This is a genomic window from Ruegeria sp. O6 (genome assembly GCF_056535045.1).
Genome location: NZ_JBQERM010000012.1, coordinates 1 through 54,577, shown reverse-complemented (window position 1 = coordinate 54,577; position 54,577 = coordinate 1). Strand labels below are relative to the sequence as shown.

The following is a 54,577-nucleotide window of genomic DNA, read 5'->3' as shown; positions in this document are numbered from 1 at the left end:
TGGTGATCCGTGATCATGAAGGCGCAGTCGTCGACACGGTTTCTGTTCCCACAACAGCGACGGAGTTTGCTTGGGCAGGTGTGAGTTCCTCAGGCGATCCGATGGCCGCTGGCAACTACACCGCGACGCTGGAAAGCTACAAAAATGACCGGCTGATTTCCGAGAAACCGGTCGCTGCCTATAACCGCGTTGTCGAAGCGCAGGTGGGAGAGGATGCTGTTCTGCTGACCCTGCAAGGTGGTCAAGTGATTTCCGCAGATCTGGTCACTGCGGTCCGAACGGGCGCTTGATCTGTCAGGCAGTACGGGCCAAAGGTTGGCAACTCGACTCGCCAGAAGAAGTGAAAAGACCTCTGCCCGACCTGCCTGCCCCCCCTCATGATCTGGTTGAACACCTCAGCACTATGGGGTTGGTCAACATGTACGCGCAGTTCGAAATCCTGTATGGTGGTCGGACCAACAGGGTGTGGAAAGTGCTGGGGGACAACGGCGACAAAGTACTGAAGCTCTACAGCCCGACCTTACGCAACCCCCTGTTTCGAAATGATGCAAAGCTGGAAGCCCTCTGCCTCAAGGCGCTTGGTCCGACCGGATTTGTACCAAGGCTTCGCGCCGCAGGACAGCACAGGAACGCGCATTGGGTGTTTTACGACCACGCACCCGGAACACCTTGGCGGAATGGGTCGGACAAGGTTGGTGAACTGCTGCGCAGGTTGCACTCGCTGCCCAACACCATTCCAGCGCCCGCCGGGTGTAACGGCAGCGCGGACCTGATGGCCCATGGGCACAGAATTCTGCAAGGGTGCAGGTCAGAAACCCGAAACGAACTGGCAAAACTGCAACCTTCGATATCCGTCCCCCCCACGACCAAGACTTGCCTGATCCATGGCGATCCGGTCGCTGGAAATATTCTGGTCGCGTCCCGCGGCCTGACCTTGATCGACTGGCAATGCCCGGCCTTTGGCGACCCGTGCGAAGACCTTGCGCTGTTTCTGTCCCCGGCAATGCAAAGGTTGTACCGGGGCTCACCATTGTCGGACGCGGAAGAAGTTCAGTTTCTGTCCGCCTATCGCAGACCCGAGATTGTTGCCCGTTATCAACGGCTCAAGCCATGGTATGCTTGGCGCATGGCCGCTTATTGCCTGTGGCGCGCAGAAAACGGTGCACCCGACTATTCCGAAGGGTTGAAACTGGAAATCGAAATCCTGAAACCGATTGAGTTTACCTGAGGTCGGAAAGCGCAAAGAGGGCGTATGCCGGTGGCATCAATGCGCGACGCCAGCGGCCCATCGGAAACCGTTCAGGAGTTTGCCTCATCGGGGCTGGCAAGTGGGCCTCTTTGCCCAATGCCAGCCGCGCCAATGCGCGCCCGCTGTAAGTCCCCATAGCGACGCCGTTGCCATGATACGCAAATCCGGCAAACATGCCTGGCTGCTTGGGCACGGCACCGACATAAGGCATCAGGCTTCGCGAAAGGCACACCATCCCCGACCAGATATGAGTCGCCTCAACCGCTGCCCAGGCCGGGAACATGCGTTTGAAATCCTGTTGAACCTTTGCCCGGATCGCGGCCTCGGACCGGGGCGACGACAACAAGCCGCCTCTCATTCCGAACAAAAAGCGCCCATCCGGCATCAGGCGAAAATAGTGCAGAAGATTGCGCGTGTCGTAACATATCTGGTCCGAGTTCCAGCCCTGCGCCAATAGTTCTGCCTGGCTAAGTGGGCGTGTTACCATAACCGTCGATTGCGCAGGCAAATAGCGTCCGGACATCCAATCGGGGATGTCTTCGCTGGAATACCCGTTGGTACAAATCAGCACGACCTGTGCGTTAACCTGCCCCGCGCTTGTTTGCAGCCTGAAGCCGGACGTCGTTTTTTCAATGTTCAGAACGGGGCTGTTCTGGAAGAAATTCGCTCCCGAAGCTGCCGCAGCGCTTGCCAGCCCGAACAGGTATTTCCGGGGATTGAGCCCGAAGCCAACCGGCAGAGTATACCCACCGAAAAATGCACCACCCATACCGAGCGCTGGTAATTCAGCGGCTTGGTGCAGAATGCCGGTCTCGTCCGCGTATCGGCGCAGGACATCCATCGCATGCCGCGAATGGGCCAGTTGAGTCTCACCGTTGGAATGCGTATCGGCGTCAATCCGATGCCGCGCCAGCAGATCGGCAACAAGCTGGACCGCATCCTGTTCAGCCGTCTCATAGGCTTGCGCCGCTTCGCGGCCATAGCGGCGCACCATAGACTTTTGCCCAAGCTTCGATCCGCCAAGACAGCAGAAACCGCCATTGCGACCTGATGCGCCCCACCCCGGCGGGCCTGCCTCGAACACAGCTACCGAGGTCGCGTTTTCGGCCAGATGCAAAGCCGCTGAGACCCCTGTAAAGCCGCCACCGACGATGGCAACATCAACGTTCAGATCGCCCTGAAGCTCTGGCCAGTTCGGGTTTGCAATGGTTTCGTCCCACCAGCAACCACCACGAGGACCTGCGCCATAGGTGTATTCGGGAAATATCCGTTTCATTCGGTGCGCGCAGCGGCCTGCTCGTCCTGCCGTTGGCGCATCATCGCGCGTTTGGTCACAAGTGAGGCCGTGATCACCCCAACCGTCACGACCGCGATCATAATCGTCGACAGCGCGTTTATCTCGGGGCTGACGCCCAGCCGCACGGCCGAAAAGATCTTGATCGGCAGGGTCGTCGCCGACGGGCCCGATGTGAACGACGCGATAACCAGATCATCCAGCGACAATGTGAAAGCCAGCAGCCAGCCCGAGATTACCGCAGGCGCGATGATCGGCAGGGTGACCAGACCAAAGGCCTGCGCGGGTGAACAACCCAGATCCAAAGCGGCTTCTTCCAGCGATTTGTCGAATGTCACAAGCCGTGACGAGACGACAACCGAGACAAAACACATCGAAAATGTTGTGTGAGCCAGAACGATTGTCAGGATACCCCGGTCCAGCCCGATCCCGATAAACAGCAACAACAGCGACAGGCCGGTGATCACCTCGGGCATCACAAGTGGCGCGTAGATCATGCCGGAAAACAGTGTCCGGCCAAAGAACCGCTTGCCCCGAACCAGCACATAAGCGGCCGCAGTCCCCAGAATCGTTGCCAGTGTCGAAGAAAACACCGCAACCCGGACCGTGACCCACGCGGCATCCAGAAATGCCTCGTTCTGAACCAGTTCGCCATACCATTTGGTCGAAAACCCGGCCCAGACCGTGACCAGCTTGCTTTCGTTAAAGCTGAAGATGATCAGGATGATCATCGGAATATAGAGGAACGCAAAACCCAGCGTCAGCGAAACTGTATTGAACCAGCTTAATCTGTTCATCCGTCAGCCTCCGCCTGTTTCTGCTGGTTGCGCTGGAACAGCACAATGGGAACGACCAGAATAAGCAACAGCACGATCGCGACAGCACTTGCCACGGGCCAGTCTCGGTTCGAGAAAAACTCTTCCCACAGAACCTTGCCGATCATCAACGTGCCGGACCCACCCAGTAGTGACGGGATCACAAACTCACCGATCACGGGGATCATCACCAGAAAACAACCTGCGATGATGCCCGGTCTGGACAGTGGAATGGTGACCAGCCAGAAGGCTTGTGCCCTCGAGCAACCCAAATCCTCGGCCGCCTCGATCAACGAACCATCCATGCGTTCCAATGACGAATAGATCGGCAGGATCATGAACGGAAGATAAGTGTAGACAATACCGATATAGACGGCAGTCGAGGTGTTCAGGATCGTCAAAGGCGTCGAAATGATGCCCGTCCACAGAAGCAGTTGGTTAAGGTACCCTTCATTCGACAGAATGCCCATCCACGCATAGACCCGGATCAGGAATGACGTCCAGAAAGGCAGGATCACCAGCATCATCAGTGTTGGCCGCCATTCCTCGGGCGCACGGGCCATGCCATAGGCGATGGGGTAGCCAACCAGCAAAGTCAGGAAGGTTGAGATCAAAGCGATCTTGACGCTGGACAGATACGCTTTCCAGTACAGGTCGTCCTCGGTCAGCCAGATGAAGTTTTCAAGATCAAGCTGGCTGAAGAACTCTTTGATCCCCGACCAACCAGCTGAAAAATCCAGTGTCGGTGTATAGGGCGGGATCGCAAGCGCGGTGTCCGACAGCGAAATCTTCAGAACGATGAAGAATGGCACCATGAACAGCGCCAACAGCCAGACATAAGGTATGGCGATCAGAACAGCGCGGCGCATCAGTCGGCCAGCAGAACCGCAGCCGTGGCCGTCCAGGACAGCCAGACCGGGTCTTCCCAGGTGAATGAACGGCGCGAGATGCGGCGGGTGTTGGCCGTCTGTGCCTTGATGATTGTGCCGTTTGCCAACTCAACGTGGTAAGTGGACAGATTGCCCAGATACGCGATGTCATGAACCTTGCCTTGCACCGCATTCACTGCATCTGCCGGACGCTCGGCCGAGATCGTCACTTTTTCCGGGCGGATCGCCAGATGACACAACTGAGCGTTTTCAAAGTTTTTCGCTGACGCGGCGGTCAGCGGCGCTTGCCCTTCGGCCCAGTCTACCTGATAGGTATCCTCTCCGACAGATGTCGCGCGCCCTTCTATGATGTTCACGTCCCCGATGAAATCAGCGACATAAACCGAGGCAGGATTTTCGTAAATCCGGTCCGGAGTGGCAACCTGCATAAGCTGACCCTGATCCATCACCGCCACACGGCTGGCGACTGTCATGGCCTCTTCCTGATCGTGCGTAACGATCACGAATGTGGTGCCGGTTTTTTCCTGAATATCCATCAGTTCGAATTGGGTATCCTGGCGCAATTTCTTGTCCAGTGCGCCCAGCGGTTCATCCAGCAGCAAAAGCTTGGGTGCCTTGGCAAGCGAGCGCGCCAGCGCCACACGCTGCCTCTGCCCACCCGAAATCTGATGCGGTTTACGGCGGGCGAACTGTTCAAGCCGGGTCAGGCGCAGCATTTCTTCGACCCGGTCTTCCAGATCATGTTTGGGCATTCTGTCCCGGCGCAGGCCAAAGGCGATGTTTTCCCAGACGCTAAGATGCGGAAAAAGGGCATAGGACTGGAACATCATGTTCACGGCCCGCTTATTGGGCGGGATTGGGTCGATATCCTTCCCTCCAAGCAGGATTTGGCCTTCGGTCGGTGTTTCGAACCCGGCCAGCATCCGCATCATCGTCGTTTTGCCACATCCAGACGGACCAAGCAGGGCAAAGAACTCTCGCTCGAAGATATCCAGAGACAGGTTGTCGATGGCAGTAAATTCACCAAAACGCTTGGTCACGTTTCGGAACTGGATCAAGGGTTTCGCCTGCGGGTCATCCCATGGCGCAAAGACGTCAGAATTCACTACGGCCCTCGTTCGAATAGCTGAAAAGAGAGGCAAGGCGGCGGCGCCGCCCTGCCGGTGCAATTCGGATCAGGTGCCCGATTTGACCTTGGTCCACAGACGCGTCACGACCCGCTGTGTTTTCGCCGGATAAGGTGTCGTGATGTACAGGTTCTGCATCGTGGCATCATCCGGGTAGATGGCCGGATCGCCGATCACGTCCTCTTCCAGAAATTCCTGAGACGCTTTGTTGCCATTGGCGTAATACACATAGTTCGATGCCGCCGCCATGTTGTTGGCGTCCAGAATGAAGTTGAGGAACGTGTGTGCGCCTTCGGGATTTGGAGCATCGACAGGAATTGCCATCTGGTCGAACCACATCAGCGACCCTTCGGCGAAGGGGTGGTATTCAATCTCTACACCGTTATCTGCTTCTGCAGCACGGTCGCGTGCCTGAAGGATGTCACCCGACCAGCCCACAGCAACGCAGATATCGCCGTTTGCCAGTGCATTGATGTATTCCGAGCTGTGGAATTTCTGGATATGCGGGCGGACCGCCGTCAGAACCGCTTCGGTCTTGCCAATCACGTCCGCGTCGTGGCTGTCGGGGTTTTCACCAAGGTATTGCAGCACCATGGGAATGATCTCGGCCGGGGCATCCAGGAAATGCACGCCGCAAGTGGCCAGCTTTTCCATGTTCTCGGGCTTCAAGACCAGATCCATGCTGTTCAGAGCAACGTCGTCGCCCAGAACCTCTTTGACCTTACCGACATTCACGCCGATCCCGGTTGTTCCCCACATGTAGTTGATCGAATACGCGTTGTCCGGGTCATAACCGGCGGTTCGCTCTTCGATTACATCCCAAAGGTTTCCGGCGTTCGAAAGCTTGCTTTGGTCCAGCTGCTGAAACGCGCCGGCCTGGATCTGGCGCTGAAGGAATGTACCTGACGGCACCACCACATCATAGCCCGAACCACCAGCCAGCATCTTGGTTTCCAGAACCTCGTTGCTGTCAAACACGTCATAGATCAGGGTCAGACCTGTTTCTGCTTCGAATTTGCTCAGCAGTTCTTCGTCGATGTAGTCGGACCAGTTGTAAACACGCACCTCTTCAGCAAATGCCGCCGAAGTCCCCAATGCGATGACCGCCGTCATAGTCAGCGTTTTGATTGTCATATTCTTCTCCCTGCAAGTGTACGGGTATTTTCCCGTTTTTTTGGATTTGATCAAGTTTTGCGTTTTCCCTCGATCCAGCGTATGGTTTCACGTGGCCAGTCACCTGACAAGTCAGGCTTAGTCGAAATGGGAAGAACCAATTGGATTTGATCAAAAATAAGGCATATGCGCCGTCGACCGAAGGGGGCAAACAACCCGCGCATGAGCAGGTTTACCAAACACTCAGATCACAGATTCTGTTCGGTGAACTGGTCCCAGGTCAGCCCGTCACAATCCAGGGCCTGACTGATTCGCTGGGTGTTGGGATGACTCCGGTCCGCGAAGCGATTCGCCGGTTGATCTCGGATGGAGGGTTGGTTTTCCAGGGCAATCGGCGCGTCAGTGTACCGCTGCTGAACTCGAACGATATTGAAGAGATGATCTTCGCCAGAATTTCAATAGAATCAGAGCTTTCCAGACGTGCAACCGCCAACCTGAAAACGCAGGACATTGATCACCTGGAACGCCTGGACAGGCATTTGGATCGCATGATCGCCGATGGTGATGTCGGTGGCTATCTGCGTTTGAACCAAGCTTTTCACGAAACGCTGTATTCTTACGCAAACGCGCCGATCCTCAGTGATCTGGCTGAAAGACTTTGGTTGCGGTTTGGCCCCTCTTTGCGTGTTGTCTGCGGGCGCTTCGGCACACAGAGCCTTCCGGATCGGCACAAGGACATTATTGCCGCTTTGCGCGCCGGTGACGCAGAAATGACTGCAAAGGCAACCGCTCAGGACATCGAACAGGGTATGGACCTGATGGCGGAGGCATTGACGTCTGTCTGATCTAACTTGATTCGATTGACAGGAAAAAATTTGATCATATTGTGTTCGCCAACTGCGTTCTTGTAGGAGATTCTCCGATGTCTACCATCACCAACCACATGCCGACCGCCGAATTGCAGGCGCTGGATGCCGCGCATCACATTCACCCTTTCTCGGCCAATGGTGCGCTGGGGAAGGAAGGGGCGCGCGTGATCACACGTGCCAATGGTGTTTATCTGACCGACAGCGAAGGCGAGGAAATTCTGGATGCAATGGCGGGCCTGTGGTGCGTCAATGTCGGATATGGGCGTGATGAGCTGGCCGATGTTGCCGCGCGCCAGATGCGCGAGCTGCCCTATTACAACACCTTCTTCAAAACGACCCACGTCCCCGCGATTGCTTTGGCCGCCAAGATTGCCGAACTGGCCCCGGGCGATCTGAACCATGTCTTTTTCGCAGCAGGCGGGTCCGAGGCAAACGATACCAATATCCGCCTCGTGCGCACCTACTGGGCCCAGAAGGGCCAGCCAGACAAGAACATCATCATCAGCCGCAAAAACGCCTATCACGGCTCATCCGTGGGCTCGGCCTCGCTGGGTGGTATGGCCGGGATGCACGCGCAGGGCGGCATTCCGATCCCGAATATCCACCACATCAACCAACCCAACTGGTGGGCCGAAGGCGGTGACATGTCGCCCGAAGAATTCGGTCTGGCCCGCGCGCGCGAGCTGGAAGAGGCGATTGAAGAGTTGGGCGAAGACCGGGTCGCCGCCTTTATCGCCGAGCCGGTTCAAGGTGCAGGCGGCGTGATCGTCGCGCCCGATACATACTGGCCGGAAATTCAGCGTATCTGCGACAAGTACGAAATCCTGCTGATAGCCGACGAGGTCATCTGCGGATTTGGCCGGACAGGCAACTGGTTCGGGTCGCAAACCGTTGGCATCAAGCCGCATATTATGACCATCGCAAAGGGCCTTAGCTCGGGCTATGCGCCCATCGGCGGGTCCATCGTGAACGACGAAATCGCCGAAGTAATCGGCGGTACCGAATTCAACCACGGCTATACCTATTCCGGCCACCCGGTCGCGGCCGCCGTGGCATTGGAGAACCTGCGCATCCTCGAAGAAGAGAAGATCGTTGAGCATGTGCGCGATGTTGCCGCCCCCTATCTGAAAGAGAAATGGGAGGCACTGGCAGATCATCCGCTGGTGGGTGAGGCCAAGATTGTTGGCATGATGGCATCCATCGCGCTGACCCCGGACAAAGCCAGCCGCGCCAAATTCGCATCCGAACCCGGCACGGTCGGCTATATCTGCCGTGATCGGTGCTTTGCCAATAACCTGATCATGCGCCATGTCGGCGACCGGATGATCATCTCACCCCCGCTGATCCTGACACCTGCGGATATCGACGAAATGTTCGTGCGGATCTACAAGTCGCTGGACGAAGCGCAGGCCGAGATCATTGCACAAGGGCTGATGAAAGCCGCATCTTGATTTAGCGACTTATGCGTCTTCAAAGGCGGCCCATTCGGGCCGCCTTTTCTTTACCGTAACCTCTCCAGCAGGTTTGGCGTGGGGTATCCGTCCGGGACCAGCCCCTGCGCCATTTGATACGCCCGAACCGCGTTGATCGTATTTGGCCCGGTACGCCCGTCGACACCCTTTGTGTCAAAGCCCGCATCCGTCAGACGGGTCTGAAGTTCCTTTTTCTCGGCAAAGCTCAGCACCCGGTCGCCGCGCGGCCAGTCGGATTGAAACGGTGCGCCCCCTGCAAGCCGGTCGGACAGATGCCCGATGCCAATCACATAGGCGTCGGCCCCGTTATACGTCTCGATCACGTTGAAATTGTCAAAGATCATCAGCGCAACGCCCTGACTTCCCGCCGGAAGCAGGATAGCGGCCTTCCCATGATCCGGCACGACGGTACCATCCCGCGCCACGACACCCTGAGCGGCCCATTCAGACGGCATCAGCGTAAAATCGCGACGGGCTGAGGCGTAATCGAAATCGGTCGGCAGACGAACCTCCACGCCCCACGGCTGACCTGTCGTCCAACCATGCCGCGCCAGATAAGACGCCGCCGAAGCCAGCGCATCCGTCGGGTCATCCGACCAGATGTCCCGCCGGCCATCACCGTCAAAATCCACCGCGTGATCCAGATATGACGTGGGCATGAATTGTGTATGCCCCATTGCGCCCGCCCAACTGCCAAGCATGTTGCCGGCGCTGATATCGCCAGCCTGCACGATCCGCAGGGCAGCGACCAACTGCGTTTCAAAGAACTGTGCCCGCCGCGCATCAAAGGCAAGCGTTGCCAATGAACGAAGCGTTGGACTGCTGCCGCGATAGGACCCGAACGAGGTTTCAAGCCCCCAGATGGCAGTGACCACCTCTTTTTCGACGCCGTATTCCTCCTCGATCCGGTTCAACACCTGCCGATGCCGCTGCATGGCCGCACGCCCGTTCGACAGGCGCGTTTCCGACACTGCGGTCTCAAGATACTCCCAGATGGGTTTCGAAAACTCGGCCTGATTGCGATCCCGTTCCAGGACATCTTCGTCATAGCTCATCCCCGAAAACACCTGATTCAGTGTTCCCTGCGAAATACCCTGCCGCCGCGCGCGTCCCTGAAAGGCGCCAAGCCAGGACTGAAACCGTGCCGTTGTCGCAGAAGCCACGGGCAAGGCCTCAATCAACGGGCGCGGGACCGGACGGATCGAAACGGTCACATCCGCCGAAGCCAGTAGCAGCGCTTCGCGTGAAATCCCGCTGTCTGCCCATCTGGTGTTTTCTGTTGTTTCCGCCTGCACTATGGATGCCCACAATGCGACGGTCATGACGCCGCCTACGCATTTTCGCATTCCGTTTTTTCCTGATTACTGCTCGACCACAGGGTAGCGCAGAATCAGAAATTCACAAAGTGCTCAGACGTTCGCCTCTCGCTCCTGCGCAGCACGCTCTGCCCGAATGCGTTCCAATGCCTCGCGCAGCAGGGGCACGCGGTTCGGCCTGAAACTTTGTTCCGTCACTGACATGTCCTGCAAGCGATCCAACCGGAAAACGCGAAAATCCTGTCGCAGGTGGCACCAGCCCAACAACACGTTCGAGTGATCCAGATAGACGATGCTCAAAGGGTTGACGCGCCTGTGCGTAGCGTCGCCTTTCGCGTCCGTATAGAAAAACTCGACCGCGCGCTCATCCCACGTCGCCTGCCGCAGAGTGGCCACGTCAATCGTGGGCTCAGGCGGGCGGTTGAACCGTGTAGCTGCCAGAACCGCGTGGCTGAGCCGATGGGACTGGCGTTGCGGCAAGCGTCCCTGAAGTTTCCGCAGGGCCGTACCCGCCGCACTCGACAAAGCCGGATCGCCAATCACCTGAACTTCGCGCAGGCCCAGAACCAACGCTTCAAGCTCATCATCAGTGAACCCCAATGGGGGCAGGGTCGCGTCCTCGATCAGGGTAAAGCCAAACCCCGCTTCGCCATCGATCACGGCACCCAGTCCGCGCAATGCATCAATATCCCGATGAATTGTTCGGGCCGAAACACCCAAATCCTGCGCTAATTGTTCGGACGTTCTGGGCGAAGGGCCAGAACGCAGGGCTTGCATCAGTTGGAACAATCGAGCGGTGCGGGACATGATGAATAATAACTTATCCCTAATGACAGAAACTGTCATTAGATCCCGATACTCAGTCAGCACACAATGACACGGAGCCTCATAATGCTGACCCTTCTCACCTTCCCCTCTGCCTTCGGCCTGTTCAGTGCCAGCCCCTTCTGCGTCAAGACAGCATTGATGCTTCAGCAGTCCGGCCAGACCTGGCAACGCTCGGACATGCTTGACCCCCGCAAGATGCCTCACCAGAAGCTGCCCGTTTTGCGAACACCGGAACGCCTGGTCCCGGACAGCGACCTGATCCGCGATTGGTTGGAACAGCAGGGCGCGGATTTCGACAAAGGGTTGACGGATGTCGAAAAGGCGCAGTCCCGCGCACTGGTGCGCATGGCCGAAGAGCATCTGTATTTTCACATCGTTCTGGATCGTTGGGGCAATGGCGAAGTCTGGCCGATCTTGCGTGATACGTTCTTTACCGGAATTCCGGCGTTGATCCGGAAACCGGCATCCAATGCGATCCGGAAATCCGTTCTGAAGGGGATTACGTCACAGGGAATCGGGCGGTTTTCGCTGTCCGAACGGCTGGACCGTATCGAACGTGACCTCGAGGCGATCTCGGCCTATCTGTGGCAATCCTCTTTCCTGCTTGGGGACCGGCCGACATCTGCGGACATGAGCGTTGGTCCAATGCTTGCCGCAATGCGCGCCACACCTGCGGACACCCCCCTGACCCGCCGGATCAAACAGGATAACCTGCTGAACAGCTACGTGGACCGGTTGGAACAGGCGATACCAATTGCATGAAACCCTTTGAGAATCCTTTGGTCGCTTCGGCCTTTGAAGCCCTGCCCCCGCATTCCCGTGCGGGGGCTCTGGCCTTGCGGGCGCTTGTGTTTGACACGGCAGCCTCTCTGCCTGCTGTCCCCTCGGTGCAAGAGGAACTGCGCTGGGGTCAGCCCGCCTATCTTGCGCCCAAAGGGTCAACGATCCGGCTGGGCGCCCACAAATCGGCACGTTTCGCCTTGTTTGTGCACTGTCAGAGCCGGTTGATAAGCGATTTCACTTCCGCCTTTCCGGCCGAGGACCGGATCGATGGGACCCGTGCCGTTCTGTTTGATGACACTGCACAAATCGATCCAACACGCCACGGATGGCTGATTGCCCGCGCGTTGACCTATCACCTCTGACGGCGCTTGCGTTCGACCTTGCGCTTGATCTTGTCTTTCTTGCGCTTGGTGCTGATCGCTTTGCGCCGGGATGATCGCCCTTTTGGCCCATGTCCACGCGGCAGGGCCTGGTCGTCAATGGACAGCAGCTCCAGCTCCAACCCACCGGTCACAGGTGTCGCTTCGGTCAGTCGAACGGTGACACGTTGGCCGATGGCGATAATCAGCCCCGTGTCCGCCCCCATAAGTGTCCCGGCCTCGCGGTCGAAATGGAAGAACTCGCGCCCCAATGATCGCACCGGAACCAAGCCATCCGCGCCGGTTTCGTCCATTTTGACAAATGCACCAAACCGGGCAATGCCGCTGATCCGGCCCGTGAATTCATTGCCGACACGCTCGCTCAGATACGCGGCCAGATAGCGATCAGTCGTGTCCCGTTCAGCCATCATGGATCGGCGTTCGGTATCTGAAATATGAGTCGCCGTTTCTTCGAGCCGGGTAATCTCGTCTTCGGTCAAACCGTCCGTGCCCCAACCGTGGGCTGAGATCAGCGACCGATGCACGACCAAGTCGGCATAGCGCCGGATCGGCGAGGTGAAATGCGCGTAGTTCCGCAGCGCCAGCCCGAAATGGCCGAAGTTTTCAGGGTTGTAATAGGCCTGTGCCATCGACCGCAGGGTGGTCAAGTTGATCAGTTCCGCATCCTCGGTCCCGGCGGCGGCGTTCAGCAGCGCATTCAGGTGTCGGGTTTGCAGCACCTGCCCCTTAGCGAGGTTTAATCCGGCGGCCTGCGCCGTTTCCCGCAGGCTTTCCAGTTTCTCGGGCGCGGGTTCCTCGTGCACGCGAAACAGCAGCGGACGGCGCTTGGCGATAAGTGTCTCGGCAGCCGAGACGTTGGCGAGGATCATGAACTCTTCGATCAACCGATGCGCATCCAACCGGTCGCGGAACGCCACGCTTTCAACATGACCCGTCTCGCTGAGCACGATCTTACGCTCGGGCAGGTCCAGTTCCAGTGGCTGTCGCACAGCCCGCGCTTTCTTTAGCGCGGCATAGGCGGCGTAAAGCGGTTTCAAGACCGTCTCCAGCAATGGCCCAGTGCGGTCGTTCGGGTTGCCGTCGATGGCCTCCTGCACTTCGGCATAGTTCAGTGACGCAACCGAACGCATCAACCCCCGCACAAAACGATGACCAATCTTGTTACCGTCCGCGTCAATCTGCATCCCCACAGCGACACAGGCGCGCGGGACGCCTTCATGCAGGGAACACAGATCACCCGACAGCCGATCAGGCAGCATCGGCACCACACGGTCAGGGAAATAACTTGAATTGCCCCGCTTGCGCGCCTCGCGGTCCAGGGCCGAGCCGGGCAGCACATAAGCAGCAACATCGGCGATAGCGACCCAGATCACATGTCCACCAGGGTTCTTGGGGTCTTCATCCGCGTGCGCGTAACAGGCATCATCACGATCGCGCGCATCCGAAGGGTCGATGGTCAGCAGCGGCATGTCCCGCAGGTCCTCGCGGCCCTTCAGGCCAACGGGTTTGGCATTGTCCGCTTCTGCAATGACCTTGTCGGGAAAGTCATCCGGGATACCGTGCTGGTGGATCGCGATCAGCGAAACAGCCTTGGGCGCGGTCGGATCACCCAACCGTTCTACAATGCGCGCGCGCGGCAGGCCCATGCGATTTTTCGGCCCGGCCTGTTCGGCCTCGACCAATTCGCCGTCTTTGGCACCATGCACCGCGCCATCGGCAACCAGCCATTCAGTCTGGCCTGCCTTGTCGATAGGAACGATTCTGCCCCCTTCGGCCCCTTTACGGAATATGCCCACGATCTTGCGCGGGTTGGTCCCGATTCGGCGGATCAGGCGGGCTTCGTAATTGTGATCTTCTTCGTGCACGACGGTCAGGCGGGCCAGAATGCGGTCACCCTCACCCAGGGCCGGGTCGCTGGCCCGCGCGATGATCAGAACGATGGGCTCGACGCCTTCGCCATGCCATTCCAGTGGACGGGCAAACAGATCACCATCGGCATTCGGGGCCTTCACCTGCAAGACACTGACAGGTGGAAGACGGTCTGGATCGCGATAGCTGCGCTTGCGTTTTTCAAGGTGTCCTTCGGCCTCAAGCTCTTTGAGGATGCGCTTGAGGTCAATGCGATCCGCGCCCTTGATACCAAAGGCTTTGGCGATGTCGCGTTTCGAGGTCAGGGTGGGGTTCGCCGAGATCCAGTCAAGGACCTCCTGCTTGGTGGGGATGCGAGTCATGCTTCCGGCGTAGCACGCGTTTGCGACCGCGTCATGACCAAAAAACCTCAGGGTTTCAGATCAGCAACCGTATCCACATCGCGCAGCTGGTCCAGCAGGGTCACACGGCAGTTTGGGATTGAGGCAAGTGTGTCGCCCAAAGCATGTTCTGTCGACCAACGCACATCGTGGAACAGACCTGCGGGCAGCGCGCCATAACGCTGCGCACCGACCAGCCAATAGCCGCCATCCGGCGCGGGGCCGAACACCATCTGGGATCGCCCAAGCGCACCAAAAGCACGGGCAATATGTGCACGCGAAATACCCGGAATATCCGCACCAATCAGGCAAACCGGCCCCTTGGGCATTCCGCGCAACATCCGCTTCATCCGGCCACCCAGGTCGCCGGACCCCTGCGGCGCGCGTGGCAGGTCAACGGGCCAGACACGGCTTACAAGGCCCTCCGCATCGGGCGACACGGCCAGCACAATCTGCCAACGGGGATCACGTAGCCTGCGGATCAAGGCGCGGGTCTGATGCCGAAACCACCACGCGGCACCAACCATGCCGATATCACGCCCCAGCCGCGTCTTGACACGACCCGGTCTGGGTTCCTTGACCATGATCACCAATGTGCGTTGCATGGATCAGGCGAAATAATCCGTCAGGATACGGGTATAGATCGATTTGAGCTGCTCGATCTGCGCAACCTCAACACACTCGTCCACCTGATGCATCGTGCGCCCGACCAAGCCGAACTCCACCACCGGGCAATGGTCTTTGACAAAGCGCGCGTCCGAGGTGCCGCCGGTTGTCGACAGCTCCGGCGTAACGCCGGTTTCGGCTTCGACCGCTTTGGCCACCAGATCCGACAAAGGCCCCGGCGGGGTCAGAAAACTTTCACCCGAAATACTGATCGTGACACCGATTTCGACACCGTACTGAGCTGCCACCTGATCCGCTTCTGATTGCAACCAATCACTCAGGCTTGCCCCGGAATGCAGATCGTTAAAGCGGATATTGACCGCGCCGCTGCATTGCGCCGGGATCACGTTGGTCGCGGCGTTTCCAGTGTCGATGGTGACAACAGCCAGTGTGGAGGCGTCGAAATGGTCCGTGCCCTGATCCAGTTCATGACTGGCAAGCCGATCCATCAGCCGCGCCATTGCGGGCAGCGGGTTTTTGGCCCGATGGGGATAAGCCGAATGCCCCTGCACACCTGTAATCTTAAACCACGCAGTCATTGAGCCCCGACGGCCGATCTTGATCATCTCACCCATTTTGTTCGGGCATGTTGGCTCACCTACCAGACAGACCGACATACGCTCACCCGCGCCTTTCATGTAATCGAGAAGCGCAGTGGTGCCGTCCAACGCATCGCCTTCCTCATCACCGGTAATCGTCAGGACAATTGCCCCATCCGGAGGAGTGTCACGCACGAAATCCATTGCGGCAGCCGCAAAAGCCGCAACTCCGGATTTCATATCGGTAGTGCCGCGCCCAAACATCACCCCATCCCGCACTTCGGCCCCGAAGGGCGGCGCAGTCCAGGCAGCTTCGTCGCCGACAGGGACGACGTCCGTGTGACCATTGAATCCGAAACTGCGCGCATGACCTTTCTGCCCCCAACGCGCGAAAAGGTTGCTGATGCCGCCGCGATCAACGCGCGTGCATTCGAAACCTGCCTCCGACAGCACCGCCTCAAGCAAAACAAGTGCTCCGCCTTCTGAGGGTGTGACCGAAGGGCAACGGATCAGTTCGGCTGTCAATTGGACGGGATCAGTCATGCGGGGGCCTCTGGAACTGTGTCTGACGCGGGTTCGCGCACAGATTCAACGATTTGGCCGGTTTTCCAACCCCAATCCGTAAAAAAACGGTCATCCGAATATTTAGATGTCAAAGCGACACCCCAATAAAACATGACACTTTACCCTGCGACCACCTTGCCGCCCGCCACAAATTCGCGTTACAGGGCCGCGAAACAGGTGAATTGAATATGAAGCGCGCCTTCTTCGCACTGATCTGCCTGACTTTCGCCGTCATCGCACAGCAAAGCCTGGCACAGTCCCTTTCGGTCACAACCGTGACCCGCCCGCCATTTTCCTATGTCGAGGATGGCGACGAAACCGGCTTCTCTATGGATTTGCTGGCGGCTTTGGCCGAGGCTCTGAACTGGGACTACACGGTCAACCGCGTCGAGGCGTTTTCTGACATGTTGGGTGCCGTGCAGAGCGGATCTGCAGACCTTGCCATCGCCAATATCTCGATCACCGCCCTGCGTGAAACGCAAATGGATTTCTCTCAGCCGATCTTTGAGGCCGGTCTTCAGATCATGGTACCCTCGGACGCGGTACGAAAACCATCGCTGTTGCAGGCCCTGCTCTCGAAAGAACTGTTCATCGCCATAGGGCTGGCCTTTGCCATTCTCCTCGGTGGCGGCATGTTGATGTGGAGCTTTGAACGCCGCGCGCAACCCTATTTCGACCGCGACCTGAACGAAGCATGGTTCCCATCGTTCTGGTGGGCGCTGAACTTGGTTGTGAATGGCGGCTTCGAAGAGCGGATGCCGCGCACTCCGTTCGGTCGAATGTTGGGTGTCGTGCTGGTGGTGTCATCCTTGTTCATCGTGTCGGTGTTCACCGCCCGTATCACCTCGGTCATGACTGTGGACGCCATTACCGGCAGCGTGAATTCGGTGAACGACCTGTACGGCAAGACTGTCGGGACAATATCAGGGTCGACTGCGGCCAGTTTTCTGAACCGGCGCGAGATCGAGTTTACCAGCTATCCGGGGTTGAATGAGATGCTGGACGCTTTCAAGGCCGAAGATCTGGATGCCGTCGTATTCGACGCGCCGATCCTGTCCTATTTTGCGGCCCATGAAGGGCGGCGCATTGCGTCGATGACAGGTGGTGTTTTCCTGCGCGAAAACTACGGCATCGCTTTCCCGACCGGATCACCACTGGTCGAGGATGTAAACCAGGCATTGCTTGGCTTGCGCGAAGACGGAACCTATGACGAAATCTATCGCAAGTGGTTCGGATCGCGGAACTAGGCCTGCGCCTCGTCTCCGAAAAACGGTGTCATCTGCGCGACGATCACTGCGTTTTCATCCAATGCTCTTTGCATCAGCGCACGTTCGTCCGCCTCGATATCGTGACCTTGCGCTTCACGTTCGGCCAATGTGCCGTATCCGGTGACATCCAGCGGTGCGGTGTCGGCCTGCTTCAGGATCGCGACCGTCTCACGCACGGCCTCGGCCTCATCCACGCCGCTGGCATAGCACATCAGCGCCGCGCCGGTCGCCCCATCGGGCAGCCCGTCGCCCTCCTTGCGGCCAATCTGGACCAGAAGGGTATAGACTTGCTGACGCGAGGGTTTCTTTTGCTTCTCCATGCACCGGGCCATAGCCCCACGCCGGTTCGCGGTCAAGCAGCCAACAATTGCAGGAATCCCGCCTTGCGCCCATAGTACCCAGAATAAACCGATCCCGGATACAAAGGACGCCTTCATGCCCTACCCAGATTTCATAGCAAGTTTTCCCAGCCTCGACGTACCATTCCCTGACGACGTGGTGCAAACGGCCGTGATCCGGTCGGATGCGGGCTTGGTAGCGTTCTTTACGTTTCTTCAGGATTTCGAATTGCCCTTACATTCTCACAAAGCCCAGTGGGGCACAGTGGTCGAGGGTGAGATTGAATTGACCATCGACGGGCAGACCCGGACCTACCGCTCGGGCGACAGTTATTCGATCCCATCAGGCGTGGAACATGGCGGCAAAATCAGGGCTGGCACACGGGTCATAGATGTTTTCGAGGAACCGGACCGATATCCGATCAAGGGATAAGCTGGGTGAGAGACTCAGTGAACGCGAGTCTCGGCCTCCCTCATTGATTGAAGGTCTCCGGCCTGAAAAGCTGTTGAGTTGAATCCGGCACTTTTGCGCCAGTCTTCCTCATCATTTTAGGCCAATTCCCGCTAGCCGGGACACGACGCCAGCAATTCACAACTAAGCGTCGATGCCGGCCCTACGCTGTGGGTACTGCATAAGTCATTTTCAAAGGAGAGTTGAGATGAGTGTTCTGTCCAGATTGATGACAACAACAGCAAGCGTGATTGTACTTTCAGGTATACCGGCTGTTGCAATTCTGTCCTTTGTAACAAGTGATGCTGCTTATGCCCAAGAAGCGGGCGGTGAAGGCGGCGAAACCACCGGTGGCGGCGAGGCTGAAGGCGGCGCGCAGACCGAAGGCGGAGGTGAATCCGGCAGCGATGGTGAGGCCGAAGGTGGCAGTGAAACCGAGGGCGGTAGCGATTCCGATGGCGGTAGTGAGGCCGAAAGCGGAGGCGAATCCGGCGGCGATGGTGAATCCGAAGGTGGCAGTGAAGCCGATGGCGGTGGTGAGGCCGATGGCGGTGGTGAGGCCGATGGTGCGGAAACCAATGCAGGAAGCACAGAAGTGGAAGCCATGCAGGGTGAGAGCCGCTAAGCAGCACTTCAAGGCAGGCTAGGGCCACAAGCTTGGTATCTGCCTTAGCCGACCTGACCCAAAGAACAAATAAGGCCGGAGCGTAACTGCTCCGGCCTTATGACATTCCCAGAACGATCAGTCCCGCAGCAATTCGTTGATGCCCGTTTTCGAGCGGGTCTTTTCGTCAACCCGCTTCACGATCACCGCGCAATAGAGACTGACATTGTTCTTTGACGGCATGGAACCCGCGACCACAACCGAATAGGGCGGAACCTCGCCATACATGACTTCTCCGGTTTCTCGGTCCACGATCTTGGTAGACTTACCAATGAACACGCCCATCCCCAGAACCGAGCCTTCGCGGACGATACATCCCTCGACCACTTCCGAGCGCGCGCCGATAAAGCAATTGTCTTCAATGATTGTTGGGCCAGCCTGCATCGGCTCAAGCACTCCACCGATGCCAACGCCGCCCGACAGGTGCACATTCTTGCCAATCTGCGCGCAGGATCCGACGGTGGCCCAGGTATCAACCATCGTGCCTTCGTCAACATAGGCCCCAAGATTCACGAAAGACGGCATCAGCACCACGCCCGGTGCAATATATGCCGACTTGCGGACAACGCAGTTTGGAACCGCGCGGAACCCGGCAGACCGCCACTGGTTTTCACCCCAACCGGCGAACTTGCTGTCTACCTTGTCCCACCAGCCGCCGTCCTGCGGACCGCCCGGCTGGATTTCCATGTCCTTGATACGGAAGCCCAGCAGAACCGCCTTTTTGGCCCATTGATTTACGTGCCAGTCACCGGTTTCCAGCTTTTCCGCCACGCGTAACGAGCCACTGTCCAGCGCATTCAGCGTATCCTCGATCGCCTCGCGCTGCTCGCCTGCGGTGGCGGGCGTGATTGTCTCGCGTGCCTCCCAGGCGGCTTCGATGGCGGCTTCCAGTTGCGCGTTGGACATGGGGTGTCTCCCTACAGAATCTGTTCACGTTGATTTGGCCTATACGCAAGCCGGACCCATGGCGCAATGCGACGTAGACGGGCCCAATTGCGTCTGAGGCAGAGGGTCATCAGCTCGCGCGCCGAATATGGCGGGTCAGGATCGCCGTTGCTGTGGCCATTTCCTTGCGCTTCAAAGCCCGCACAATGGCCGCATGATCCGTGTCAGCCCGTTGCACCCATTTCAACCGCCATTGCGCGAACAGATGGCGTGCGCTTGCAATATGCAGATCGTCAATTGCGTGCAAAAGCCGAGGCAGCCCGCAAGGTGTCAGGATGGCTCGATGGAACGTTCTGTTGAGGGCCTCCCATTGCGGCATCGACTGCGCCTCGTCACAGGCGATGCGTGCGTTCTCGATCTTTTCCAACGCGACCGGAGACATGTTTTGTATCGATTGCTGCAACGCCAGCGTTTCTAAGGCCACACGCATTTCGATCACCTCCCGAACCTCTGCCGGGTCTAACGCTGTAACACGCATTCCCTTGCGCGGTTCATGCCGGGCCAACCCATGCGCCTCAAGCCGCAACAAGGCTTCGCGCACCGGAACATGGCTGGTATCGAAGGTTCGGGCAATATGGTCCTGCCGCAGCTTTTCACCGGCCGCCAGCTCTCCGGTGATGATCCGCTGGCTGAGGCTTTGGTAAATCGTGTCGGAGATCATTGCAGTCATGGATTATAGATAAAATCCACCATCCACATCCACAACCCGATAATTCACTCAGCGAACGGGTCCGGCGCGATATTTGCACCACAAACCAGAACGGCCACGCGCTCACCCGGTTCAGGTCGATACGCACCCGAGGTCAAGGCGGCCAATGCGGTCGCGCCCGCAGGCTCTACCAGAATGCGATGCGCGCGCCAAAGCGCTTGCTGTGCCGCCGCGATGGCATCGTCTGACACCAGAACCGAACTCATACCCTGTGCCAATTCAAAACAAATTTCGCCGATCCGCCGCGCGCCCAGCGCGTTTGCGGCGATGCCCGACACGGAAACATCAACCGGCTCACCAGCGCGCAACGCTGCATTCAACGCGCTGGACGTTTCCGGCTCGACCGCCACAACCTTGCGCGCGCCACCGAACCAGGCCAGCGCCCCGGCGATCAGCCCGCCGCCACCAACAGCGACCAGTACCGTATCCGCCTGCAAGCCCTGGGCGTCCCATTCCGCAAAACAGGTTCCTTGCCCAGCCACCGTGGCCGGGGCGTCGTAAGCATGGATCTGCATTGCCCCCCTTGTTGCCTCATGCTCCTGCGCTGCGGTCAGCGCGTTCGCGTATTCACCGGAAACAACGCTCAGGTCGGCGCCGGTTTGCCGGATCAGTGCGATCTTGGACGGGCCTGCCAGTTCCGGCACAAATATCTTTGCAGGATAACCCAGCGTCTGCGCTGCATAAGCCGCCGCCGCACCATGATTGCCACCGGATGCGGCGACCAAGCCTGCGGGCGGCACATCCGAGCTGAGCAGCGTATTGAACGCACCCCGCGCCTTGAAACTGCCAGTATGCTGCATGTGCTCGAGTTTCAGCTCAACCGGATAGCCGGGAATGTTGCTTTCCATAACCGGGGTCACTTGCGCATATCCCGCGATGCGGTCCCGTGCCGCCGATATTTCACTTTTCCAATTCATTCTCGTCTTTCCGTGACTGGCACTCTGCCCGCGAACCCTATAGCTGTTTGTCAAACACGCAAGCAGGGATCAATCACCGATGAGAGAAGACCGTCACAGTCCGTTTCGCGATGCGCAGACCGACCGCTCGACCGCGAAAGAGGTTCCGGACACACCGCAAACACGCTCTCCGGCCTACCGTCTGGCTTTCGCGGATGACGAGTTTCTGTGCCGGGACGAGCTGCGCCCTGTACGCTTGCAGCTTGAGTTGCTGAAACCCGAAATGATCATGACCGAGCGTGAGATCGCGTCGACCATCGTAATGTTCGGCGGCGCCCGCATTCCCGAACCCTCGCAAAAGCACACCGCGCGGACAGAGACTCTGGCCAGCCTGTCGAAATATTATGATGAGGCGCGCGAGTTTGCCCGGCTGATGACCGTAAAATCAAAAGAAACCGGCTGCCGCGAGAATGTGATCGTCACTGGCGGCGGCCCCGGTGTGATGGAAGCTGGCAATCGCGGTGCACACGAAGCGGGCGGGTGCTCGATCGGGCTGAACATCGTGCTTCCGCACGAACAGGCGCCAAACAGTTTCGTGACGCCAGAGCTCAGCTTTAATTTCCACTATTTTGCGATCCGCAAAATGCACTTCCTGATGCGCGCCCGCGCCATCACCATCTTTCCCGGTGGGTTTGGGACGCTGGATGAACTGTTCGAATCCCTGACCCTGATCCAGACCGGCAGAATGGATCGCGTGCCATTCCTGCTGTTTGGCCGCGCGTTCTGGGAGAAGGTTATCAACTGGGACGCACTGGCGGATGCCGGTACGATCTCGGAGGAGGATTTGGACCTGTTCCGCTTTGTCGATACCGCGCAGGAGGCGGCCGAGATCATCGAGAACTGGGAACCCGCCCCGCCCCGCGACGAAATTCCGGGGCGCTGAGCGATGAAACCCCCAAAGACAGGCGAAATGCTCCACCTACGTGGCAACGCGTTGTCAAAAGGCGAACCCGTCGCCCTTCCACTGACGCAAAGCAGCATGTTCCATCTGCCGGGCATGCCGGACGGTCACCCGACCTATGGCCGTGTCGATAACCCCACCTGGGTACATCTTGAGCATGTTTTGTCCCATCTGGAAGACGCGCCTTGCCTCAGTTTTCCTTCAGGGATGGCCGCAATTTCTGCGGCTCTTTTTGCAACGGTGCAAGCCGGGTCGCGCCTTCTGATTCCTTCGGACGGGTACTATGTCACCCGTCTGCTGGCCGACCGGTTCCTTTCGCGTCTTGGCGTGACAGTTGAAGAGCGCCCGACCACTGCGTTTGCCGCAGGTGGTTTTGACGGGTTTGACGTTGTGTTCGTCGAAAGCCCTTCGAACCCCGGTCTGGACATGATTGACCTGAAAGCCACAGCCGAACAGGTGCGGTCTGCTGGCGGGGTGACGATTGCCGACAATACGACGATGACGCCGTTGGGTCAGCGTCCGTTGGATTTGGACATCGACGTGGTCGTGTCGTCCGACACCAAAGCGATGGGCGGGCATTCCGACATGCTGATGGGCCATGTGGCCAGCCGCAACAGTGACATCATGGAACGGGTCGAGGAATGGCGGAAGGTCTCCGGCTCGATCCCCGGACCGCATGAGGCATGGTTGCTGCATCGCGGGTTGGAAACGCTGGATGTCCGGTTCGACCGGATGTGCAATTCGGCTCAGGTAATAGCAGAACGGTTGGCAGTTCACCCAGCGGTCAAACAGGTCCGCTATCCCGGGCTGGCCAATGATCCATCGCACGCACTGGCGCAGGCACAAACGGCACGGTTCGGATTTCTGCTATCCTTGACTTTGGAGAGCGAAGACAAGGCCGAAGCCTTCATCAACACCTGCCCGCTTTTGCGCCCCGCCACATCCTTCGGAGGTGTTCACAGCTCGGCCGAACGCCGCGCGCGATGGGGTGATATGGTCGACCCGGCCTTCATCCGCCTGTCCGTTGGATGCGAACCGGTGGACGAACTGTGGCAGGCGATCGAGGCCAGCCTGAACGCGCTGTGATTACTTCTTCGCGGCACGCAGGTCCTTGAAAACGTAGATCGGCAGCACCACGCTGGCGATCAGCGCCCCCAGCCAGACAAGCAGCGTCGCCGCCAGCAGGTTCGAGATACCACCAACGGTCAGCCCCGACGCGATGAGGTCGGTCACCAGCAGGCCCACAAATGTCACGACCAGGGCAATCCCGCCTTTCAATGCGGGCGCTTTCTTTTCGCCAAGCTTCAGTATCAAGGGCTCGGCGATCACCTGAACGACGGTGAAAACGATCACAACCACGATAAATGAGATCGGTTTGATCGCGAAACCGGACAGTATCAGCGAAGCCAGCAACAGCCCGATGGCATTGCCGGCCAGCAGGGCCAAAGCGGATTTGATTCTGCGCGACATGGGATGGCCTCCGTCAATCTACAATCAGAAATATGAAGATATTAGCAGGCTTCTGAGTTTTTTCGAGACAATTCAATCGCCTCTTCCTTTTGACCCGTTGAAAACACGTGGTAGAACACATTCATCAAGATCAGACCTGTCCCTGACCCGTGAGTGTGAGATGAGCGACGATCCCTATTCCGTCCTTGGCGTATCGAAAGACGCCAGTGCCGACGAAATCAAGAAAGCCTACAGGCGTATTGCCAAGGAGTGCCACCCGGACCTGAAACCCGGCGATGCCAAGGCCGAGGCCAAATTCAAGGCCGCAGCTGCAGCGTATGACTTGCTGAAAGATCCTGAAACCCGCGCCCGTTACGACAATGGCGAAATCGACGCATCGGGTCAGGAACGCCCGCAACAACACTATTACCGGGACTATGCCGAGGCCGCTGGAAACCCCTATCGCGGGCGTCAGGCGGACCCGGACGACATGTCGGACATCTTTGCTGAATTCATGCGCGGCCGCGGTGGATTTGGCGGCCAGCAAAGGCATGAGTTTCATGCGCCGGGGCATAACCTGAACTATTCCCTTCAGATCAGCTTTCTGGATGCCGTGTTTGGCGCCAGCCAGAAACTGACGCTACCAGACGGCAACCGGATCGAGGTCAAGATCCCCGCCGGCATAACAGAAGGTCAGACCATCCGTCTGCGCGGCAAGGGTGCTCCGGGTTATGGCGAAGGCCCTCCGGGGGATGCGTTGGTGACCGTCACGGTCGCCAAACATCCGGTGTTTGACCGTCAGGGCGACGACATCCATATCACGCTGCCGATCAGCATCGATGAGGCCATTCTGGGCGGGAAAGTCGCCGCCCCCACCATCGATGGCGGTGTGAACGTCAATGTTCCGGCGGGCACAAGCAGCGGCAAAACCCTTCGCCTGCGCGGCAAGGGGGTGAAGAAACGCGGCTCGTCCCTGCGCGGAGACCAACTGATCGAATTGACTGTCTCGATGCCCGACAAGATCGATGATGATCTCAGGCAGTTCATGGAGACATGGCGCGAAACGCACCGCTACGATCCGCGGAAAGGAATGCCGTCATGACCCTGACCGAAAAGGAACTGATCGAAACCGTCTCGCGCCTGACCTCGGACCGCCTAACCGAGTATCTTGCGGCCGAAATCGTGATCCCTGAACAATCGGAGCAGGGGCTGGTCTATCACAGTATCGACGTTGCCCGGCTGGAACTGGCTTGCGAGTTGCACGAGCAATACGACATGGAGGCCGATGCGCTGTCGATGATGATCTCATTGATTGATCAGATGCATGGGCTGCGCGCTGAACTGCGTGAGGTTCTGAACGCAGTCGAGGCGCAACCCGAGCCGGTGCGCCAACAACTGATCGAGGTCATTGGCACAGCGCGGTTCCGTCGCAGATAACAGGGTTTTGGGCGCAATGATTTTGGCGTAGAAGGCCGCCTTGATCCTTTGTCAGGTAGCTTCCATGACCCAGCCCAGATCCGAATTGCTGATGCCTGCGGGCAATCTGCGCAAACTTAAGCTCGCCATCCTCTATGGGGCAGACGCCGTGTATCTGGGTACGCCGGATATGTCGCTGCGCACCAAGTCCGAGTTTTCGCTGGACGAGGTGATTGAAGGGGTCGAGTTCTGTCACAGCCATGGTCGGCGCGCCTACCTGACACTGAACTTGTTCTCGCATAACAAAGACATCCCGAAGCTGGACGAATACATCGACACGGTGCGCAAGGTGCAGCCCGACGGGTTGATCATCGCCGATCCAGGCGTGTTCCAATACGTCCGCGAGCGCGCGCCCGAACTGCCGCTGCATATCTCGACCCAGGCCAATATCTGTTCGTGGCTGTCGGTGAAGTTCTGGCAGGATCAGGGGGCCGAGCTGGTGGTTCTGGCGCGTGAGGTTTCCTATCCCGAACTGGTCGAGATCCGTGAGAAGTGCCCTGATATCAAGCTAGAATCCTTCGTGCACGGTGCTATGTGCATGACCTATTCGGGCCGTTGTCTGCTGTCGAATTTCATGGCCGAACGCGGGGCCAACCAGGGCAACTGCGCCAATTCCTGTCGCTGGAACTATGGTCTGAAACTGCGCCTCAAGGATGGCACACATCAGGAGCTGCGTATCACCGAGGAAAACGCCGACCTGTTCGAATTCCTGCTGGAAGAAGGCTGCCGCCCCGGTGACCTGATGCCCATCGAAGAGGATGATCGCGGCTCGTACATCCTCAACTCACGCGACCTCTGCATCATGCCGAAGCTGGATGAGTACCTGAAAATCGGTGTCGACAGCCTCAAGGTCGAAGGGCGCGGCAAATCGGAATACTACGCCGCGATCGTCGCACGGGCCTATCGTATGGCGATAGATGACTATTTCGCGGACCCCGAAAACTGGGACCCCAAGCCTTACATGCGTGAGCTCGAAACCGTCGGGAATCGCGGCTATACGCTGGCCTTCCACGAAGGGCGGCTGACCAATTACGCCCATGATTACGAACACACCGCATCCATCGCGCAATGGGAATATGCCGGGATCGTCACCGAAGTGACCGAGGATGCCTTTCTGGTCGAGGTGAAGAACAAGCTGGAACCGGGTGATGTGCTGGATTTCGTCTCGCCAGTTGCGCGCGACACGGTTCTGCTGCGGGTTTATGATTTCGAACGCGCCCATGATGGCGCACGGCTGGACGTCGTGCATGGCAGCACAAAAACCATCATTCGGATGCCTTTCACCCTGTTTGATCACGAGGATATCGACGATCTGCGCGCCCGTTTTCCGGTCTATTCAGTGCTGCGCAAGGAACGCGCCCTGACCGACGAACACTGGAGCCGCATTCGCTTTGACAAGCTCGTGCAGGGATTGGAAACCACCGGTCGCGACAACACAACTGCCTATGCAGGCCGTCGCGATGATCTGATTGAAAAGATTGGCCTAGACGGTAACGAACGCCGGTTCAAGACAAACCGCATCGGCACGGAAGGATGCTGCGGCAAGGGCTGCAACGGATGCCTGATCTTCTGGCAAGATGACAAATACGCGTTGGCCCGCGAGGTACTGTCCAAACGGAAGCAAGGCGAGCAACTCAGTCGCCGCGAGGCGACAGAACTCAAGCTGCCGGGTGAACCGGCTTAGTTTCCCGCCCGATATTCTTCGGGAACAAAGAACGTATAGTCACGATCCGCCACTTGTTCGTGACAGACATGGCAATATGCAACTTCGCTGGCACGGGCGCCCATTGTATCGCCATACAAGGACCCGTCTGGCAGCACCATGATATAACGCCAGTCAGCGGTGTTCGGGCTGGTACCCTCTGGCAGTTTTTCCATTATGAACATGGCGCCGGGATGTATGTGACCTTCATCGGTCACCGTCATGCTGTCCTTGGCAAGCACCGATCCCATGGGAAGTTCTTCGCCTTGCTGCAATGTCCCGTAGTTATGGGCCATTCGGTTGGCATACGTGTTTACGTAACGCTGACCGTGTGTCGCGGAAATATATGGCGCGTCGTTGAAAAGCGGCCAGCTTTGATAGTTTAGAACCAGATCCAGTTGCGCCGCAGCATACCCCCGTGCCATGCGGCGGCGCAGTGAATGGTAGTGAGCCGCGGCTTCATCCTTGCTCAGCTCTGCCGGGTTTTCGATCGCGATATGAGCGTTGTGGCCATCCGCCGTTGCCAATCCTGAAGAAATCAGAAGTATCGCGCACGCAATGGCCTTGTGCTGGAGAAAAATTCGAAGATACGAGTCCATTATTACGACCCACCTGAAAATCAGTTCGCCTGAGCGCCACTTGACGGCAGTATTCGCATTTTAGCGGCTCCGGGATCTCTTACCAGCTCAGGTCCCGGAAACTCACCGCCTTGTGCATCGATTTGAACCTGCATCCTGCGGCATTGAATCATTAAAATATAGCAAACTTTGCATATTGAATCAGTACCTGAAACATTAAGTTTACAGGCACACTTCATGCGTGCGGGCGGTCATCTTTGACAATCAAAGCGCGACCATCCAAACCATGATGAATCCAACAGAAAAACTACCGGGTTAAACCGGCTTCGGACTCAATCTGTTTGCGCGATTTGCGGGCGCGTTCGGTTGCCGATTTCAACTGACCGCACGCCGCCATGATATCCTCGCCCCGTGTCTTGCGAATGGGAGAGGCGTAGCCTGCCTGATAGATGATGTTGGCAAAAGCGCGGATGCGGTTGTTCGAGCTGCGCTTGTACGGTGCACCGGGCCATTCGTTGAACGGGATCAGGTTGATCTTGGCCGGAATCTTGTGACGCTTGATGTGGTCGATCAAACGATGGGCATCCGCGTCGCTGTCATTCACACCATCCAGCATCACGTATTCGAACGTGATCCGCTCGGAGTTCGAGGCATTCGGATAGCTGGCCAGCGCCTGCAACAACTCCTCGATATTCCAGCGTTTATTGATCGGAACCAGAACGTCGCGGGTTTCATCCGTGGTTGCATGGAACGAGATCGCCAGCAGACAGCCGATCTCCTCGGCGGTGCGCGCAATTTCGGGCACCACTCCGCTGGTTGACAGCGTAATGCGGCGGCGCGACAGGGAAATCCCCTCGGGATCCATCGCGATCTTCATCGCATCGCGGACGTTTTCGAAATTGTAAAGCGGCTCGCCCATTCCCATCAGAACGATGTTTGACAGAAGGCGCGTTTCATCCTTTGGCGCACCGGGGGTCGGCCATTCGTCAAGATCGTCGCGCGCCATCATGATCTGCCCGACAATTTCGGCAGATGTTAAATTACGTACAAGCTTCTGGGTGCCGGTATGACAAAACGAACATGTCAACGTACATCCGACCTGAGACGATATGCACAGCGTTCCGCGATCTTCCTCGGGGATGTAGACCACCTCGACCTCGTGCCCACCCGCGATCCGGCACAGATATTTGCGGGTGCCGTCCTCGGACACCTGTCGGGTCACCACCTCGGGTATCTCGACCACAAAGTTGTCGGCCAGTTGCGCACGGTAGGCTTTGGCCAGATTCGTCATCTGGGAAAAATCACGCACACCCCATTGATAAATCCACTGCCAGATCTGACCGGTGCGCATCTTTGCCTGCTTTTCCGGCGTGCCATGTTCGATCAGGACCTCGCGCAAACGGTCGCGAGTGAGACCGACAAGGTTCACCTTCCCCTCGGGCAATTTGCGAGGGAGGGTCATGACGTCTTGAGTGATCGGCGCTTTGGGCGACATTGTGGTACCTGCTGAGGCGTATCTTCAAGGATTCTGGCTTGGGATGCGCCTCTATATAGGAACCTGTGCAAAGATCAAAAGGAATCGTTTCAGTCAGTCTGCAAAACTCAACAGTTCTTCAACGCGTGCCCGCCCCAAATTCACCCGGCATGATGTGATTGCGATACCTGTACCCGATCCGCCACCAAACGACGCGCCGACGGCGGTGCAATGCGTATCGCGATAGGTTTCCCAGGCCTGTTGCGCCGCCATAAGGGCAGGTTCAGCCACTATCCGCCCGGTGACCTCGTCCAGTTCCTTGGCAGATTGTACCGCCAAATCAAAACTCACCTGCAGCGCGCGCGAGACCCGTGCTTCCATCTCTCCGACGCAGGATCCGATTTCGACTTGTGATCCGGCGTCGGAACATTCCAACGCCGGGTCGGCGGTTGCGGTGGCTGGCAAAAGCAGCGCGATCAAGATCAGACGCATGGCCGCCTCATTCATCCATTCAGCTGGGGTCAGGCCAGAGTGACATTTTTTGCCAGAAAGGTTTAGATGCCGGTTGGCCCCCTAAACCAACGGAAATGCAGTTCCGCGTCAGACACCCGCGGGTGGGATATAGCAATCTTCGGCATCCAGGGTCTTGACCGGATCGTTCGGTCCGCATTGTTCGCCGGTTACGGGATATGTCTCGCCCTTGTTTTCGCAGGCACTCAGCAGCATGGCTGATATCATCATCAACGCGACAAGAGATTTGTTCAGCATGGTGGCAACTCCTTGGTTTCTCTTGAACTGATTAGTTCGGAAATCGTCAGAGCTCACATTGATACGGATCAAGTAAACGGGTTGATCCTGCGTAAAGTTGCATCTTGCGCTCTGGGGTGAGTAACAGTGCTGTTCCACGTTGTGATTGAGTTCTGCGGTGTTGAAGGTTCCCCATCTCAGAGGGTTTAAACATAATTACGACGGAAGCGCTTGTGTGGCATACTGGTTGAATGTGGAGCGTACCGAAAGCGGCGCTTGGTGATACTGCATCCTGACAGGCACGAATAAGAAAAGGCTTACGCAGACCGGTCAACATCGCAGTCTTGGCCTTCAACTCGCCGCGCACAACGCGAGCGGATTGGGTTGATATGCGAACGATCAGTGACCGCAACGCGGACAATCCTGCCGTTAGCTCATCTTCAGTTGTAGAGTCGATCAGGTCGCACCGATCATCACCCTAGCCGGTGTGCTTTCTCCCGCCCTGTACGTCATCTGAATAGAACCAGTCGTCGGGATATGGATACCACCAGTCCGCCTCCTTCGCCTTCGGATCAATCACGACCATCTTGGGTCGTCTGAAAGCCTCGAGGCCTTGAAGGCCTAGCGTACGCCCAAGCCCAGAATTCTTGACGCCGCCAAAAGGCAAGGCATCGTTGTCCACGAGCGGGTTGTTGACCCAGACCATCCCCACCTGTAGCTTGTTCACCCCTTGAAATGCCTCGTCCAAGTCGCCGGTAAACAGGCATCCGCCAAGACCGAATTGTGACGCGTTTGCCAGTTCAAGCGCTTGGTCAAAGTCGCTCACCCGAATGACCGAGGCGACTGGCCCAAAAACCTCTTCCTGAGTTAGCGCCATGTCCGTCGTCACGCCGGTCAGGATCGTTGGTTCGAAAAACCAACCCGGCCCGACGTGATCCGGGGTACCGCCTCCTACCTCAACCACCGCGCCTTTCTCAGTTGCATCGCGCACCAGACGCTCGACCTTGTCGCGTGCCTCCTTGGAGGCCAAAGGTCCGATTTCCGCCACCCCCATTCCGTCGCCGATGCGCAGTTTCCGGGTTCGGGTCACGAATTCATCGACAAAATCGTCGTACACGTCATCCACTACAAAAATCCGTTCAGACGATGTGCAAACCTGGCCCGACTGCAAAAATGCAGCGGTAACCGCCCCGGCAGCAGCGACCGCGATGTCGGCGTGTTTACTGACGATCAGTGGATCGCTTCCCCCAGCCTCGATCACTGCGGGTTTCAGGTTCTCCGCTGCGGCCACTGCGACTGCACGACCTGTCGGCACGGACCCTGTAAAAGCGACCACATGGGTTTTGGGGCTGGCAATCAGCTGTTTGCCCACGTCTGCACCACCCGGCAGGCAAGCAATCAGGTCTTGGGGCAACGCCCGAAAAAACTCCATGAACGCCATCGTGCACAAAGTTCCTGCAGGTGAGGCTTTCAACACTACACCGTTACCTGCCGCAAGTGATGCGGCCATCGACCAGCAGCCAAGAATGAGGGGGAAATTGTACGGAACCACATGCACGGACACGCCGTAGGGCTCGTATGTCTGATACTGAAAAGATCCAGTTTGCATCGTGCCGGCAATCTTGCCCGCGTCATTGCGCGCCATCTCGGCATAGTAGCGGAAAACCGGCGGGATGTTCGCAATCTCGCCGATCGATTCAGGGTAAGGTTTGCCCGTTTCCAATGTCATCAAGCGGGCGATCTCAGTCATGTCGCCGCTTTCGATGTCGTTGGCGATCTGGTGCAATACCCGCGCGCGAGATTTGCAGTCCATCGCGGACCACCTCCTTTGCGCCGCATTTACCCGGTCCAGGACCTGGTTCACGATCTGCGGCGACGGCTCACCAAAAACCCCGACGGGCTGCAAGGTAGACGGGTTGACCAGAGTGGTCCCACCACCCTCCAATGGCACATGCTTGGGGTTGAGGTAGTAGGTAGATTTGAACGGGTCACGCATTGGGCAGCCCCCTTGTTTGACAGGCATTGCGCCGTTAGCGGATCATGTACACTTTCTTGACCGTCTCGTGGACAGTGCAAACGCCTTTCCAGTCCTGCGGAAAAAAGGCCGCCGTATCGGGCGTAATCTCAATTACCTCGCCGCTTTCATGGATATAGGTACAGCGGCCTTCCAGAAAGTGGCAGAACTCGTCCTTGGTGACGTGACATTCCCACTTACCGGGAGTGCAGACCCAAAGGCCGCATTCGGACTGGCCGTCAGGCCCCTTGTGGATCAGCTTTCCCGAGGTGCGGGATTGCCCTTCAATCATCGTCGGGATTACCCCCCAATCGACAAGATCAGTCTGCTGGAGCGGGTTTTGCATACGTGGCGTGGTCATGTTTCAGGTTCGCGATCCGTTAGGTAGTAGGTGTTGCGCAATGTTTCCTCGACCGTGCATTCCCCTACCCAACCGGCGAGGAATAGTACGGCCGTTCCGGGCGTAACTTCGATGCTTTCGCCTGCATCCGACCGATAGACCGCGCGGCCCTGCACAAAATAGCAGAACTCGTCACGCGGTATCGTTAGGCGCCAGCGGCCTGGAGTGCAGACCCATGCGCCGATCTCCGGCCGGTTGTCAGGACCCTTGTGAACCAGCATACCCGATGAATGCGACTGGCCTTCAATCATGTCCGGCTGTAGCCCCCAGTCCGTGAGGTCGGTGCGGGTCGAGATTTCCGAAAGATGCGGGGCGCTGCTCATTCCGCGGCTTTCAGGATTTCGTCGAGAATGCCAGCTGCCTTGGTCGGGCCATGCCGTGACTGCATGTGAGCAGAGGTTGCCGCCATCTTCGCCTGCATTCCTGGATCGTTGATACATTTGTCGAGGGCAATAGCCAATTCATCATCGGTCCAGTCGTATCGGTGAAACCCGAACCCGTGGCCGGTTTCCTGAACACGGGTGGCGTTATCGTGGCCGTCCCAGACATAGGGCATAATGATTGCTGTTTTGCCGAAATATAGGCACTCTGTGAACGAGTTGTTACCGCCATGATGTATCACCGCGTCAACCTGCGGAATTACCGAAGGCTGGGGATACCAGCTCTGTATGTGCACGTTGTCGGGAATGTCTGTGTATTCGTCAATGTAATCCCCGACATTTACGAGCGCCCGGTAGGGCAACCTGGAAATGGTCGAAATGATCCTCTTTAGCAGGTCGGTGTCGCCTGCGCCAAGCGACCCGAAAGATACATAGAGAAGTGGTTTGTCATTGTTGGACTTAAACGTTGGCACCTCAAAGGGTTCTTCTTCGCGCACGCAACCTTCAAGATACTGAAACCGGTTTGGGTCCAGTGGGTTCTGCCGTTCGTACTTTGCCGGCTCGGGATAAAGCAGAAGGTTCATTGTGGGCGACGCTTCGAAAAACTCTCCAATCGGATAGGCGTCTTCGTTGCATCTGGCTAGGAACGCATTGTAGTCGTCGTGGATCGGCTTGATCACATCGTGGAACTTTGCCTCATAGGCCTCCATGCCCTCGCGGTCATCCACCCGACAGCCCGATAAGTGCGGCGGCACAATCGGGTCCGGGATTTCGTTTTCGGAACATGAGATGATCCGCACCCACGGTACGCCGAACTGCTTGATGGCTGGGAACATAATGACATTATCCACGCAGATCATATCTGGTTTGATTTTTGCCAATACCTCGGGCAGATCTTTTTGCGCCCATTTTGCGCTGTCGACGATCGCCTCCCAGCAATCCTTGACGTAGTTATCGATTTGGTCAATCGGGGCTTTGCGAAAATTTGGGATGTGACCGTTGATGAAATCCTCCCAGAACTTTGCCATCGCCTCGGGTTCCATCGGCTCGGACAGGGCAACAGGATGCGCCTCAAACCCATAACCTTCATATACCTCGACAAAGCCGGGATCGCTTAGAAATACAGCCTTATGGCCCAGTTTCTCGCAGGCCTGCGCGATGCCAACCGAATTCAGCGCAGGGCCAAAGGCAGCTTCGGGGAAGAAGGCGATGGTTTTCTGTGACATTGTAGGTCTCCGGTTAGATTTGGCTTAGCAGTTGGGAAGGATGCGGGAATGTTTCGCGTCCCATACGCAGTGGACATCCTGACCCGGCTGGATATTTTCACGGTCGGCTTGGCTGGCGGGAACGCGGGCGGAAAGGGTGCTCCTCCCACCGCGAACGCGCACATGCACACCCAGGTCTGATCCGTGATAGGCGACTTCTTCGACAGTGCCTGGAAGGCAGTTGCGCCCATCTCGAGGGGCGGTCTGCATCAGGCTGACCCGTTCCGGGCGCACAGCAATCGTGGCAGCACCGCGCAGCTCGGAAACGCCCCTCAGCATTCCCGCCCCGTGGACATCGACACCGCCGTCGACGGCGTTACCATCCAGAAAGTTCATCACGCCTATAAAATCTGCAACAAAGCGCGATCCGGGGTGTTCGTAGAGCTCGTGAGGAGTACCGACCTGCGCCAGCTTACCATCATGCAAGACCGCGATCCGGTCGGCCATGACCAAGGCCTCTTCCTGGTCATGGGTCACAATTAGAAATGTAATCCCCACCTCGTGTTGCAACCGTTTGAGCTCCAGCTGCATCTCTTCTCGTAGTTTCTTGTCCAGAGCTGAAAGGGGCTCATCCAGCAACAGGACTTTTGGCCTTTTGACCAGCGCGCGCGCCAAAGCAACCCGCTGTCGCTGCCCACCAGAAAGCTGATCCGGCTTGCGCCCGGCAAATCCCGAAAGTTTCGCACTTTCCAGAACCTCGGCCACTCTCGTGGCAATTTCGTCCTTAGGCAATTTCTCCATTTCTAACCCATAGGCGATGTTTTTTTCGACGCTCATGTGCGGAAACAAGGCATAGGATTGGAACATCAGGTTCAGGGGCCGCCTGCTGGGACGTATGTTTGTCACGTTCTGCCCGGCAACGATTACCTGTCCTTCCTGTGGCGTTTCGAATCCCGCCAGCGTCCGCAATAGTGTGGTCTTGCCGCAGCCCGATGGGCCCAAAAGTGCAAAGAACTCGTTATCGCGAATATCCAGTGAAACATTGTCGATCGCGGTCACCAAACCGTATCGCTTGGTTATATTCCTGAGTTGAACCCCTTGGTTCATCGGCTGAAAACCTCTTTGTCGGTACGCTGTGCGAAGAAGACCAGCGTGAATGAAACGAACATGACGATGGTAGCCATCGCATTGATTTCCGGCGTGACGCCAAATCGGATCATTGCGTAAATCTGCATCGGCAACGTGGTCGAGGATTGCCCAGCACCGGCGGTAAAGAAGGCAATAATGAATTCGTCCACAGACAGGGTAAAAGACAACAGCGCCCCGGCGATAACCCCCGGCGCGATGGCGGGCAGCAGGATGCGGCGAAAGGTGGTGAATTCGCTGGCCCCAAGATCGGCACTGGCCTCAAGTATCGAATGGTCGAAATTGCGCATCCGCGTACGCACCACGGCGACAACAAAGGCTATGTTAAATACGACATGGCTGAGGATGATCGAATGAAGCCCCAACGTCATGTTGAGTAGGGTGAAAAAGGACAAGAGCGCGATGGCCAGAACTATGTCGGGGATGATCATCGGTGCGAACAGAACCGCGTCTAGAACTGAAGAATTACGCCGTGTCTCGACACCGACCGCCAAAAGCGTGCCGATTATTGTCGCCAGAACGGTCGAGATTAAGGCCACGATTAGCGTGTTGCGCGCCGCCGACAGTATTGGATCCGCGGTAAACAACTTGCCGTACCATTCCAACGAAAACCCGGTCCATACAGTTGGAAGTCCGGCCCGGTTAAAGCTTAACGCCATGAGCACAAGGATCGGCACATAGAGAAAGGTGTAAAACAAAACCAGGTGCAGCTTCAGGCCCATGTTGGATCGGTCCCGCATCAGTCCTGCCCTCTCTGTCCCGCTGCGCGATTGGCCAATACCGCCTGTGCGAACAAAAGCCCCATCATAATCGCAATCAGGAACATCGACAGCGTTGCTCCGAACGGCCAGTCGCGGGCGCTCAGGAACTGGTCATAGATCAGGTTTCCAACCATCTGAAGTCGCCCGCCGCCAAGCAAATCGGGCGTAATGAAATTGCCGATCGACAATACAAAAACAAAGACACCACCTGCCGCAATCCCGGGAACGGTCTGTGGCAGTATCACCCGGTAGAAAGTGGTCCAAGCGGGCGCTCCAAGATCTTCCGAGGCTTCTATGGTTTCGACATTTATGCGGTTCAGCGACGAATAGATCGCCAGAACCACAAAGGGGGTGTAGTTGTAGACAAGCCCAACGATCACCGCGAAATTGTTATAAAGCAGAGACAGCGGCTCATCGATCAAGCCTGCCCCCTGGAGAGTATTATTGATCAAGCCCTCGCGGTTAAGCATCACGATCCAGGCGTAAGTGCGGATTAGGTAGTTGGACCAGAACGGCAAGATCACCAAGATCAGCAAACCGGTCTGCCAACGGCGCGGCGCCAGCGTGATGGCATAGGCCGCCGGATAGGCGATCAGGATCGCGATTATCGTGGCCAGAAACGCGATCTTGGCCGAGCGTAAGAAGATCCCGAGGTAAAGAGGATCGGCGGCCCGCACAAAATTTTCAAACGTAAAGACGTGGTCGATGCCGCCATAGATACCGCGTTCAAAGAACGCATAGGTAAAAATAAGGCCACACGGCACCACCATAAGAAGCGCAAGCCAGCCCAGGCCCGGCCCCAGCAAGATCACCGATTTCAGTCGATTGGTCATATACTTGGCAATCTGTGGAGTGATGTCGTACAGGCCCGACCCTTTGTTCGGGTCGGGTTTTGCTCAGGGTTTGATCACTTACTGTGCGGCCATGATTTCGGTCACGGTCCGTGCAAAGGGTTTCTGGCCATTGCCGAGATCGCGCAACTGCTCGTACTTGGTAAGGTCTGCAGGCGACATTCCCATGTTCGGGAAGGTTTCGATCAAGGACGGGTCCAGCGCCTCCATCGCAGCCTTGTTCGGCGTTTTGTAAAGGATATTGCTGGCAACCCAGACACCGACGTCCGCGCCCAAGACATAGTTCACAAAGGCATGCGCCGCATCTTTGTTTTCAGATGCATCCGCGATGACTAGCGCATCCACCCACAGATCCGATCCTTCTGATGGTATCGTGTACTTGATGTCCGCGTTTTCACCGATGCCGTAGTTGCACCAGCCATCCCAGGCGTGAACCATCGTTGCCTCGCCCGATACCAACTTCAGATAAAAAGTTGCGTCATCGTAGGCCAGCAGATCCTGCTTCGCCGCAACCAGCAGGTCCTTTGCAGCCGCCAACGTCTCATCCGACGTATCGTTAAGCGACTTTCCGAGGGCTAGCGCAGCAGCCCCCATCAGCCAGCGATCCGTCGAGAGCATTGTCACTTTGCCTTTAAGGTCTTCAGAGGGTTTGAGCAGATCGTTCCACGAAGTTGGCTCTGCCATCAGGTCAGACCGGTAGCATAAGCCCGTCGTGCCCCAAGCGTATGGCATTGAATAGTTGTTGCCCGGATCATGGGCTAGTTCTTTAGCTTCGTCATACAGGTTAGAGGCATTCGGAACCTTGTCGTGGTCGATTGCAGCCACCAGCCCCAGGTTGTTTAACGCCTCGGCAAAAGGCGACGAGACGAAAAGAACGTCGTAGCCCTTGCCTCCACCGGCTACGACCTTGCCCATGATTTCTTCGTTAGTGCCATGCACCGAGAGCTCGGCCTCGATACCTGTTTCATTGGTGAAATTCTCCAGCAGGTCCGGCGGCATGTAGCCGTCCCAGTTCGAGATCACGATTTTTTCTGCTTGGGCCGCTCCGGCGAATAAGCTGAGTGCGCAGGCCGCCCCGGTGGTGAGCCAAGCAAATGGCAAACGGAACGAATTGGTGAACTTGTTGGTCATGTCTTCCTCCCTTGACATCCGCGCTCGCTTCTGGGGCGAGATATATGATGCAATCACGGTATTTTTTGATGAAATAAAACTCAACATTTTTTTGAATCATTTTTGTATGGCCCGGAGAAGCCATTTAAGATACCGTTTTTATTGTATATTAACTAGGTATGACGAAAGCCGTCTTCTTATGCCACCAAGCAAATACTTGAAACTTGCTCAAAAAATACTGGATGTTGCGATGGATCTCGATTTGCATCAGGGCGACAGACTGGTGGAAAAAACCCTTGCTGATTCGTGCAGCGTCTCTCGCACTCCGGTTAGATCCGCATTGAGGCTGCTGGAAAAGGAGGGGATGGCACGCAAAGCGGCAGAAGGCGGGTTTGTCCTAGAATGCGAACCCGAAAAGGGGCATTCGATACTCAACCAGCATGCGGTCGGAGCAGGTGTGGATCTCGCTGGTGCCATCCTACGAGATCGCGGCGCCCGACGCCTGGACGGTGCCATCAATGTCACAGACCTGATCCGCAGATATTCGGTTTCCCGCAGCGCTGCACAGCGTGCGCTCGAAGCCCTCCTGGCCCAAGGCGTGATTCAGAAAGCCGAAGGTCAATCCTGGGTTTTCACGCGCATGCCGGGAGACCGCTCCGGACGAATAGAGAGCTACGAATTTCGTCTGATACTGGAACCGCAGGCCATTCTGTCCGACGGTTTCAAGTTGGACACCAAGCGCGCCGATCTGGTCCGCAGCCAGACCGAAGCGCTTCTGGCGCAGTCGGAAAACTCTTTCAATAGCCAGGATTTTCAAGACGCGGATCTTGCCTTTCACAAGCTCATCGCTCGATCGTCCGGAAACCAGTATCTAGCTTCTGCTCTCATGGCCCATCATGGGTTGCGCCACCTGCCGGGCGGATCATTCGGTATGATCGACTTTCGGATGAGGCAGGCGCTCGATGAACATCTGCGTATACTTGATTTCATCGAACAAGATCATTTCGATCTTGCGGCGGATCAGATGAGGGTGCACTTGCGGCTTTCAATGCACCAAAGGCCCAGCGTCGCCAATCGTGGTGCTCCGGCGCTAGTCCAAGCAACCTGCGGGTCAATCCGGTGAGTGAATGATGAACCGCAAGGAAGCACCCGTAATCGCGTTTTTCCCCGAAGCTAGTTTTGGGGCTGCACTGAATTGTGTGGGGATCGCTCAGGAACTTCGCGCAATGGGTGCACACCCCGTTTTCCTGACCCACGGTGGCTTTGGTGGCGTATTCGCAGATTACGGTTTTGACGAGTTCGCCGTCCCTGTTCAATCAGAGTTGACAGAAGAGGAAACCCAGACCTACTGGCAGGAATTCCTGAGCCATCATCTGCCGCATTTTAACATGCATCCAACTGACCAACTGACCACCTATGTAGAGCCCGTTTGGAACGCAATCGTCGAGACAGCGGAATCGGTCGAACAGGGGTTGGAAACGGCGCTAGAGCGGACCAACCCAGATGTCGTCGTCCTCGACAACGTCATCATGTTCCCGGCCATCGTACGATCCGAGCGCCCATGGGTCAGGGTTATTTCTTGCGCGGAAACCGAGTTGCCAGACAACTGCCTACCGCCGTACCTGTCCGGTCTGCCGGCATCTGACGCCGCCGGGTGTGCGGCATTCCGAGACCAGTACCTGGAGACCCTTGGCCCAATTCATGCTCGCTACAACAAATTTCGCCTGGATAAGGGGCTTGAGCTATTGCCTGAAGGTGAGTTCCTAGAAACATCACCGCATCAAAACCTTCTTTTAGCGCCATCTATCATTCGCCATGATCGTGATCAGGTACTGGACTCTGGACAATTCACCTTTCTCGAAGGCTGCGTTCGCCAGGAAGGTCCTTACCGTGTACCTCAAATGCCCCGTAACGACGGGCCTCTGGTGTACGTGAGTTTTGGCAGTCTGGGTGCCATGGATGTCCCATTCTTTGAGAGCCTGTTCGACGTATTCAAGACAATGGACATGAGGTTTCTGGTCAATGTCGGGGCCCAAATCGACGCCTATTCCAGAGTCCCAGACAATGTTCATCTGCAGGAATGGTTTCCGCAGCCTTCCGTGGTTGAACAATGCGATCTGTTTATTCACCACGGCGGCAACAACAGCTTTTGCGAAGCGCTGTATTTCGGGGTCCCGTCGCTGATCCTTCCCTATTGCTGGGACGGACACGATAACGCCCAGCGGGCAGTTGAGACCAGTGTCGGACTCAGGGTAAATCGATGGGATTGGACACCGGAGCAGTTGGATAATTCGATTAACCAACTCCTTGGGGACGCAGAGATGAAGGCCCGGCTGGCTGCGAACTCAGAGACCATGCAGTTGAGAAAGTCGGTTCAGTTAGCTGCTCAGAAAATTCTGGATTGTGTAAATCCTAACCGAATCTAGGTTATTCCCGTCGGTCATCCGTTTTGTCATGAAGGATGGAAGGGTGCATCGCAATGACCTCTAAATCACTGAACCTAAAGTGTCGGTTTGGGCTCGAGACAGACGCTCGCTGAAATGTCGCGAGCGGCAGCAATACGGGCAAAGCGGTCTATGGTTCTCCAAACAAATCGGCCATCCTTGGGTTTACAGTACACGGTTGTGGAGAGTGAGAAGGACTAGTAGTCTTCACTTTCGGAAGTATAGGGTCTCAATTGGCACCCTCATTGCATGCTGAGCAGTCCTTTATGGCTCACGAGCGTCTAGATACCCTCCGGTTAAGCCCTTTTGGGTGTCAGACGGTATCGTCCGCAAAATTAGGTTGTTGGTTGCTCGGGTGCGTCACCCAGAGCCAGCAGCAAAAGGATAGCCAAAAGGGGTGATCCAACCAAACCGATCAGGAACCAGATAAAACTAGATCGGTTGCGCCGTCCCGCCATCGTGATCGGCAGGATATAAAGCCAGATCACGACAACCAGCAAGATGAACATAAAAATCAACTGGATAACTGGTGCGTCCATGAAATTTTGCCTTTCGAATCTTGACGCCATTTTTAAAACGGCTGATCCGGTTAGATAGACAATGGCCCGAAAGCGTTCCCGGGTATTAATTTAGCCCGACACGGGTCCCGGGCGTCCCAATCCTCTCACTTTGGGTTCCTTGGCTATCAGACAGTGCCGTCCAAATGTTTGGTGCTTTCCGGGTCTCAAGGTAGCAAGGTCGGCAAAACGGATAAAGTGGGTGTTCAAGGAACCTTTTAAAGAGCCTTTTCAATGAACTTTGAAAAAAGCTCACCCTGCGAGTTGATCCTAAGTTTCGCGTAAATGTTGCGTCTGTGGATGCGGACTGTGCCTGGAGAGATGCCGAGAATTGTGCCAACAGCTTCTGCCGAATGGCCCTTCAATGTGAACTCAACGACTTCTCGTTCTCGTGGCGTCAGAACGCCATCGCCAAATGCCTGGAATGCTAGATCAACGCGACGACTAACGCCATTCGCTGCGGCGCCGCGGGCCATCGTTGGAAAGTCACTCCAATGTTTGCAACAGGCTGCCCGAACGAGCGGCCATAGAGCGTGCAAATGACGAATTTCCTTGGCTGAAAAAGGCTTCGCTGATCGCATGAGCGAGACCACAACCATCCCAGTGCTTGGGATATCGATAAAGTAGCCAATCTCCTCTGCTAACCCAGTCCTTTTGTAATAGCTGCGATAGTATTCGCCCTGATAGAACCTGTCCGGTGCGATATCGCGCATGCGGTACAGACCCGGTGTTATCGGTTTTGTCGCGGCCAAAAAAAATGGATCAAGTACGTAGGGCCCTGCTTGGTAATCCTCAACAAAAATACGCCGTTTGCTTTTGGGAAAATCGTCGTGAAGGTCTATTGGTGCTTCGGTTCCGACATGGCCAAACACCACCGTAAAATCAAATGGTGCGACCTGCCGTAAGCCATCTGCCAAAGCACATGGAAATTCTGGGGTTCCGATCTTCTCTACGACCCTGCCGGCCTCTTCCATCCAATCGTACACACGCCGCTCCAGATTTTCGAAAAGCACCTCTATACCCCAATTGTGGTATATACAGTTAATCCGAGTTATTGTTACTTTTTCCTTGTTTGAGTGGTATGCCAGCAAATGCCAAAAAATCAAGCAAAAGGAAAACAGCAGTATATGAGCTTTGACATGAGCGTCACCATGCAGACGATTGCGGAACTCAGAGGAGTGACCAAGACCTTCGGGAATGTGGTCGCCGCCAAAGACCTGAATCTTTCCATTGGGAAAGGAGAGTTCCTGTCGTTCTTAGGCCCATCTGGTTGCGGCAAAACCACTGCACTTAGGATGCTGGCGGGTTTCGAGAAACCAACCGAAGGTCAGGTGTTGCTCGATGGCGAAGTCGTCAACGACTTGGATGCGCACCATCGCCCAGTCAACATGGTGTTTCAGCACTACGCTCTTTTTCCTCACCTAAGCGTGTTCGACAACATCGCGTACGGCCTGCGCCAACGACGACCACGCGTAGACAAACAAACAATCGCGACAAAGGTTGAGCAAGCGCTGGAAACTGTCCGTCTTGGTGGGTTTGGCCCACGTCGCATCTGGGAGATGTCTGGTGGTCAGCAGCAACGCGTCGCTTTGGCGCGTGCGATCGTAAACGAGCCCAAGCTTTTGCTGCTTGATGAACCAATGGCTGCTCTGGATCGAAAGCTTCGAAAAGAAATGCAGTTTGAACTGCAGAACCTGCAACGACAACTGGGAATAACTTTTGTCCTCGTCACGCACGACCAAGAAGAAGCGCTTTCAATGTCCGACCGAATTTGTGTGATGGAAGGCGGCAGTATTGTGCAGGTTGGCAGCCCACGCGAACTCTATGACATGCCCCGCAGCCGCTACGTGGCTGGATTTGTAGGCACCTCAAATTTCTTTGATGCAACTGTAACTGACGCAGTAGCCGACCAAATCACTGTGCGTTTAGCGAGTGGCCAAAAGGTGCACGGAACTCCGGAGATTCCAATAGATGCAGGGCAGGAAGTTTGCGTCAGTATCCGTCCTGAACAGATCACGCTGACCCGCGCGCTGCCCGCAGCTGAAATTGCTTTGCCAGTTACCATTCAAAATCGGATCTTCCTTGGGGAGCACACAGAATACCTTGCGCGCAACGAAGCACTGGGTGATTTCCACGTACTTGTGCCAAGGCAAGCGGAATTGAACGAGGGGACGTTCAATGCAGGAGAACAGGCCTTTGTTTCATGGGGCGAAGGCGCACTGCTGATCCTGGAAAATTAACAGATCCCGCAATCCAACAACAGAGAGGTTCACAATGACTAAGGATAATGGGACTATTTCCAAGCAAAAGTTCATGGAAGAGCTTCGCCGGCACCAAAAGGGTTCGGTCACACGGCGACATTTTTTGGGCGTGACAGGTCTTGGGATGGCAACGGCCGTTCTGGGCACGGCTATGCCTGGGTTGCGTCCACGCCCGGCATTTGCTGCCGGAGACATTGGCGACCGAGTGATCCTCGCCACGTGGCCGAACTACCATGACGAGATGAACTTCGAAGCCTTCACGGAAGCCACTGGCGCCCACGTTCAGGTCAATGTTTTTGGCTCGAACGAAGAGATGTTGGCAAAACTGCAAGCCGGAGGGTCTGGCTGGGACGTGTTCGTTCCAACCAATTACACGATCACTACGTATGTGGGCGAAGATCTGATCATCCCGCTCGATACGTCCAAACTGCCAAACTACGACGCAGGTTCATTCGAACAGCGCTTTTCAGATGCCGGCTCTGTCGATGGCCAGCTTTACGCGGTGCCGAAAAACTGGGGCACGACCGGCTTTGCAGTGAATACTAGTAAGCTTGACGGCGCTCCGACTCCAACCACTTGGAAAGAGTTCTGGGACCTTACTATGGAAGGTTACTCAGGTCGGACAATGGTGCATGATTACCAACTCACCACCATCGGTAATGCCCTGAAATACTTCGGCTACTCCTTCAACTCGGTCGATGAGAAGGAACTGGCGGATGCCGAGAAATTGTTGCTGGATGCTAAACCGCATCTGTTTGCAATCTCGTCGGATTATCAGCCACCGATGCGTAACGGTGACGCGTGGATGACGATGTGCTGGACAGGTGACGGCAAGCAGATGAATGTCGACATGCCTGAAATCGCCTACGTTCTGGGAGCCGAGGGCGGTGAACTCTGGTCCGACTACTACGCTATTCCTAAGGGCGCACCCCATATGGATGCCGCTTATGCCTTGATCGACTTCCTGCTGAACCCGGAAGTTAATGCGAAAGAAGTCCTCGCTCATGGCTATCCATCGGCTGATGCTCGCACCAATGCGTTGCTGCCGAAGGAATTGCTGGAAGATCCGATCCTTTATCCGGCAGCTGACCTTCTGAATGCGCTCGAGTTTGGCGCGGCGGCTACGCTAACCGATCCAAACCGTGCCGAGTTGCTCGCCCGCTTCAAGTCGGCCTAAGCGGCAAGGCCGCAATATCGGAAAAGACGAGGACAATATGACCGAACGAGGCAGAAAAGCACTGTTGCTGGCACCGGCAGGAATATGGCTTTTGGTAATGCTTGCCCTTCCACTACTGGTCGTCTTCGTCTTTTCCTTTGGCGAACGGGGTGCCGCCGGAGGCTATGTTCCAGCGTTCACTTTGGAACAATATGCCAACCTTCCTGCGCGATGGACGGCGTTTAAGAACACCTTGATCCTTGCACCTCTGGGGACTATCGCTGCGTTGGTAATTGCCTACCCGCTCGCCTACTTTCTTGCGGTGCGTTGTTCACCAAAGTGGAGAACTTCGCTGTTGATCCTGGTGATCGTGCCGTTCTGGACATCGATCCTGATCCGATCATACGCATGGATTTTCATCCTTGGGGGGCGTGGCTTGCCCGCTTTACTAGAGTCGATCGGCATCGATGATGTCCGCCTGATAAATACGCCGTTCTCTGTGCTTGTGGGGATTGTCTATGGGTATCTACCGTTGATGGTTTTCCCAATTTTTGTAAGCTTGGACAAACTGGATAAACGCCTTCTGGAAGCCTCAGCGGATCTCGGCTCTACTCCGTGGCGTACGTTCCGTCAGGTAACACTTCCTCTGTCAATACCAGGTATCGCAACTGGCTGCATGCTGGTCTTCATCCTACTCATGGGCGAATTTCTGATCCCAGCGATCTTAGGTGGCGGAAAAGTGTTTTTCGTCGGAAATGCGCTGGTGGACCTGTTCCTGCAGTCTCGAAACTGGGCGTACGGATCGGCGGTCGCAATGACGCTGGTTGTCGTAATGCTTGTCACTGTCTCAATTTACATGAAATTCATCTCGCGCCTGGGTGGCCAGCGCGAAGATGTCTCGCTGATGTGAGGGTCCGATGCGCTTGTACGCGATTTGCGTCTACCTTTTTCTCTATATTCCAATCGGCATCATCGCGCTTTTCAGCTTTAATGCCGGACGACACGCAAGCCAGTTCATGGGGTTCTCGACCCGATGGTATGGCAAAGCGCTCAACAACCCATTTGTTATGGACGCGCTCGAGACCAGTCTGCTTGCGGCATTCATAACTGCTTGCCTCGCATCCACACTCGGAACCATGGCGGCCATCGCTTTACAAGGGGTTAAGGGATGGCTCCGAACTTTATTCGATGCGATGATTTATATTGCGATAATGATACCAGGTATCGTCATCGGTATCGCGACACTCATTGCCCTGGTCACCGTATTTGGCTGGCTAAACCCGCTTCTTGCGAGCCTATGGCCCGATGGAGCAAATCCCCCGCAACTTTCCATGGGGATGCCCACGCTTGTCGCCGCACACACCATGTTCACAATGGCGCTGGTCATAATCATCGTACGTGCAAGGCTATCGGGTATGGACCGTGCCCTCATGGAAGCATCGGCTGACCTCTTTGCGACGCCCTGGGGCACCTTTCGGCAGGTGACCCTGCCGTTGATAGCACCGGCAATTTTGGCGGGCTTCCTGCTCAGCTTCACTTTCTCATTTGATGATTTCATCATAGCGTTCTTCGTAGCTGGCTCAGAAACAACCCTGCCTATCTACATATTCTCATCCATCCGGCGCGGCGTAACGCCCGAGATCAATGCCATCGGCACTATGGTTATGGGCGCGTCGCTCTTGTTGCTCGTTGCAGCGCAACTGCTTTTGCGCCGAGGCGCCTCAAAATCGAATAGTTAAATAAAGGAGCCAAGTGAAATGCGGCTTGCAGGTAAAGTCGCGCTCGTGACGGGCGCGGGATCAGGAATTGGTCGGGCGGGTTCAATGGCAATGGCACAAGAGGGTGCGCATGTTGTGGTAACGGATCGCGATGCAGCACTTGCTGAAGCCACTGTGGCCGCGATCGTTGCGCAGGGGAATCAAGCATCTGCCATACAGCTTGATGTGACCGATGACGATGCCCTTACCAAAGCCATAGACGAAGCAGTAAAAAACTTCGGTCGGCTTGACGTGTTGCACTCTCATGCTGGGTTGCAGATCGAAGGAACGCTGGAAGAAGTGGAACCAGATGGAATGGATGCTTCTTGGGCATTGAATGTCCGCGCTCACTTCATTGCCGCGCGCGCAGCCGTCCCCCATATGAAATCACAAGGTGGAGGCAGCGTGATCGTCACGGCCTCCAATTCTGGGGTTCAATACGACCGGGGCATGATCGCCTATGCGACTACAAAGCACGCAGCTGTTGCGATGGTCCGGCAGATGGCAGCCGACTACGCCGTCCATGCAATCCGTTTCAATGCCCTTTGTCCAGGATTTGTAGACACCCCCTTCAATGCAGGCTTCGAAAAGCAGATGGGTGGCCGTGCCAAACTGGAAAGCTACATCGAGCAGGCGATCCCTATGAGTCGGTGGGCGACAGTTGAAGAGATTGGCCATGGGATCGTCTATTTAGCTTCAGATGAATCCGCTTTTATGACGGGGCAAGCCTTGGTTATCGATGGCGGTGAATGCATTTAGTGATGGGTTAGACCGCTCAAGAGAATGTCTATCGCCGCACTTCATTTTTGGTGAGCACATTTCAGTCCGCTTTGGGCTCAATCCTGCCATTTGAGGGCGGATTGAGCAATCGCAGCATGGACTGACCCACTTGACGGAAGTCCACATAAGAAAAGCCCCGCCAAAGACGGGACCATTTGCTTAGGTCGGGGTGCTTACTTGGTGCAGCGCTTTTCAGCGTCTTCGATTGCTGCGGTAAAGCCCAGCAGCGAGAAGGTGTCCTTGGTTTGTGTGCCGCGTTCGGACCGGGCAGTCAGAACAGCCTCGGTTCCGCGTTTCAGCGCGGTGACGATCTTGGCGTCATCTGCATCTGATGCGGGCCAGGCCCACTCACCTTCGGTGAACAGTTCAAACTCGGACCCGTCGACATTCAGGTTCACCGTCGATCCAGGAGCAAACGGGTAGCCGCCGGTAAAGGTCACTTGTCCTTTGACCTCGGCATTGGGGCGATAGAACACAAACAACAGGATGTCGCTGCGCCGAACGGATACGACACGCCCGCCCCGGGTGTTCACGGTTTCCTTGGGGGCCGAAACGCTCCAGCATTCGGTGGGATCATCTTCGACAAAAACGCTCCAGTCCGTTTTTGCAGCAACCCGGTTTGTGCTTGTCGCCTGTTGGGCGAGTGCAGACGTTGCGGCGATGCCTGCCACACACAGGCCCGCAATCGTACGAACGAGCATTGATCCCATTTGTCCAGCCTCCTAGCTCGACCGATACCTCAAATCCATCGGACATGGCTGCGAACCCTTCCGGCCCGTCTATTCCGTTGCGCATTCCGATGATTGCCGACATACACACACTAACGCAGGTTTCGCCACAGGCGAAAGGGCGATTGGCAGAATTTTGCGCATAAATTTCGGAGGTCCTGATGACGCAGCCCGTAGCAATGACAGAACTGTGGCGCGGCAACTTGCTGGAAAGCCTGCATCTGGGCCACGCGGTCATCTGCGACGACACCGGCCAGATCGTGCGCAGCTGGGGCGACCCGCAAGCGGTTATCTATCCGCGCTCATCCGCCAAGATGATTCAGGCGCTTCCGCTGGTCACGTCAGGAGCCGCGGCAAAATACGGATTGAACAGCGAACATCTTGCGCTGGCCTGCGCGTCCCACAATGGGGCCGCGATCCATACCGACCGCGTGACGGCGTGGCTTGATCATCTGGGGCTGAGCGAGCACGACTTGCGCTGCGGGCCACAGGAGCCGGCAGACACTGCCGCGCGGGATCGGCTGATCCTGGCGGATGACACCCCGTGCCAGATCCACAACAATTGTTCCGGCAAGCATTGTGGTTTCCTGACACTGGGTCAGCATATGGGCGCAGGGCCGGAATATCTGGAAATTGATCACCCGGTGCAACAGGCCTGCTTGTCTGCCATCGAAGAGACGTCAGGCGAAACCAGCCCCGGTTACGGTATTGACGGCTGTTCCGCCCCGAATTTCGCCGTGTCGCTGGCCGGGCTGGCCCGGTCGATGGCGTGGTTCGCAAGCGCCTCGGATCGGTCCGACCGTTCCAGCGAGGCGGCGGTGCAATTGGTGGCGGCAATGGTGAAACACCCGGAACTGGTAGCCGGTGAGACCCGTGCCTGCACCGAACTGATGCGCGCCATGAACGGGCGCGTCGCCATCAAGACCGGGGCCGAGGCGGTGTTTGTGGCCATCATCCCGGAAAAACGCATGGGCGTTGCGTTGAAGATCACCGATGGCACCACACGGGCCAGCGAATGTGCCATCGCCGCTATTCTGGTGAGCCTTGGTGTGCTGGAGGCCGATCACCCGGCCACCCGCAAATTCATGAACGCCACGCAATACAGCCGCCGGGGGCTGGAATGCGGCGTGATCAAACCTGCGCCGGGTTTCCCCGGCTAAGGCCGCTACATCTCGATCTCGTGCACCTCGGCCACCTCGACCGAGCCCGAACCGTTGACGACCATCGGACAGCCCTTGGCCATCTCGGTCGCGGCGTCGATGCTGTCGGCCTTGATTACGGTAAAGCCCGAGGCCGGGTTCGCACCGCCATTGTCGACAACCCCGCTGCTGCTGACCGTATAGGACTGTCCGACCGGGTTGCCGGGGATCTCTAACGCTTCGGCCATACCCTGAAACCATGCGCCCCAAGCGGCCATGGTCGCCTCGATCTCGGCGGGGTCGGTCGGGGTGTGTCCCCCGTGATAGACAAACAAATATTGGGGCATATCGCTCCTCCCTGATGAAACCTTATTTGCACTTCGCTTCGAGTTTGCGCAGCGAAGATGTCCAGCCCTGGTTGTGGTTCGCGGCTGCTTCGGCATCGGCCAGTTCGCGGTGGTCCAAAACCAGGCGTGACCCCGTGCCTGTCGCTGTGACTGTGAAGGTGACGTGGCTTTCGGCCCCGCGCTGATCCTGATCGTCATGCCAGCCCCAGGTAAACCCCACCGAGTTTGGAGGGTCGACATGCGTGACGTGGCCCGAGACCTTGTATTGCTGGCCCTCGCTGTTTTCCATGACCGAATACCACGGGCCGGTGCGCGAGAAATCCAGATTATGCTCGGGGACATGCATCCCTTCGGGCCCCCACCATTGCAACAACCGGCTGCCGTCGCTGATCCATGCAAACAGATCCTCTGGGCTGACGGGGAAGTCCCGTTCCAGTTTCAGGTCGGCCATGACTTCTCCCTTTCGATGATATCACTGAGGCGATCGAGGCTGCTTTCCCAGAATTGCCGTTTGGAGATCGTCCAGTCGGCAATCATCCGCAGCCCGTCGGACCGGATGGAGTACATCCGTTGGGTGCCCCGCACGCGCTGCTGCACCAACCCTGCCTCGCGCAACACTTTCAGATGGCGCGAAATCGCAGCACCGGACATTCCGCGCCCTTCGATCAGGTCACCGGCGGGCAGTTCGCCCTGCTCCATCAGCTGCTCGACAATCGAGAACCGGGTGGCATCGGACAAAGCGGAAAAGGTGGTCAGAAGCGTGCTCATGACCACTATTTAACACAAATGTTAAATAATGAAAAGCCCTGTCAGGATTCGACAAAATCCGCGCGACTGTACCCTTGCAGGTAAAGCAGTGCCGTCAGGTCGCCGTGATTCACCCGCACGTCGCATTTCGCAGCCACCGACGGCTTGGCATGAAGGGCAACGCCGGTTCCGGCCCGCCCCAGCATGCCCAGATCATTGGCCCCGTCGCCCACGGCGATCACGTCATTTTCGGACAACCCAAGACGCGTGGAAATCTGCTCAAGCGCCTCGATCTTGGCTTGCCGCCCCAATATGGGACGCGCCACATCGCCCGTCAGTTTGCCATCTGCGGCCAGCAGAGTGTTGGCGCGGTTTTCATCGAACCCCAGCAGCTCTGCCACCCGCGCGGTGAAGGCGGTAAAGCCACCGGACACCAGTGCAGCATAGGCTCCGTTGGCCCGCATCGTTGCCAGCAACGCCTGCCCGCCGGGCATCAGGGTGATCCGTTCGCGCAGGACTTTGCCAATGACGCTTTCATCCAGATCCTTCAGCAGGCCAACCCGTTCGATCAGGGCACCTTCGAAATCCAGCTCTCCGTTCATGGCGCGGGCGGTGATGTCCTTGACCCTTTCGCCGACGCCAGCCTCATCCGCCAGTTCGTCAATGCATTCCTGCTGGATCATGGTGCTGTCCATATCGGCCAACAGCATCTTTTTGCGCCGCCCCTGTGCGGGCTGCACAATCAGGTCCACGCCCATGCCTTGCAAGTCTGCCCAAACGTCCCAGCGATTGGCGGGCATGTCACTCAGCTCAAACTCGACCGCCTCGTCCGGGCTGAGCCACAGGACATCTCCACCGCCCCACGCGTTGCGCAGCGATTCAGGCAAGGCACGGTCCAGCGAGGGTGCAACCGGGTTGGTCAGCAAAGTGGCGACGTACATATTCCAATCTCCAGTGTCATACCCATGCGGGACGGTCAGGGCGTCAACAGTGTTCGACCTTGTTCGGTCAGTTCCCAGCAATTCTGTCCCTCGAATACGGCGACGCCCGTCGGGCGTCCGTATCCGGCCCCCGTGTCCAGATTGATCCGGTTGCCATAATGCGTCGCCTGATCCACAGGCGTGTGACCATGAACGATCAGTTTGGGATGCGGGCCGTGGTAGTCGTGGAAGTCCTGTCTGATCCAGATCAGATCACTTGCCTTCTGTTCATTCAGCGGCACACCCGGACGGATACCCGCATGAACAAAGGCAATCTCGGGCGTCTGATGCATCGCCACCAGATCGCGCAGGAAGGTCAGGTGCGACTTCGGCACGGCTGTCTGAGCCATACGGTGCAGGTTTTCAAGGCGGATCTGACCTTCGAATTCCACCCCATAGCTGCGCAGGGTTTCGACCCCGCCCAACCTGTCATGCAGCCAGTGGTATCCCACCAACAAATGCGGATCGTGGCGCGGCGTGTCCTCCATGAACCAGGCAAACATGCGGTCGTGATTGCCCAGCAGAGTGATCCAGTTCCGACCCGCATCACGCCCGGCAATCAGGCGTTCGATCAGCCCGCGACTGTCAGGGCCGCGGTCAACGTAGTCACCCAGAAACACGATCTGAGCATCGGGGCCGCCGTCGCTTTGGATCAGGGACAGCGCGCGCTCCAGCTCAGCCACCTGCCCGTGCAGATCACCAATAACATAGATTGGCTGCGTCATAGACGGCCTCCGGCGATAAAGTTCAGCTTGCTTGTGCCTCAGATCATGGTTTGAGAGAACAAAGGACCCGGATATTCGCATAACCGGGTCCTGAACTGTTCCTCAAACTCAACAGCCCCGATCAGGCGACGTCGAATTCCAGCGGCTTGATCTGCGTGAACAGGCCTGTTTCGGCAAGCTTCGCCCGCGCTTCGGCCGGGACCGGTTCGTCGACATAGAGCAATGCAATGGCTTCGCCTCCGGCCTCTGCGCGGCCGAGGGTAAAGTTGGCGATGTTGACGTTGTTTTCACCCATGGTTTGACCCAGCGTGCCGATGATGCCGGGCACGTCTTCGTTGGTGGTGTACAGCATATGAGCGCCGACCTCGGCATCGATATTGATGCCCTTGATCTGGATAAAGCGCGGCTTGCCATCGCTGAACACCGTGCCAGCGATCGACCGTTCACGCTTGTCCGTTACGACTGTGACTTTGATATAGCCATCAAAAACACCCGACTTGTCCTGATTGGTGGTCGAGATTTTGATCCCGCGCTCTTTCGCGACCACAGGGGCCGAGACCATGTTCACCTCGGGGTTGAACTTTTTCATGATCCCCGCGACCACCGAACAGTTCAGCGCGGCCAGGTTCATTTCAGCGGCCACACCGTCATAGAGGATGTTGATCGCCTTGACCGGCTCGTCCGTCATCTGGCCGATGAAGCTGCCCAGATGACCTGCCAGCTTGATCCACGGCCCCATCAGCTTGGCTTCTTCAGCGGTCACGCTGGGCATGTTCAGCGCGTTCTCGACCGCGCCTGTCAGCAGGTAGTTCGAAATCTGTTCAGCCACCTGCAAGGCCACGTTCTCCTGCGCCTCGGTCGTCGCCGCGCCCAGATGGGGCGTGCAGACCACGTTGGGCAGGTTGAACAATGCGTTGTCCTTGGCGGGTTCCTCGCTGAACACGTCAAAGGCCGCTCCGGCAACATGGCCGGATTGCAGCATCTCGGCCAGCGCCACTTCATCGACCAGACCGCCACGGGCACAGTTGATGATCCGTACACCCTTTTTGGTTTTGGCCAGATTCTCGCGGCTCAGGATGTTGCGAGTCTGATCCGTCAGCGGCACATGCAGGGTGATGAAATCGGCACGCGCCAGCAGTTCATCCAGCTCGACCTTTTCGACGCCCATCTTAGAGGCTTTCTCTTCGCCCAGATAAGGATCATAGGCGACAACCTTCATCTTCAGGCCCAACGCGCGTTCGCACACGATGCCACCAATGTTGCCGGCACCGATCACGCCCAGTGTCTTGTTGGTCAGCTCGATCCCCATGAACTTGGACTTTTCCCACTTGCCCGCATGGGTCGAGGTGCTGGCCTCGGGGATCTGCCGCGCCACGGCGAACATCATCGCGATGGCGTGTTCGGCGGTGGTGATCATGTTGCCGAAGGGTGTGTTCATCACGATCACCCCTTTTTTCGAGGCTGCCTCTTTGTCGACATTGTCGGTGCCGATCCCGGCGCGGCCGATGACCTTCAGCCTGTCGGCTTTTTCCAGAAGGGTCGGTGTAACCTTGGTTGCCGAACGGATGGCGAGGCCATCATATTGACCGATCACCTCGGCAAGCTTGTCTTTGTCTTTGCCCAGCTCGGGCATGAAATCCACGTCGATGCCGCGGTCGCGGAAAATCTGCACTGCGGTTTCGCTGAGATTGTCGGATACGAGTACTTTGGGAGCCATTTTGGTTGGTCCTTTGAATTCTTCAGGGGGTAGCGCGCTGACGCCCGCCTTACATCAGTGATGGGGTAGGCCGGGCTTCAGCCCGGCACATGAAACTCAGGCAGCCTGCGCCTGCGCTTTGATCTCGGTCGCAAAGGCCCATGCCAGCCAGGGCAGCATCGCCTGAATATCCGAGGTTTCAACCGTACCGCCGCACCAGATGCGCAGGCCCGCAGGCGCGTCGCGATAAGCGCCGATATCAAGTGCGATATTCTCGGCTTCAAGTCGCTTGGCGACTGCCTTGGCAAAGGCTGCACCGTCCTGAATACGCGCGTCGGTGAACTTCAGGCAGACCGAAGTGTTCGACCGTGTCGCCTCATCCTCTGCCAGGTTTGCGATCCAGCCGTTCTGGTCGCAGAACGCGTGTACCGCACCCGCATTGGCATCCGCACGCGCGATCAGCCCCTGCAATCCGCCCACCGATCGCGCCCAGTCCAGCGCAAACAGATAATCTTCGACCGCCAGCATTGACGGCGTGTTGATCGTTGCCCCGGTAAAGATGCCTTCGATCAGTTTGCCGCCCTTGGTCAGGCGGAAAATCTTGGGCAGCGGCCATGCGGGGGTATAGCTTTCCAGCCGTTCAACGGCGCGCGGGCTGAGGATCAGCATCCCGTGGGCCGCTTCGCCGCCCAGCACTTTCTGCCAGCTGAAGGTTGTTACATCCAGCTTGTCCCAGGGCAGATCCATCGCAAAGGCCGCCGAGGTTGCATCGCAGATCGTCAGGCCCTGGCGGTCATCGGCAATCCAGTCGCCATTGGGTACCCGTACACCCGAGGTTGTGCCGTTCCACGTGAACACCACGTCATTTGCGAAATCGACCGAGGCCAGATCAACGATCTGCCCGTAATCCGCGGTCTTCACCTCGGCGTCGATTTTCAACTGCTTGACCACATCGGTCACCCAGCCGGACCCAAAGCTTTCCCAGGCCAGCATCTCGACCTTGCGCGCACCCAGCAAAGACCACAGCGCCATTTCAACCGCGCCGGTGTCCGAGGCGGGAACGATGCCAATGCGGTAATCCGCCGGAATGCCCAGAATCTCGCGCGTGCCTTCGATGGCCGCCTTCAGCTTGTCCTTGCCGACAGCGGCGCGGTGCGACCGGCCCAATGCGGCATCGGCCAGTTTTGTCAGGTCAAATGTGGGGGGTTTGGCACAGGGGCCCGAAGAAAAGCGCGGATTTGCCGGCCGCGTCGCCGGTTGTTCGATCGTCATGTGTATTACCCTTCCAGATACACGCCCCTCGTTGGGGAGGGGTGTCCCACGGACAGACCTAGGAGGCCTTCGCACCTGCAGCAAGCGGAAAAGACGCTTTACCGGGTAAAAACGACATCTGAAACGGACACAAATCAGAACACGGGTTTCCGATTGGCGAAAAACCCCGCCGATGTCTCGGCGGGGTTTGGTTGTGTTACTCAGCGGCGTCTTCGTATTCTGTCATTGGTGGGCATGTGCAGACGAGGTTTCGGTCGCCGTATGCGTTGTCGACGCGGTTGACGGGGGACCAGTATTTGTCGACGCCCA

At 57.0% G+C, this 54,577-nt stretch carries 59 protein-coding genes (1 of these 59 cut by a window edge); 22 read left to right on the top strand and 37 right to left on the bottom strand.

Features of this window, described 5'->3' with window-relative positions; genetic code table 11:
- Together ACR0DY_RS15095 and ACR0DY_RS15090 are read left to right on the top strand one after the other, a co-directional pair.
- Positions 1-290, top strand: the end of a protein-coding gene (locus ACR0DY_RS15095) for a flagellar hook capping FlgD N-terminal domain-containing protein (RefSeq protein ID WP_480484138.1). 373 nt of this gene lie to the left of the window's left edge; only the last 290 of its 663 coding nucleotides appear in the window; its start codon lies beyond the left edge, outside the window; its stop codon occupies positions 288-290.
- 50 nt (positions 291-340) lie between these two features.
- Entirely contained in the window at positions 341-1,228 is an 888-nt protein-coding gene (locus ACR0DY_RS15090; RefSeq protein ID WP_480484139.1) for a phosphotransferase, read from the top strand.
- On the opposite strand, the gene ACR0DY_RS15085 is transcribed toward ACR0DY_RS15090, so the two are convergent.
- The 5 genes from ACR0DY_RS15085 to ACR0DY_RS15065 form a co-directional block, all read right to left on the bottom strand.
- Positions 1,221-2,525: an NAD(P)/FAD-dependent oxidoreductase gene (locus tag ACR0DY_RS15085; RefSeq protein ID WP_480484140.1), complete on the bottom strand. Its 1,305-nt coding sequence runs from the start codon at positions 2,523-2,525 to the stop codon at positions 1,221-1,223. The two genes, ACR0DY_RS15090 and ACR0DY_RS15085, sit on opposite strands and share 8 nt — an antisense overlap.
- A complete protein-coding gene (locus ACR0DY_RS15080) occupies positions 2,522-3,340 on the bottom strand; it encodes an ABC transporter permease (protein ID WP_480474178.1) in 819 nt (272 codons plus the stop codon). Before ACR0DY_RS15080 ends, ACR0DY_RS15085 begins: the two co-directional genes overlap by 4 nt.
- Positions 3,337-4,227, bottom strand: coding sequence for an ABC transporter permease subunit (locus tag ACR0DY_RS15075; protein ID WP_480484141.1), 891 nt, complete (start codon positions 4,225-4,227; stop codon positions 3,337-3,339). The genes ACR0DY_RS15080 and ACR0DY_RS15075 overlap by 4 nt, the downstream gene beginning before the upstream one ends.
- Positions 4,227-5,354, bottom strand: coding sequence for an ABC transporter ATP-binding protein (locus ACR0DY_RS15070; RefSeq protein WP_480559984.1), 1,128 nt, complete (start codon positions 5,352-5,354; stop codon positions 4,227-4,229). The genes ACR0DY_RS15075 and ACR0DY_RS15070 overlap by 1 nt, the downstream gene beginning before the upstream one ends.
- Before the next feature lie 69 nt (positions 5,355-5,423).
- Positions 5,424-6,509 (bottom strand): polyamine ABC transporter substrate-binding protein, encoded by a 1,086-nt coding sequence (locus tag ACR0DY_RS15065; protein WP_267363696.1) that lies wholly within the window; start codon positions 6,507-6,509, stop codon positions 5,424-5,426.
- A 140-nt stretch (positions 6,510-6,649) separates the two neighbouring features.
- Here ACR0DY_RS15065 and ACR0DY_RS15060 point away from each other — a divergent pair, with 140 nt between their 5' ends.
- Positions 6,650-7,333 (top strand): GntR family transcriptional regulator, encoded by a 684-nt coding sequence (locus tag ACR0DY_RS15060; RefSeq protein ID WP_480484143.1) that lies wholly within the window; start codon positions 6,650-6,652, stop codon positions 7,331-7,333.
- A gap of 77 nt (positions 7,334-7,410) precedes the next feature.
- Positions 7,411-8,808 carry an aspartate aminotransferase family protein gene (locus ACR0DY_RS15055; RefSeq protein ID WP_480546607.1) on the top strand — a complete coding sequence of 466 codons (1,398 nt, stop codon included), beginning with the start codon at positions 7,411-7,413 and terminating at the stop codon, positions 8,806-8,808.
- 50 nt (positions 8,809-8,858) lie between these two features.
- Here the strand turns inward: ACR0DY_RS15055 and ACR0DY_RS15050 are convergent, their stop codons facing one another.
- On the bottom strand, positions 8,859-10,151 hold the full coding sequence (locus ACR0DY_RS15050) for a lytic murein transglycosylase (protein ID WP_480546609.1): 1,293 nt from the start codon (positions 10,149-10,151) through the stop codon (positions 8,859-8,861).
- Positions 10,152-10,238: 87 nt separating this feature from the next.
- Positions 10,239-10,952 (bottom strand): helix-turn-helix transcriptional regulator, encoded by a 714-nt coding sequence (locus ACR0DY_RS15045; protein WP_480488561.1) that lies wholly within the window; start codon positions 10,950-10,952, stop codon positions 10,239-10,241.
- Between the two features lie 84 nt (positions 10,953-11,036).
- Between ACR0DY_RS15045 and ACR0DY_RS15040 the strand changes: the two genes are divergently transcribed.
- Complete coding sequence (locus ACR0DY_RS15040) at positions 11,037-11,735, top strand: glutathione S-transferase family protein (protein ID WP_480546611.1); 699 nt, start codon at positions 11,037-11,039, stop codon at positions 11,733-11,735.
- A complete protein-coding gene (locus tag ACR0DY_RS15035; RefSeq protein WP_480546613.1) occupies positions 11,732-12,118 on the top strand; it encodes a DUF1801 domain-containing protein in 387 nt (128 codons plus the stop codon). Before ACR0DY_RS15040 ends, ACR0DY_RS15035 begins: the two co-directional genes overlap by 4 nt.
- Here the strand turns inward: ACR0DY_RS15035 and rnr are convergent.
- From rnr to dapE, 3 genes are read right to left on the bottom strand one after another with little or no spacing between them, the layout of a single operon-like run.
- A complete protein-coding gene (gene rnr, locus ACR0DY_RS15030; RefSeq protein ID WP_480898603.1) occupies positions 12,109-14,367 on the bottom strand; it encodes a ribonuclease R in 2,259 nt (752 codons plus the stop codon). The genes ACR0DY_RS15035 and rnr overlap by 10 nt on opposite strands.
- 47 nt (positions 14,368-14,414) lie before the next feature.
- The gene (locus tag ACR0DY_RS15025; protein ID WP_480484150.1) at positions 14,415-14,990 is read right to left on the bottom strand and encodes a TIGR04282 family arsenosugar biosynthesis glycosyltransferase; all 576 of its coding nucleotides are present in this window, start codon (positions 14,988-14,990) and stop codon (positions 14,415-14,417) included.
- A gap of 3 nt (positions 14,991-14,993) precedes the next feature.
- Entirely contained in the window at positions 14,994-16,133 is a 1,140-nt protein-coding gene (dapE, locus tag ACR0DY_RS15020) for a succinyl-diaminopimelate desuccinylase (RefSeq protein ID WP_480559974.1), read from the bottom strand.
- A gap of 209 nt (positions 16,134-16,342) precedes the next feature.
- Here dapE and ACR0DY_RS15015 point away from each other — a divergent pair, with 209 nt between their 5' ends.
- The gene (locus ACR0DY_RS15015; protein WP_480484152.1) at positions 16,343-17,401 is read left to right on the top strand and encodes a transporter substrate-binding domain-containing protein; all 1,059 of its coding nucleotides are present in this window, start codon (positions 16,343-16,345) and stop codon (positions 17,399-17,401) included.
- Here the strand turns inward: ACR0DY_RS15015 and ACR0DY_RS15010 are convergent.
- The gene (locus ACR0DY_RS15010) at positions 17,398-17,742 is read right to left on the bottom strand and encodes a hypothetical protein (RefSeq protein ID WP_209598381.1); all 345 of its coding nucleotides are present in this window, start codon (positions 17,740-17,742) and stop codon (positions 17,398-17,400) included. The two genes, ACR0DY_RS15015 and ACR0DY_RS15010, sit on opposite strands and share 4 nt — an antisense overlap.
- A 115-nt stretch (positions 17,743-17,857) precedes the next feature.
- Here ACR0DY_RS15010 and ACR0DY_RS15005 point away from each other — a divergent pair, with 115 nt between their 5' ends.
- On the top strand, positions 17,858-18,193 hold the full coding sequence (locus tag ACR0DY_RS15005; RefSeq protein ID WP_209505030.1) for a cupin domain-containing protein: 336 nt from the start codon (positions 17,858-17,860) through the stop codon (positions 18,191-18,193).
- Between the two features lie 226 nt (positions 18,194-18,419).
- Positions 18,420-18,836 carry a hypothetical protein gene (locus ACR0DY_RS15000; protein ID WP_480484153.1) on the top strand — a complete coding sequence of 139 codons (417 nt, stop codon included), beginning with the start codon at positions 18,420-18,422 and terminating at the stop codon, positions 18,834-18,836.
- A gap of 117 nt (positions 18,837-18,953) precedes the next feature.
- On the opposite strand, the gene dapD is transcribed toward ACR0DY_RS15000, so the two are convergent.
- The 3 genes from dapD to ACR0DY_RS14985 form a co-directional block, all read right to left on the bottom strand.
- Complete coding sequence (gene dapD, locus ACR0DY_RS14995) at positions 18,954-19,781, bottom strand: 2,3,4,5-tetrahydropyridine-2,6-dicarboxylate N-succinyltransferase (RefSeq protein ID WP_480484154.1); 828 nt, start codon at positions 19,779-19,781, stop codon at positions 18,954-18,956.
- 109 nt (positions 19,782-19,890) lie between these two features.
- The gene (locus ACR0DY_RS14990; RefSeq protein ID WP_480484155.1) at positions 19,891-20,490 is read right to left on the bottom strand and encodes a GntR family transcriptional regulator; all 600 of its coding nucleotides are present in this window, start codon (positions 20,488-20,490) and stop codon (positions 19,891-19,893) included.
- 44 nt (positions 20,491-20,534) lie between these two features.
- On the bottom strand, positions 20,535-21,446 hold the full coding sequence (locus ACR0DY_RS14985) for a threonine/serine dehydratase (RefSeq protein ID WP_480484156.1): 912 nt from the start codon (positions 21,444-21,446) through the stop codon (positions 20,535-20,537).
- A gap of 79 nt (positions 21,447-21,525) precedes the next feature.
- Here ACR0DY_RS14985 and ACR0DY_RS14980 point away from each other — a divergent pair, with 79 nt between their 5' ends.
- Entirely contained in the window at positions 21,526-22,368 is an 843-nt protein-coding gene (locus tag ACR0DY_RS14980; RefSeq protein WP_480484157.1) for an LOG family protein, read from the top strand.
- Between the two features lie 3 nt (positions 22,369-22,371).
- Positions 22,372-23,472 (top strand): cystathionine gamma-lyase, encoded by a 1,101-nt coding sequence (locus ACR0DY_RS14975; protein ID WP_480484158.1) that lies wholly within the window; start codon positions 22,372-22,374, stop codon positions 23,470-23,472.
- Here ACR0DY_RS14975 and ACR0DY_RS14970 read toward each other — a convergent pair whose 3' ends face one another.
- Complete coding sequence (locus ACR0DY_RS14970; RefSeq protein ID WP_267363718.1) at positions 23,473-23,856, bottom strand: hypothetical protein; 384 nt, start codon at positions 23,854-23,856, stop codon at positions 23,473-23,475.
- A gap of 160 nt (positions 23,857-24,016) precedes the next feature.
- Here ACR0DY_RS14970 and ACR0DY_RS14965 point away from each other — a divergent pair, with 160 nt between their 5' ends.
- From ACR0DY_RS14965 to ACR0DY_RS14955, 3 genes are all read left to right on the top strand, one after another.
- A complete protein-coding gene (locus ACR0DY_RS14965) occupies positions 24,017-24,937 on the top strand; it encodes a J domain-containing protein (protein ID WP_267363719.1) in 921 nt (306 codons plus the stop codon).
- Entirely contained in the window at positions 24,934-25,272 is a 339-nt protein-coding gene (locus ACR0DY_RS14960; protein ID WP_480484160.1) for a hypothetical protein, read from the top strand. Before ACR0DY_RS14965 ends, ACR0DY_RS14960 begins: the two co-directional genes overlap by 4 nt.
- Before the next feature lie 64 nt (positions 25,273-25,336).
- Entirely contained in the window at positions 25,337-26,995 is a 1,659-nt protein-coding gene (locus ACR0DY_RS14955; protein WP_480539660.1) for a U32 family peptidase, read from the top strand.
- Here ACR0DY_RS14955 and ACR0DY_RS14950 read toward each other — a convergent pair.
- From ACR0DY_RS14950 to ACR0DY_RS14895, 12 genes are all read right to left on the bottom strand, one after another.
- Positions 26,992-27,612, bottom strand: coding sequence for a cytochrome P460 family protein (locus ACR0DY_RS14950; protein ID WP_480546618.1), 621 nt, complete (start codon positions 27,610-27,612; stop codon positions 26,992-26,994). The genes ACR0DY_RS14955 and ACR0DY_RS14950 overlap by 4 nt on opposite strands.
- 286 nt (positions 27,613-27,898) lie before the next feature.
- Positions 27,899-29,086 carry a dual-specificity RNA methyltransferase RlmN gene (gene rlmN / locus ACR0DY_RS14945; protein ID WP_480871169.1) on the bottom strand — a complete coding sequence of 396 codons (1,188 nt, stop codon included), beginning with the start codon at positions 29,084-29,086 and terminating at the stop codon, positions 27,899-27,901.
- Between the two features lie 93 nt (positions 29,087-29,179).
- The gene (locus ACR0DY_RS14940) at positions 29,180-29,557 is read right to left on the bottom strand and encodes a lysozyme inhibitor LprI family protein (RefSeq protein ID WP_209505043.1); all 378 of its coding nucleotides are present in this window, start codon (positions 29,555-29,557) and stop codon (positions 29,180-29,182) included.
- A gap of 108 nt (positions 29,558-29,665) precedes the next feature.
- Entirely contained in the window at positions 29,666-29,833 is a 168-nt protein-coding gene (locus ACR0DY_RS14935) for a hypothetical protein (RefSeq protein WP_209505044.1), read from the bottom strand.
- Positions 29,834-30,290: 457 nt separating this feature from the next.
- Positions 30,291-31,808 carry an aldehyde dehydrogenase family protein gene (locus tag ACR0DY_RS14930; RefSeq protein ID WP_170463253.1) on the bottom strand — a complete coding sequence of 506 codons (1,518 nt, stop codon included), beginning with the start codon at positions 31,806-31,808 and terminating at the stop codon, positions 30,291-30,293.
- Between the two features lie 34 nt (positions 31,809-31,842).
- Positions 31,843-32,187 carry a cupin domain-containing protein gene (locus ACR0DY_RS14925; RefSeq protein WP_170463252.1) on the bottom strand — a complete coding sequence of 115 codons (345 nt, stop codon included), beginning with the start codon at positions 32,185-32,187 and terminating at the stop codon, positions 31,843-31,845.
- Positions 32,184-32,549 (bottom strand): cupin domain-containing protein, encoded by a 366-nt coding sequence (locus tag ACR0DY_RS14920; RefSeq protein WP_170463251.1) that lies wholly within the window; start codon positions 32,547-32,549, stop codon positions 32,184-32,186. The genes ACR0DY_RS14925 and ACR0DY_RS14920 overlap by 4 nt, the downstream gene beginning before the upstream one ends.
- Positions 32,546-33,832 (bottom strand): glycosyltransferase, encoded by a 1,287-nt coding sequence (locus ACR0DY_RS14915; RefSeq protein ID WP_480484408.1) that lies wholly within the window; start codon positions 33,830-33,832, stop codon positions 32,546-32,548. Before ACR0DY_RS14915 ends, ACR0DY_RS14920 begins: the two co-directional genes overlap by 4 nt.
- Positions 33,833-33,856: 24 nt before the next feature.
- Entirely contained in the window at positions 33,857-34,918 is a 1,062-nt protein-coding gene (locus ACR0DY_RS14910) for an ABC transporter ATP-binding protein (RefSeq protein WP_170463249.1), read from the bottom strand.
- Entirely contained in the window at positions 34,915-35,697 is a 783-nt protein-coding gene (locus ACR0DY_RS14905) for an ABC transporter permease (protein ID WP_170666106.1), read from the bottom strand. Before ACR0DY_RS14905 ends, ACR0DY_RS14910 begins: the two co-directional genes overlap by 4 nt.
- A complete protein-coding gene (locus tag ACR0DY_RS14900; protein WP_170463247.1) occupies positions 35,697-36,551 on the bottom strand; it encodes an ABC transporter permease in 855 nt (284 codons plus the stop codon). The genes ACR0DY_RS14905 and ACR0DY_RS14900 overlap by 1 nt, the downstream gene beginning before the upstream one ends.
- Before the next feature lie 78 nt (positions 36,552-36,629).
- Positions 36,630-37,700, bottom strand: a complete 1,071-nt coding sequence (locus ACR0DY_RS14895) for a polyamine ABC transporter substrate-binding protein (RefSeq protein WP_480487436.1) — start codon at positions 37,698-37,700, stop codon at positions 36,630-36,632.
- On the opposite strand from ACR0DY_RS14895, the gene ACR0DY_RS14890 reads away from it, so the two are divergent.
- Positions 37,684-38,802: a GntR family transcriptional regulator gene (locus tag ACR0DY_RS14890; RefSeq protein ID WP_170666104.1), complete on the top strand. Its 1,119-nt coding sequence runs from the start codon at positions 37,684-37,686 to the stop codon at positions 38,800-38,802. The two genes, ACR0DY_RS14895 and ACR0DY_RS14890, sit on opposite strands and share 17 nt — an antisense overlap.
- Positions 38,803-38,806: 4 nt before the next feature.
- Entirely contained in the window at positions 38,807-40,105 is a 1,299-nt protein-coding gene (locus ACR0DY_RS14885; RefSeq protein WP_480826862.1) for a nucleotide disphospho-sugar-binding domain-containing protein, read from the top strand.
- Between the two features lie 353 nt (positions 40,106-40,458).
- Here the strand turns inward: ACR0DY_RS14885 and ACR0DY_RS14880 are convergent, their stop codons facing one another.
- A complete protein-coding gene (locus ACR0DY_RS14880) occupies positions 40,459-40,662 on the bottom strand; it encodes a hypothetical protein (RefSeq protein WP_170666102.1) in 204 nt (67 codons plus the stop codon).
- 236 nt (positions 40,663-40,898) lie between these two features.
- The gene (locus ACR0DY_RS14875; protein WP_170463244.1) at positions 40,899-41,654 is read right to left on the bottom strand and encodes a helix-turn-helix transcriptional regulator; all 756 of its coding nucleotides are present in this window, start codon (positions 41,652-41,654) and stop codon (positions 40,899-40,901) included.
- Between the two features lie 165 nt (positions 41,655-41,819).
- Between ACR0DY_RS14875 and ACR0DY_RS14870 the strand changes: the two genes are divergently transcribed.
- From ACR0DY_RS14870 to ACR0DY_RS14850, 5 genes are read left to right on the top strand one after another with little or no spacing between them, the layout of a single operon-like run.
- On the top strand, positions 41,820-42,920 hold the full coding sequence (locus tag ACR0DY_RS14870; protein ID WP_253282989.1) for an ABC transporter ATP-binding protein: 1,101 nt from the start codon (positions 41,820-41,822) through the stop codon (positions 42,918-42,920).
- Positions 42,921-42,954: 34 nt separating this feature from the next.
- Entirely contained in the window at positions 42,955-44,118 is a 1,164-nt protein-coding gene (locus tag ACR0DY_RS14865; RefSeq protein WP_480546625.1) for an ABC transporter substrate-binding protein, read from the top strand.
- A 37-nt stretch (positions 44,119-44,155) separates the two neighbouring features.
- Positions 44,156-45,007 (top strand): ABC transporter permease, encoded by an 852-nt coding sequence (locus ACR0DY_RS14860; RefSeq protein ID WP_171176820.1) that lies wholly within the window; start codon positions 44,156-44,158, stop codon positions 45,005-45,007.
- 7 nt (positions 45,008-45,014) lie between these two features.
- Positions 45,015-45,836, top strand: coding sequence for an ABC transporter permease (locus ACR0DY_RS14855; RefSeq protein ID WP_171176822.1), 822 nt, complete (start codon positions 45,015-45,017; stop codon positions 45,834-45,836).
- Between the two features lie 18 nt (positions 45,837-45,854).
- Entirely contained in the window at positions 45,855-46,613 is a 759-nt protein-coding gene (locus ACR0DY_RS14850) for an SDR family NAD(P)-dependent oxidoreductase (RefSeq protein WP_480484404.1), read from the top strand.
- 194 nt (positions 46,614-46,807) lie between these two features.
- On the opposite strand, the gene ACR0DY_RS14845 is transcribed toward ACR0DY_RS14850, so the two are convergent.
- On the bottom strand, positions 46,808-47,344 hold the full coding sequence (locus ACR0DY_RS14845; protein WP_209505046.1) for an invasion associated locus B family protein: 537 nt from the start codon (positions 47,342-47,344) through the stop codon (positions 46,808-46,810).
- A gap of 179 nt (positions 47,345-47,523) precedes the next feature.
- On the opposite strand from ACR0DY_RS14845, the gene ACR0DY_RS14840 reads away from it, so the two are divergent.
- Entirely contained in the window at positions 47,524-48,522 is a 999-nt protein-coding gene (locus tag ACR0DY_RS14840) for an asparaginase (RefSeq protein ID WP_480546627.1), read from the top strand.
- A 5-nt stretch (positions 48,523-48,527) separates the two neighbouring features.
- Here ACR0DY_RS14840 and ACR0DY_RS14835 read toward each other — a convergent pair whose 3' ends face one another.
- The 7 genes from ACR0DY_RS14835 to ACR0DY_RS14805 all read right to left on the bottom strand — a co-directional run bounded on the left by ACR0DY_RS14835 (position 48,528) and on the right by ACR0DY_RS14805 (position 54,268).
- Positions 48,528-48,848, bottom strand: coding sequence for a YciI family protein (locus tag ACR0DY_RS14835; protein WP_209505048.1), 321 nt, complete (start codon positions 48,846-48,848; stop codon positions 48,528-48,530).
- Positions 48,849-48,870: 22 nt separating this feature from the next.
- Positions 48,871-49,299, bottom strand: coding sequence for an SRPBCC family protein (locus tag ACR0DY_RS14830; protein ID WP_480546629.1), 429 nt, complete (start codon positions 49,297-49,299; stop codon positions 48,871-48,873).
- A complete protein-coding gene (locus tag ACR0DY_RS14825) occupies positions 49,287-49,616 on the bottom strand; it encodes an ArsR/SmtB family transcription factor (protein ID WP_480493917.1) in 330 nt (109 codons plus the stop codon). Before ACR0DY_RS14825 ends, ACR0DY_RS14830 begins: the two co-directional genes overlap by 13 nt.
- 41 nt (positions 49,617-49,657) lie before the next feature.
- Positions 49,658-50,536 (bottom strand): phosphoserine phosphatase SerB, encoded by an 879-nt coding sequence (gene serB, locus ACR0DY_RS14820; protein ID WP_480546631.1) that lies wholly within the window; start codon positions 50,534-50,536, stop codon positions 49,658-49,660.
- A gap of 35 nt (positions 50,537-50,571) precedes the next feature.
- Positions 50,572-51,300 carry a metallophosphoesterase family protein gene (locus ACR0DY_RS14815; RefSeq protein ID WP_480546633.1) on the bottom strand — a complete coding sequence of 243 codons (729 nt, stop codon included), beginning with the start codon at positions 51,298-51,300 and terminating at the stop codon, positions 50,572-50,574.
- 121 nt (positions 51,301-51,421) lie between these two features.
- Complete coding sequence (gene serA / locus ACR0DY_RS14810) at positions 51,422-53,017, bottom strand: phosphoglycerate dehydrogenase (protein ID WP_480546635.1); 1,596 nt, start codon at positions 53,015-53,017, stop codon at positions 51,422-51,424.
- 96 nt (positions 53,018-53,113) lie between these two features.
- Entirely contained in the window at positions 53,114-54,268 is a 1,155-nt protein-coding gene (locus ACR0DY_RS14805) for a phosphoserine transaminase (RefSeq protein WP_480474210.1), read from the bottom strand.
- Positions 54,269-54,577: the final 309 nt, after the last annotated feature.

What these genes read in the sequence shown, in the direction of transcription:
- ACR0DY_RS14955 (WP_480539660.1), top strand. Translation starts at nt 25,337, where the DNA reads ATGACCCAGCCCAGATCCGAATTGCTGATGCCTGCGGGCAATCTGCGC.
- ACR0DY_RS14970 (WP_267363718.1), bottom strand. Translation starts at nt 23,856, where the DNA reads ATGTCGCGCAGAATCAAATCCGCTTTGGCCCTGCTGGCCGGCAATGCC.
- ACR0DY_RS14985 (WP_480484156.1), bottom strand. Translation starts at nt 21,446, where the DNA reads ATGAATTGGAAAAGTGAAATATCGGCGGCACGGGACCGCATCGCGGGA.
- ACR0DY_RS14905 (WP_170666106.1), bottom strand. Translation starts at nt 35,697, where the DNA reads ATGCGGGACCGATCCAACATGGGCCTGAAGCTGCACCTGGTTTTGTTT.
- ACR0DY_RS15005 (WP_209505030.1), top strand. Translation starts at nt 17,858, where the DNA reads ATGCCCTACCCAGATTTCATAGCAAGTTTTCCCAGCCTCGACGTACCA.
- ACR0DY_RS14940 (WP_209505043.1), bottom strand. Translation starts at nt 29,557, where the DNA reads ATGCGTCTGATCTTGATCGCGCTGCTTTTGCCAGCCACCGCAACCGCC.
- rnr (WP_480898603.1), bottom strand. Translation starts at nt 14,367, where the DNA reads ATGACTCGCATCCCCACCAAGCAGGAGGTCCTTGACTGGATCTCGGCG.
- ACR0DY_RS14920 (WP_170463251.1), bottom strand. Translation starts at nt 32,549, where the DNA reads ATGAGCAGCGCCCCGCATCTTTCGGAAATCTCGACCCGCACCGACCTC.
- ACR0DY_RS15040 (WP_480546611.1), top strand. Translation starts at nt 11,037, where the DNA reads ATGCTGACCCTTCTCACCTTCCCCTCTGCCTTCGGCCTGTTCAGTGCC.
- ACR0DY_RS14935 (WP_209505044.1), bottom strand. Translation starts at nt 29,833, where the DNA reads ATGCTGAACAAATCTCTTGTCGCGTTGATGATGATATCAGCCATGCTG.
- ACR0DY_RS14850 (WP_480484404.1), top strand. Translation starts at nt 45,855, where the DNA reads ATGCGGCTTGCAGGTAAAGTCGCGCTCGTGACGGGCGCGGGATCAGGA.
- ACR0DY_RS15000 (WP_480484153.1), top strand. Translation starts at nt 18,420, where the DNA reads ATGAGTGTTCTGTCCAGATTGATGACAACAACAGCAAGCGTGATTGTA.
- ACR0DY_RS14880 (WP_170666102.1), bottom strand. Translation starts at nt 40,662, where the DNA reads ATGGACGCACCAGTTATCCAGTTGATTTTTATGTTCATCTTGCTGGTT.
- ACR0DY_RS15065 (WP_267363696.1), bottom strand. Translation starts at nt 6,509, where the DNA reads ATGACAATCAAAACGCTGACTATGACGGCGGTCATCGCATTGGGGACT.
- ACR0DY_RS14950 (WP_480546618.1), bottom strand. Translation starts at nt 27,612, where the DNA reads ATGGACTCGTATCTTCGAATTTTTCTCCAGCACAAGGCCATTGCGTGC.
- ACR0DY_RS15055 (WP_480546607.1), top strand. Translation starts at nt 7,411, where the DNA reads ATGTCTACCATCACCAACCACATGCCGACCGCCGAATTGCAGGCGCTG.
- ACR0DY_RS15025 (WP_480484150.1), bottom strand. Translation starts at nt 14,990, where the DNA reads ATGCAACGCACATTGGTGATCATGGTCAAGGAACCCAGACCGGGTCGT.
- ACR0DY_RS14930 (WP_170463253.1), bottom strand. Translation starts at nt 31,808, where the DNA reads ATGCGTGACCCGTTCAAATCTACCTACTACCTCAACCCCAAGCATGTG.
- ACR0DY_RS14915 (WP_480484408.1), bottom strand. Translation starts at nt 33,832, where the DNA reads ATGTCACAGAAAACCATCGCCTTCTTCCCCGAAGCTGCCTTTGGCCCT.
- ACR0DY_RS14885 (WP_480826862.1), top strand. Translation starts at nt 38,807, where the DNA reads ATGATGAACCGCAAGGAAGCACCCGTAATCGCGTTTTTCCCCGAAGCT.
- ACR0DY_RS15045 (WP_480488561.1), bottom strand. Translation starts at nt 10,952, where the DNA reads ATGTCCCGCACCGCTCGATTGTTCCAACTGATGCAAGCCCTGCGTTCT.
- ACR0DY_RS14855 (WP_171176822.1), top strand. Translation starts at nt 45,015, where the DNA reads ATGCGCTTGTACGCGATTTGCGTCTACCTTTTTCTCTATATTCCAATC.
- ACR0DY_RS14895 (WP_480487436.1), bottom strand. Translation starts at nt 37,700, where the DNA reads ATGACCAACAAGTTCACCAATTCGTTCCGTTTGCCATTTGCTTGGCTC.
- ACR0DY_RS14870 (WP_253282989.1), top strand. Translation starts at nt 41,820, where the DNA reads ATGAGCGTCACCATGCAGACGATTGCGGAACTCAGAGGAGTGACCAAG.
- ACR0DY_RS15010 (WP_209598381.1), bottom strand. Translation starts at nt 17,742, where the DNA reads ATGGAGAAGCAAAAGAAACCCTCGCGTCAGCAAGTCTATACCCTTCTG.
- ACR0DY_RS14980 (WP_480484157.1), top strand. Translation starts at nt 21,526, where the DNA reads ATGAGAGAAGACCGTCACAGTCCGTTTCGCGATGCGCAGACCGACCGC.
- ACR0DY_RS14840 (WP_480546627.1), top strand. Translation starts at nt 47,524, where the DNA reads ATGACGCAGCCCGTAGCAATGACAGAACTGTGGCGCGGCAACTTGCTG.
- ACR0DY_RS14825 (WP_480493917.1), bottom strand. Translation starts at nt 49,616, where the DNA reads ATGAGCACGCTTCTGACCACCTTTTCCGCTTTGTCCGATGCCACCCGG.
- ACR0DY_RS14875 (WP_170463244.1), bottom strand. Translation starts at nt 41,654, where the DNA reads ATGGAAGAGGCCGGCAGGGTCGTAGAGAAGATCGGAACCCCAGAATTT.
- ACR0DY_RS15035 (WP_480546613.1), top strand. Translation starts at nt 11,732, where the DNA reads ATGAAACCCTTTGAGAATCCTTTGGTCGCTTCGGCCTTTGAAGCCCTG.
- ACR0DY_RS14865 (WP_480546625.1), top strand. Translation starts at nt 42,955, where the DNA reads ATGACTAAGGATAATGGGACTATTTCCAAGCAAAAGTTCATGGAAGAG.
- ACR0DY_RS15050 (WP_480546609.1), bottom strand. Translation starts at nt 10,151, where the DNA reads ATGACCGTCGCATTGTGGGCATCCATAGTGCAGGCGGAAACAACAGAA.
- dapD (WP_480484154.1), bottom strand. Translation starts at nt 19,781, where the DNA reads ATGTCCAACGCGCAACTGGAAGCCGCCATCGAAGCCGCCTGGGAGGCA.
- ACR0DY_RS15015 (WP_480484152.1), top strand. Translation starts at nt 16,343, where the DNA reads ATGAAGCGCGCCTTCTTCGCACTGATCTGCCTGACTTTCGCCGTCATC.
- ACR0DY_RS14975 (WP_480484158.1), top strand. Translation starts at nt 22,372, where the DNA reads ATGAAACCCCCAAAGACAGGCGAAATGCTCCACCTACGTGGCAACGCG.
- ACR0DY_RS14815 (WP_480546633.1), bottom strand. Translation starts at nt 51,300, where the DNA reads ATGACGCAGCCAATCTATGTTATTGGTGATCTGCACGGGCAGGTGGCT.
- ACR0DY_RS14965 (WP_267363719.1), top strand. Translation starts at nt 24,017, where the DNA reads ATGAGCGACGATCCCTATTCCGTCCTTGGCGTATCGAAAGACGCCAGT.
- dapE (WP_480559974.1), bottom strand. Translation starts at nt 16,133, where the DNA reads ATGACTGATCCCGTCCAATTGACAGCCGAACTGATCCGTTGCCCTTCG.
- ACR0DY_RS14835 (WP_209505048.1), bottom strand. Translation starts at nt 48,848, where the DNA reads ATGCCCCAATATTTGTTTGTCTATCACGGGGGACACACCCCGACCGAC.
- ACR0DY_RS15085 (WP_480484140.1), bottom strand. Translation starts at nt 2,525, where the DNA reads ATGAAACGGATATTTCCCGAATACACCTATGGCGCAGGTCCTCGTGGT.
- ACR0DY_RS15080 (WP_480474178.1), bottom strand. Translation starts at nt 3,340, where the DNA reads ATGAACAGATTAAGCTGGTTCAATACAGTTTCGCTGACGCTGGGTTTT.
- ACR0DY_RS14990 (WP_480484155.1), bottom strand. Translation starts at nt 20,490, where the DNA reads ATGACTGCAATGATCTCCGACACGATTTACCAAAGCCTCAGCCAGCGG.
- ACR0DY_RS15075 (WP_480484141.1), bottom strand. Translation starts at nt 4,227, where the DNA reads ATGCGCCGCGCTGTTCTGATCGCCATACCTTATGTCTGGCTGTTGGCG.
- ACR0DY_RS14960 (WP_480484160.1), top strand. Translation starts at nt 24,934, where the DNA reads ATGACCCTGACCGAAAAGGAACTGATCGAAACCGTCTCGCGCCTGACC.
- ACR0DY_RS14900 (WP_170463247.1), bottom strand. Translation starts at nt 36,551, where the DNA reads ATGACCAATCGACTGAAATCGGTGATCTTGCTGGGGCCGGGCCTGGGC.
- ACR0DY_RS14830 (WP_480546629.1), bottom strand. Translation starts at nt 49,299, where the DNA reads ATGGCCGACCTGAAACTGGAACGGGACTTCCCCGTCAGCCCAGAGGAT.
- ACR0DY_RS14860 (WP_171176820.1), top strand. Translation starts at nt 44,156, where the DNA reads ATGACCGAACGAGGCAGAAAAGCACTGTTGCTGGCACCGGCAGGAATA.
- rlmN (WP_480871169.1), bottom strand. Translation starts at nt 29,086, where the DNA reads ATGTCGCCCAAAGCGCCGATCACTCAAGACGTCATGACCCTCCCTCGC.
- ACR0DY_RS14925 (WP_170463252.1), bottom strand. Translation starts at nt 32,187, where the DNA reads ATGACCACGCCACGTATGCAAAACCCGCTCCAGCAGACTGATCTTGTC.
- ACR0DY_RS14845 (WP_209505046.1), bottom strand. Translation starts at nt 47,344, where the DNA reads ATGGGATCAATGCTCGTTCGTACGATTGCGGGCCTGTGTGTGGCAGGC.
- ACR0DY_RS14910 (WP_170463249.1), bottom strand. Translation starts at nt 34,918, where the DNA reads ATGAACCAAGGGGTTCAACTCAGGAATATAACCAAGCGATACGGTTTG.
- serB (WP_480546631.1), bottom strand. Translation starts at nt 50,536, where the DNA reads ATGTACGTCGCCACTTTGCTGACCAACCCGGTTGCACCCTCGCTGGAC.
- ACR0DY_RS14805 (WP_480474210.1), bottom strand. Translation starts at nt 54,268, where the DNA reads ATGACGATCGAACAACCGGCGACGCGGCCGGCAAATCCGCGCTTTTCT.
- serA (WP_480546635.1), bottom strand. Translation starts at nt 53,017, where the DNA reads ATGGCTCCCAAAGTACTCGTATCCGACAATCTCAGCGAAACCGCAGTG.